Annotated in this window: 59 protein-coding genes and 1 pseudogene (1 of these 60 running past the window's edge); 36 read left to right on the top strand and 24 right to left on the bottom strand. The window is 54.5% G+C overall.

Features of this window, described 5'->3' with window-relative positions; genetic code table 11:
- Positions 1-39: 39 nt before the first annotated feature.
- The 6 genes from ASD8599_RS05115 to ASD8599_RS05090 all read right to left on the bottom strand — a co-directional run bounded on the left by ASD8599_RS05115 (position 40) and on the right by ASD8599_RS05090 (position 4,499).
- Positions 40-1,044, bottom strand: coding sequence for a porin (locus ASD8599_RS05115; protein ID WP_108830016.1), 1,005 nt, complete (start codon positions 1,042-1,044; stop codon positions 40-42).
- Positions 1,045-1,186: 142 nt separating this feature from the next.
- Positions 1,187-1,696 (bottom strand): hypothetical protein, encoded by a 510-nt coding sequence (locus ASD8599_RS05110; RefSeq protein WP_108827536.1) that lies wholly within the window; start codon positions 1,694-1,696, stop codon positions 1,187-1,189.
- Positions 1,693-1,860 carry a hemin uptake protein HemP gene (gene hemP, locus ASD8599_RS05105; RefSeq protein ID WP_108827535.1) on the bottom strand — a complete coding sequence of 56 codons (168 nt, stop codon included), beginning with the start codon at positions 1,858-1,860 and terminating at the stop codon, positions 1,693-1,695. Before hemP ends, ASD8599_RS05110 begins: the two co-directional genes overlap by 4 nt.
- Positions 1,857-2,093, bottom strand: coding sequence for a hypothetical protein (locus tag ASD8599_RS05100; protein ID WP_108827534.1), 237 nt, complete (start codon positions 2,091-2,093; stop codon positions 1,857-1,859). Before ASD8599_RS05100 ends, hemP begins: the two co-directional genes overlap by 4 nt.
- 230 nt (positions 2,094-2,323) lie before the next feature.
- Positions 2,324-3,250 carry an ornithine carbamoyltransferase gene (gene argF / locus ASD8599_RS05095; RefSeq protein ID WP_108827533.1) on the bottom strand — a complete coding sequence of 309 codons (927 nt, stop codon included), beginning with the start codon at positions 3,248-3,250 and terminating at the stop codon, positions 2,324-2,326.
- 76 nt (positions 3,251-3,326) lie between these two features.
- Complete coding sequence (locus ASD8599_RS05090) at positions 3,327-4,499, bottom strand: aspartate aminotransferase family protein (protein ID WP_108827532.1); 1,173 nt, start codon at positions 4,497-4,499, stop codon at positions 3,327-3,329.
- 290 nt (positions 4,500-4,789) lie between these two features.
- Here ASD8599_RS05090 and ASD8599_RS05085 point away from each other — a divergent pair, with 290 nt between their 5' ends.
- Both ASD8599_RS05085 and ASD8599_RS05080 read left to right on the top strand, forming a co-directional pair.
- Positions 4,790-5,680, top strand: coding sequence for a DMT family transporter (locus tag ASD8599_RS05085; protein ID WP_108827531.1), 891 nt, complete (start codon positions 4,790-4,792; stop codon positions 5,678-5,680).
- A 107-nt stretch (positions 5,681-5,787) separates the two neighbouring features.
- Positions 5,788-6,357, top strand: a complete 570-nt coding sequence (locus ASD8599_RS05080; RefSeq protein WP_108827530.1) for a GcrA family cell cycle regulator — start codon at positions 5,788-5,790, stop codon at positions 6,355-6,357.
- A gap of 80 nt (positions 6,358-6,437) precedes the next feature.
- Here ASD8599_RS05080 and ASD8599_RS05075 read toward each other — a convergent pair whose 3' ends face one another.
- Together ASD8599_RS05075 and ASD8599_RS20120 are read right to left on the bottom strand one after the other, a co-directional pair.
- Complete coding sequence (locus ASD8599_RS05075) at positions 6,438-8,183, bottom strand: methyl-accepting chemotaxis protein (RefSeq protein WP_181364409.1); 1,746 nt, start codon at positions 8,181-8,183, stop codon at positions 6,438-6,440.
- Complete coding sequence (locus ASD8599_RS20120; protein ID WP_146188187.1) at positions 8,176-8,505, bottom strand: hypothetical protein; 330 nt, start codon at positions 8,503-8,505, stop codon at positions 8,176-8,178. The genes ASD8599_RS05075 and ASD8599_RS20120 overlap by 8 nt, the downstream gene beginning before the upstream one ends.
- Before the next feature lie 189 nt (positions 8,506-8,694).
- Here ASD8599_RS20120 and ASD8599_RS05070 point away from each other — a divergent pair, with 189 nt between their 5' ends.
- The 6 genes from ASD8599_RS05070 (at position 8,695) to mdoH (ending at position 17,720) form a co-directional block, all read left to right on the top strand.
- A complete protein-coding gene (locus ASD8599_RS05070) occupies positions 8,695-10,311 on the top strand; it encodes a thiamine pyrophosphate-binding protein (RefSeq protein ID WP_108827528.1) in 1,617 nt (538 codons plus the stop codon).
- Positions 10,298-11,503, top strand: coding sequence for a CaiB/BaiF CoA transferase family protein (locus ASD8599_RS05065; RefSeq protein ID WP_422664760.1), 1,206 nt, complete (start codon positions 10,298-10,300; stop codon positions 11,501-11,503). Before ASD8599_RS05070 ends, ASD8599_RS05065 begins: the two co-directional genes overlap by 14 nt.
- 177 nt (positions 11,504-11,680) lie before the next feature.
- Positions 11,681-13,033 (top strand): tetratricopeptide repeat protein, encoded by a 1,353-nt coding sequence (locus ASD8599_RS05060; RefSeq protein ID WP_108827526.1) that lies wholly within the window; start codon positions 11,681-11,683, stop codon positions 13,031-13,033.
- Positions 13,034-13,078: 45 nt separating this feature from the next.
- Positions 13,079-14,320, top strand: coding sequence for an OpgC family protein (locus ASD8599_RS05055; RefSeq protein ID WP_108827525.1), 1,242 nt, complete (start codon positions 13,079-13,081; stop codon positions 14,318-14,320).
- The gene (locus tag ASD8599_RS05050) at positions 14,320-15,843 is read left to right on the top strand and encodes an OpgD/OpgG family glucan biosynthesis protein (RefSeq protein WP_108827524.1); all 1,524 of its coding nucleotides are present in this window, start codon (positions 14,320-14,322) and stop codon (positions 15,841-15,843) included. The genes ASD8599_RS05055 and ASD8599_RS05050 overlap by 1 nt, the downstream gene beginning before the upstream one ends.
- Positions 15,840-17,720, top strand: coding sequence for a glucans biosynthesis glucosyltransferase MdoH (gene mdoH, locus ASD8599_RS05045; protein WP_306418864.1), 1,881 nt, complete (start codon positions 15,840-15,842; stop codon positions 17,718-17,720). The genes ASD8599_RS05050 and mdoH overlap by 4 nt, the downstream gene beginning before the upstream one ends.
- A gap of 116 nt (positions 17,721-17,836) precedes the next feature.
- Here the strand turns inward: mdoH and ASD8599_RS05040 are convergent, their stop codons facing one another.
- The 5 genes from ASD8599_RS05040 to ASD8599_RS05020 all read right to left on the bottom strand — a co-directional run bounded on the left by ASD8599_RS05040 (position 17,837) and on the right by ASD8599_RS05020 (position 21,342).
- Positions 17,837-18,652 (bottom strand): CE1 family esterase, encoded by an 816-nt coding sequence (locus tag ASD8599_RS05040; protein WP_245925929.1) that lies wholly within the window; start codon positions 18,650-18,652, stop codon positions 17,837-17,839.
- Between the two features lie 24 nt (positions 18,653-18,676).
- On the bottom strand, positions 18,677-19,177 hold the full coding sequence (locus tag ASD8599_RS05035; protein WP_108827522.1) for a rhodanese-like domain-containing protein: 501 nt from the start codon (positions 19,175-19,177) through the stop codon (positions 18,677-18,679).
- A 5-nt stretch (positions 19,178-19,182) separates the two neighbouring features.
- On the bottom strand, positions 19,183-19,707 hold the full coding sequence (locus ASD8599_RS05030; protein ID WP_108827521.1) for a YHS domain-containing (seleno)protein: 525 nt from the start codon (positions 19,705-19,707) through the stop codon (positions 19,183-19,185).
- A 265-nt stretch (positions 19,708-19,972) separates the two neighbouring features.
- A complete protein-coding gene (locus ASD8599_RS05025) occupies positions 19,973-20,764 on the bottom strand; it encodes an SseB family protein (protein ID WP_108827520.1) in 792 nt (263 codons plus the stop codon).
- Positions 20,761-21,342, bottom strand: a complete 582-nt coding sequence (locus tag ASD8599_RS05020; RefSeq protein ID WP_108830014.1) for a uracil-DNA glycosylase family protein — start codon at positions 21,340-21,342, stop codon at positions 20,761-20,763. The genes ASD8599_RS05025 and ASD8599_RS05020 overlap by 4 nt, the downstream gene beginning before the upstream one ends.
- Positions 21,343-21,445: 103 nt before the next feature.
- On the opposite strand from ASD8599_RS05020, the gene ASD8599_RS05015 reads away from it, so the two are divergent.
- The 6 genes from ASD8599_RS05015 to ASD8599_RS04990 all read left to right on the top strand — a co-directional run bounded on the left by ASD8599_RS05015 (position 21,446) and on the right by ASD8599_RS04990 (position 27,806).
- Positions 21,446-21,796, top strand: coding sequence for an ArsR/SmtB family transcription factor (locus ASD8599_RS05015; protein ID WP_108827519.1), 351 nt, complete (start codon positions 21,446-21,448; stop codon positions 21,794-21,796).
- Positions 21,789-22,817 carry a permease gene (locus ASD8599_RS05010; protein WP_108827518.1) on the top strand — a complete coding sequence of 343 codons (1,029 nt, stop codon included), beginning with the start codon at positions 21,789-21,791 and terminating at the stop codon, positions 22,815-22,817. Before ASD8599_RS05015 ends, ASD8599_RS05010 begins: the two co-directional genes overlap by 8 nt.
- 234 nt (positions 22,818-23,051) lie before the next feature.
- Positions 23,052-23,711: an ABC transporter ATP-binding protein gene (locus ASD8599_RS05005; RefSeq protein ID WP_108827517.1), complete on the top strand. Its 660-nt coding sequence runs from the start codon at positions 23,052-23,054 to the stop codon at positions 23,709-23,711.
- Positions 23,689-25,446, top strand: a complete 1,758-nt coding sequence (locus tag ASD8599_RS05000) for a KpsE/RkpR family capsule polysaccharide export protein (protein WP_108827516.1) — start codon at positions 23,689-23,691, stop codon at positions 25,444-25,446. The genes ASD8599_RS05005 and ASD8599_RS05000 overlap by 23 nt, the downstream gene beginning before the upstream one ends.
- Position 25,447: 1 nt before the next feature.
- Positions 25,448-26,281, top strand: coding sequence for a 3-deoxy-8-phosphooctulonate synthase (gene kdsA / locus ASD8599_RS04995; protein WP_108827515.1), 834 nt, complete (start codon positions 25,448-25,450; stop codon positions 26,279-26,281).
- Positions 26,282-26,366: 85 nt separating this feature from the next.
- A complete protein-coding gene (locus ASD8599_RS04990; protein WP_422664759.1) occupies positions 26,367-27,806 on the top strand; it encodes a phosphomannomutase/phosphoglucomutase in 1,440 nt (479 codons plus the stop codon).
- A gap of 37 nt (positions 27,807-27,843) precedes the next feature.
- Here the strand turns inward: ASD8599_RS04990 and ASD8599_RS04985 are convergent, their stop codons facing one another.
- Complete coding sequence (locus ASD8599_RS04985; protein ID WP_108827513.1) at positions 27,844-29,781, bottom strand: AsmA family protein; 1,938 nt, start codon at positions 29,779-29,781, stop codon at positions 27,844-27,846.
- A gap of 117 nt (positions 29,782-29,898) precedes the next feature.
- Here ASD8599_RS04985 and rimO point away from each other — a divergent pair, with 117 nt between their 5' ends.
- From rimO to trhA, 4 genes and pseudogenes are all read left to right on the top strand, one after another.
- On the top strand, positions 29,899-31,269 hold the full coding sequence (gene rimO / locus ASD8599_RS04980) for a 30S ribosomal protein S12 methylthiotransferase RimO (protein ID WP_108827512.1): 1,371 nt from the start codon (positions 29,899-29,901) through the stop codon (positions 31,267-31,269).
- Positions 31,270-31,447: 178 nt separating this feature from the next.
- On the top strand, positions 31,448-31,807 hold the full coding sequence (locus tag ASD8599_RS04975) for a hypothetical protein (protein ID WP_245925928.1): 360 nt from the start codon (positions 31,448-31,450) through the stop codon (positions 31,805-31,807).
- A gap of 55 nt (positions 31,808-31,862) precedes the next feature.
- Positions 31,863-32,255: a thiol-disulfide oxidoreductase DCC family protein gene (locus tag ASD8599_RS04970; RefSeq protein WP_108827511.1), complete on the top strand. Its 393-nt coding sequence runs from the start codon at positions 31,863-31,865 to the stop codon at positions 32,253-32,255.
- Positions 32,256-32,297: 42 nt separating this feature from the next.
- Positions 32,298-32,879 (top strand): annotated as a pseudogene (gene trhA, locus ASD8599_RS04965) (PAQR family membrane homeostasis protein TrhA); the annotation flags it as partial.
- Positions 32,880-32,900: 21 nt separating this feature from the next.
- Here trhA and ASD8599_RS04960 read toward each other — a convergent pair.
- Positions 32,901-33,251, bottom strand: coding sequence for a YigZ family protein (locus tag ASD8599_RS04960; RefSeq protein ID WP_108830012.1), 351 nt, complete (start codon positions 33,249-33,251; stop codon positions 32,901-32,903).
- A 167-nt stretch (positions 33,252-33,418) separates the two neighbouring features.
- On the opposite strand from ASD8599_RS04960, the gene ASD8599_RS04955 reads away from it, so the two are divergent.
- Positions 33,419-33,706 carry a CBU_0592 family membrane protein gene (locus ASD8599_RS04955; protein WP_108827510.1) on the top strand — a complete coding sequence of 96 codons (288 nt, stop codon included), beginning with the start codon at positions 33,419-33,421 and terminating at the stop codon, positions 33,704-33,706.
- 19 nt (positions 33,707-33,725) lie between these two features.
- On the opposite strand, the gene ASD8599_RS04950 is transcribed toward ASD8599_RS04955, so the two are convergent.
- Entirely contained in the window at positions 33,726-34,442 is a 717-nt protein-coding gene (locus tag ASD8599_RS04950) for a M48 family metallopeptidase (RefSeq protein WP_108827509.1), read from the bottom strand.
- Between the two features lie 143 nt (positions 34,443-34,585).
- Between ASD8599_RS04950 and ASD8599_RS04945 the strand changes: the two genes are divergently transcribed.
- The 13 genes from ASD8599_RS04945 to ASD8599_RS04885 all read left to right on the top strand — a co-directional run bounded on the left by ASD8599_RS04945 (position 34,586) and on the right by ASD8599_RS04885 (position 45,149).
- A complete protein-coding gene (locus ASD8599_RS04945; protein WP_108830011.1) occupies positions 34,586-34,822 on the top strand; it encodes a hypothetical protein in 237 nt (78 codons plus the stop codon).
- An 87-nt stretch (positions 34,823-34,909) separates the two neighbouring features.
- Positions 34,910-35,773, top strand: coding sequence for a branched-chain amino acid aminotransferase (locus ASD8599_RS04940; protein ID WP_108827508.1), 864 nt, complete (start codon positions 34,910-34,912; stop codon positions 35,771-35,773).
- Positions 35,774-35,896: 123 nt separating this feature from the next.
- A complete protein-coding gene (locus ASD8599_RS04935; RefSeq protein WP_108827507.1) occupies positions 35,897-36,352 on the top strand; it encodes a universal stress protein in 456 nt (151 codons plus the stop codon).
- A 198-nt stretch (positions 36,353-36,550) separates the two neighbouring features.
- The gene (locus ASD8599_RS04930) at positions 36,551-37,114 is read left to right on the top strand and encodes a NifU family protein (RefSeq protein ID WP_108827506.1); all 564 of its coding nucleotides are present in this window, start codon (positions 36,551-36,553) and stop codon (positions 37,112-37,114) included.
- A 14-nt stretch (positions 37,115-37,128) separates the two neighbouring features.
- Entirely contained in the window at positions 37,129-37,575 is a 447-nt protein-coding gene (locus tag ASD8599_RS04925) for a GFA family protein (RefSeq protein WP_479688719.1), read from the top strand.
- Positions 37,575-38,159 carry a tRNA (adenosine(37)-N6)-threonylcarbamoyltransferase complex dimerization subunit type 1 TsaB gene (gene tsaB / locus ASD8599_RS04920; RefSeq protein WP_306418863.1) on the top strand — a complete coding sequence of 195 codons (585 nt, stop codon included), beginning with the start codon at positions 37,575-37,577 and terminating at the stop codon, positions 38,157-38,159. Before ASD8599_RS04925 ends, tsaB begins: the two co-directional genes overlap by 1 nt.
- Complete coding sequence (locus ASD8599_RS04915) at positions 38,156-38,587, top strand: GNAT family N-acetyltransferase (protein ID WP_245925926.1); 432 nt, start codon at positions 38,156-38,158, stop codon at positions 38,585-38,587. Before tsaB ends, ASD8599_RS04915 begins: the two co-directional genes overlap by 4 nt.
- 131 nt (positions 38,588-38,718) lie before the next feature.
- Positions 38,719-39,720 (top strand): BMP family lipoprotein, encoded by a 1,002-nt coding sequence (locus tag ASD8599_RS04910; RefSeq protein WP_108827504.1) that lies wholly within the window; start codon positions 38,719-38,721, stop codon positions 39,718-39,720.
- A gap of 73 nt (positions 39,721-39,793) precedes the next feature.
- On the top strand, positions 39,794-41,314 hold the full coding sequence (locus tag ASD8599_RS04905) for an ABC transporter ATP-binding protein (protein WP_108827503.1): 1,521 nt from the start codon (positions 39,794-39,796) through the stop codon (positions 41,312-41,314).
- Between the two features lie 3 nt (positions 41,315-41,317).
- Positions 41,318-42,412, top strand: a complete 1,095-nt coding sequence (locus ASD8599_RS04900) for an ABC transporter permease (protein WP_108827502.1) — start codon at positions 41,318-41,320, stop codon at positions 42,410-42,412.
- Positions 42,412-43,380: an ABC transporter permease gene (locus ASD8599_RS04895; protein WP_108827501.1), complete on the top strand. Its 969-nt coding sequence runs from the start codon at positions 42,412-42,414 to the stop codon at positions 43,378-43,380. Before ASD8599_RS04900 ends, ASD8599_RS04895 begins: the two co-directional genes overlap by 1 nt.
- A gap of 103 nt (positions 43,381-43,483) precedes the next feature.
- Positions 43,484-44,398, top strand: coding sequence for a sulfite exporter TauE/SafE family protein (locus ASD8599_RS04890; RefSeq protein WP_108827500.1), 915 nt, complete (start codon positions 43,484-43,486; stop codon positions 44,396-44,398).
- Between the two features lies 1 nt (position 44,399).
- Entirely contained in the window at positions 44,400-45,149 is a 750-nt protein-coding gene (locus ASD8599_RS04885; RefSeq protein WP_108827499.1) for a TIGR02186 family protein, read from the top strand.
- A gap of 6 nt (positions 45,150-45,155) precedes the next feature.
- On the opposite strand, the gene ASD8599_RS04880 is transcribed toward ASD8599_RS04885, so the two are convergent.
- The 7 genes from ASD8599_RS04880 to ASD8599_RS04850 form a co-directional block, all read right to left on the bottom strand.
- On the bottom strand, positions 45,156-45,869 hold the full coding sequence (locus ASD8599_RS04880; RefSeq protein WP_108827498.1) for an SDR family oxidoreductase: 714 nt from the start codon (positions 45,867-45,869) through the stop codon (positions 45,156-45,158).
- Positions 45,866-47,407 carry an ATP-dependent DNA helicase gene (locus ASD8599_RS04875; protein ID WP_108827497.1) on the bottom strand — a complete coding sequence of 514 codons (1,542 nt, stop codon included), beginning with the start codon at positions 47,405-47,407 and terminating at the stop codon, positions 45,866-45,868. The genes ASD8599_RS04880 and ASD8599_RS04875 overlap by 4 nt, the downstream gene beginning before the upstream one ends.
- Positions 47,408-47,459: 52 nt before the next feature.
- Entirely contained in the window at positions 47,460-48,098 is a 639-nt protein-coding gene (locus ASD8599_RS04870) for an acyl-homoserine-lactone synthase (RefSeq protein ID WP_108827496.1), read from the bottom strand.
- Between the two features lie 140 nt (positions 48,099-48,238).
- On the bottom strand, positions 48,239-48,961 hold the full coding sequence (locus tag ASD8599_RS04865) for a helix-turn-helix transcriptional regulator (RefSeq protein WP_108827495.1): 723 nt from the start codon (positions 48,959-48,961) through the stop codon (positions 48,239-48,241).
- Positions 48,909-49,115 carry a hypothetical protein gene (locus ASD8599_RS04860; protein WP_108827494.1) on the bottom strand — a complete coding sequence of 69 codons (207 nt, stop codon included), beginning with the start codon at positions 49,113-49,115 and terminating at the stop codon, positions 48,909-48,911. The genes ASD8599_RS04865 and ASD8599_RS04860 overlap by 53 nt, the downstream gene beginning before the upstream one ends.
- 215 nt (positions 49,116-49,330) lie before the next feature.
- On the bottom strand, positions 49,331-50,611 hold the full coding sequence (gene ccrA / locus ASD8599_RS04855; RefSeq protein WP_108827493.1) for a crotonyl-CoA carboxylase/reductase: 1,281 nt from the start codon (positions 50,609-50,611) through the stop codon (positions 49,331-49,333).
- 135 nt (positions 50,612-50,746) lie between these two features.
- Positions 50,747-52,117 carry a 1-acyl-sn-glycerol-3-phosphate acyltransferase gene (locus ASD8599_RS04850; RefSeq protein WP_108830008.1) on the bottom strand — a complete coding sequence of 457 codons (1,371 nt, stop codon included), beginning with the start codon at positions 52,115-52,117 and terminating at the stop codon, positions 50,747-50,749.
- Between the two features lie 83 nt (positions 52,118-52,200).
- Here ASD8599_RS04850 and ASD8599_RS04845 point away from each other — a divergent pair, with 83 nt between their 5' ends.
- From ASD8599_RS04845 to ASD8599_RS04835, 3 genes are all read left to right on the top strand, one after another.
- Positions 52,201-52,587, top strand: a complete 387-nt coding sequence (locus ASD8599_RS04845) for a hypothetical protein (RefSeq protein ID WP_146188186.1) — start codon at positions 52,201-52,203, stop codon at positions 52,585-52,587.
- 71 nt (positions 52,588-52,658) lie between these two features.
- Complete coding sequence (locus ASD8599_RS04840) at positions 52,659-54,626, top strand: protein meaA (protein ID WP_108827491.1); 1,968 nt, start codon at positions 52,659-52,661, stop codon at positions 54,624-54,626.
- A gap of 98 nt (positions 54,627-54,724) precedes the next feature.
- Complete coding sequence (locus ASD8599_RS04835; protein ID WP_108827490.1) at positions 54,725-55,066, top strand: H-NS histone family protein; 342 nt, start codon at positions 54,725-54,727, stop codon at positions 55,064-55,066.
- Between the two features lie 67 nt (positions 55,067-55,133).
- Here ASD8599_RS04835 and ASD8599_RS04830 read toward each other — a convergent pair whose 3' ends face one another.
- Positions 55,134-55,487, bottom strand: coding sequence for a hypothetical protein (locus ASD8599_RS04830; protein WP_108827489.1), 354 nt, complete (start codon positions 55,485-55,487; stop codon positions 55,134-55,136).
- Between the two features lie 141 nt (positions 55,488-55,628).
- On the opposite strand from ASD8599_RS04830, the gene deoD reads away from it, so the two are divergent.
- Positions 55,629-55,837, top strand: partial view of a purine-nucleoside phosphorylase gene (gene deoD / locus ASD8599_RS04825; RefSeq protein WP_108830007.1) — the start only. 499 nt of this gene lie beyond the right edge of the window; 209 of the gene's 708 nt are visible here — the first part of the coding sequence; it begins with the start codon at positions 55,629-55,631; its stop codon lies off the right edge, out of view.

Genomic DNA, 55,837 nt, shown 5'->3' with positions numbered 1-55,837 from the left:
GGCCCGCACCCTCAAAAAGGCACGGGCGGATGGGTGTATTCAAAAAGACATGACTGCGGACAGCCCTACCGAGGTTGATTTTTCGCCCCCTACGTCAAAGCGCGCGACACCAAACCCGACTTCGATTGTCTCTGTCAGCGCACGGTCAACACCCAGTGTGATCAGGCTGTCATTGGATGCGTTGGAATGATTCACAACTGTCGCTGCAGCGGAAAATGTCCAGTCTTCAAGACCGTAAGCCGCCCCCGCAGTTACATACGTCGCACTGTCATCCGTGCCGCCTACCCCGTCAAAATAAGACACTTCGCCGATAACATCCCAGCCGCTTGAAAAGCTGTGTGATGCACCAACCACGACCCCTGTTTCATCAGACACATCCCCCGTGCCCGCAGACAAATGACGCGCACCGACCCAGGCCGAAGTGTCACCAAATTCTTGTGAATATTGCACCGCAAAGTTGTTAAGCTTTCCCGTGTTTCCAACCCCGCCATTCGCCGTGCTGTTACGTCCGCGTTTGGTTCCGATGCTATTCGACAGGCCCGTGTCGTCAGCGTAGAATACGGCCAAAGATAATGTTCCGCCTCCAAGCGCGGTATCAAGAGACATACCAATCATTTCGCTCAGTTCATAATCTTCAGCCAACGTCGTGCCATAAAAGCCGGGCGCCTCATCCCAGGCACGGGCGAAAACAGGCGCAATTTTACCAACAGAGATCTGAGTGTCGTCAAATGTGTACCGCAAACCTAAGGTGCTGAAATACAGCCCCAAATCATCAAATGTCCGGTCATCTGTCGCATCTAGAACGGATTCTAGCGTCAACCCGCCAAACACGCTGAAATGTGCCGCTATGGCCGCCTCGAATTCCAGTTCAGCAGATACATAGGTATCTGTGATTTCCGCCGCAGGATCATCCGCGCTGACTGTACTGTCCACACCGATTTCTATCTCTCCCTCCCATTCGAAACCTGTGTCTTGTGCCAAAACCGAGGTCGCCAATGACAAGGTTGCGGCAGAGGCCGTTAAAAAGATTAGTGTCGTTTTCATCGTATTTTCTTTGCAGGTTTGGAACATCGCCCCGAAAGTCCGTCAGGGCGATGTTAGGTGGGGTGAAGGAAGTTGAAAGACACCGGCAATGTCGCTGCACCTGAAGGGGGGACAACGAATGTTTGCAAAGTCGTCTTTTGTGTCAGTGTAGTGTGACGGGTTGTTGCGCTGGCAGGTCCGAGCGCGGTTGCCCTTTGGAAGCGGAGGTCATCGTTTGCGGAGCGTGAACGTTCATGCGCATCAACGTCAGCCCGAAATCTCGCGCCAAGCCCGTAATCACTGGCGCAAAATCAGGGCGCACAAGCAGTGTGGCTATCATCATGGCGTCTTCGCGCTGCCCGGTTGCGGCGGCTGCAATGAAATTGGCAAAGCAGGCTTCGTCTGCACCAACACATTTGCAATTTACAGCATGACGCATCAACGGACGGCGACCATGCAGGGCACATAACCCATACAAGTCTTCAAACGAAGCCAGCGCCTTTTGACCGCGCATTTTGCCGAGGCTGTTTTCAAAATCTTGCCGAACTGCATGCTTTCCCTTCGGGCCGTCAGACCAAAGGCGCAAATAGATGACTGAAGCGGCTTCGACCCCGTCCAGTTCTGTAATGAATCCGACAGGCGCTCCACCGCGCGGGGCATGCACATGGGTCATTTTGTCAAAATCAACTTACCAGCACGCGTGATGCGCAAGGTATATGTCTGAGTTCCCAAAACAATATAGGCTTGGTCACTGCCTTTGGTCAGATCCTCAGCGGCGTAGGTGGGCCGCGTATCTGGCAAAGGGTTCATCATCTCTTTGGGGTGGTGAAAGCTCATGATGCGGCCCCTCGCATGTGTTCTGCGGTTACATTTGTGCCCGGCACTCCATTGTGGGCGCGCGTGAATCCAGTCTGCGCACACATGTCGAGCATCACTTCAAGGCCAATGCCTGCAGTATCACCCGACGAACATGTCAGTTCACCAAGTTCGCACCTGCCCAAAGTTTGAAACCGGCTTGCCGAGCGATCCCCCAAGTCGAAATCTATCAATTGGTCTTTAAAATCTGACATTCTGGAAGTCCTTGCATCATGAGATGTTCGGGCTTCCCCGCATCAGATTGGGGGTGGCTAGAACTTGGATCTATTCTTGAGTGATTCAATCAGAATTGTCAATCCGACTTTTTTTATCAGGTAATATTTCGCCTAGGTTTTATTGCTTACTCTCTACAAAAGAAAAACACCCCGAAGTCTGAACTTCGAGGTGCCGTTGTCGTGCTTTGATTAGGCTAGCCCCAAACCAACTATCGTCCGAGGCAATGTCTCATGATCGCCTTTTGAGCATGCAAACGGTTCTCTGCCTCATCGAAAATAACCGATTGCGGGCCGTCCATCACAGCAGACGTCACTTCCTCTTCGCGGTGCGCGGGCAAGCAATGCATGAACAAAGCGTCCGGCTTGGCCTGTCTCATTAGCGCCTCATTCACCTGATATGGACGCAACATATTGTGGCGGCGTTCTTTGGTGGATTGACTGTCATGCATCGACACCCAAGTGTCTGCGATCACAAGATCAGCACCTTCGACGGCTTTATCCGGATCACGTTCAATATTGATCCGGCTGCCGGCCTTTCGCGCCAACCCCATGAATTCGTCTTCCGGGTCCAATTGCCGTGGCCCTGTAAATGTCAAATCAAACTGGAACTGTGCAGCTGCATGCAGAAACGATGCACATACGTTGTTGCCATCGCCACACCACACCACCTTCTTGCCCTTTATCGGTCCGCGATGCTCTTCAAACGTCATCACATCTGCCATAATCTGACACGGATGTGTCCGATCCGTCAGGCCGTTGATCACCGGTACATCCGCATATTCCGCCATTTCCAGCAAAACCGTTTCGTCAAATGTTCTGATCATTATCAAATCGACGTAGCGCGACAAAACACGGGCTGTGTCCGCGATAGTCTCGCCGTGCCCCAGCTGCATGTCTGCCCCAGACAGCACCATCGTTTCGCCCCCCATCTGGCGCACACCGACATCAAAGCTGACCCGTGTGCGTGTTGACGGCTTTTCGAAAATCAGCGCAACCATGTGTCCCGCCAATGGCTGTTCTGCATCAAGCGTTGCTTTGGGCAGGCCAATTCGGGCGTTTTTCATCGCACCTGCTTGATCAATGATCCTGCGTAGATCAGCAGGTTCGGTTTTATGGATGTCTAAAAAATGGTTCATAACTTGTCTCTATTGGCTAGGGATTACCCGGGGGCGCAGCCCCCGGACCCCCGGGATATTTTGGGCGAAAAGAAAATCAGGCCGACACTGCCTTTGCGGCTTGATCAAGCCGGGCAATAGCATCCGCAATCTCGTCATCCGTGATCGTCAATGGCGGCAGTAGTCGAATGACATTGTCAGCCGCGGGCACCGTGATCACCTGCGTGTCATACCCCGCATTCACAATGTCCATGTTTAACGCTTTGCACTTAATTCCGATCATAAGGCCTGCGCCACGCACGCTTTCAAAGACATCAGGGTTATCGGCGACCAAACCTTCGAGCTTTTGGCGCAGCAGTCCAGACTTACGGTTCACCTCGGCCAAGAACTCAGGTGTGTTCACTTCGTCAAGAACAGCGCACCCGACAGCGCACCCCAAAGGGTTACCCCCATAGGTCGATCCGTGTGTGCCGGCCGTCATGCCGGACGCTGCATGTTCCGTCGCAAGCACAGCCCCCAATGGAAACCCGCCCCCGATCCCTTTTGCAACCATCATAATGTCGGGTTCGATCCCCGCCCATTCATGTGCAAACAGTTTGCCGGTCCGCCCGATACCGCACTGCACCTCATCCAAGATCAGCAGGATTCCATGTTCATCACACAGATCACGCAGCCCTTTAAGGCACTGATCCGGCACAGGACGAATGCCACCTTCGCCTTGCACGGGTTCAATCATGATCGCCGCCGTCGTTTCTGTAATGGCCGCGCTCAGCGCATCATGGTCGCCAAAAGCCAGATGCGTGAACCCCGGCAAAAGCGGACCAAATCCCTTGGTCATCTTTTCTGACCCCGCAGCGGCAATGCCTGCAGACGAGCGGCCGTGGAAAGATCCGTCAAATGTAATGATATCGACCTTTTGCGGCGCATTTTTGTCATACCAGAACTTCCGTGCCATTTTGACGGCCAGCTCACAGGCTTCGGTCCCTGAATTGGTGAAAAATACTGTGTCCGCGAAAGTGCTATCGACAAGCTTATCGGCAAGCTGCTGCTGCTGGGGAATGTGGTACAGATTCGACGTGTGCCACAACGCGCCGGCCTGGTCTGTCAAAGCCGCAACTAGTTTTGGATGCGCATGCCCCAGTGCGTTCACCGCAATTCCTGCGCCAAGATCCAGAAAACGTCGCCCATCCGCCTCGATCAGCCAAGTGCCTTCACCTTTGACAAAAGTCAAAGGAGCGCGGGAATAAGTGGGCAAAACGGAAGCGATCATAGGATCATCCTTTGGATAGAAGGCATTGGCATAAGTTGCATGTGTGCAGCAGCGCCAACGCAGGGTCAATAATTTAGAAGTGAAGGGATGCGCACAAACGGCGCGATGTCAGAATAGAAAAAGGCTTACGCGAACGTACGACGTCGTCGGAGTGTTATGGCGCGTAAATTTGACATGTGGCCCGTTTAACGGAACTGAATTGATGTGACCAGTCCCTTTCCGCTTCCTTTCCAACTGATAGCGAAGTTATTGCGCTTGCCCTGACCAAGGCGCAAGCGCATAGCAGCGCCATGTTTGAACCACGCACACAAAATCCAGCGCTTGCCGCCGCCTTGATCGTTGTTGCCACTGCATTCATCGCAGCGACCACGTTGATGGCTAAGGCTTTGGGGTCCGATGCATTTGGCACCGCGATGAACCCGTTGCAGATCAGCCATGGTCGTTATGTGTTTGCGTTTGTCGTGATATCTATGGCTGTGGGGATCTTTCGCCCCCAGTTCACGCCAGTGCGCTGGCGCATGCATGCCACGCGCACTTTGATGGGATGGGCCGGTGTCAGCTTGATGTTCGCTTCTGTGGCTTTTATCCCGCTGGCTGACGCAACGGCTATTTCCTTTTTGAACCCTGTTTTCGGCATGGTTCTGGCCATTCCATTGCTCAAGGAATCCGTGGGCCCGATCAGGTGGAGTGCCGCAGCCATTGCGTTGGTCGGGGCGATGATCTTGCTGCGCCCCACCCCCGACAGCTTTCAACCTGCAGCCTTGTTGGCATTGGGGGCCGCATTGGCGTTGGGCTTTGAACTTATTATTATCAAACGCTTGGCAGGCCGCGAAGCACCGTTGCAGATTTTATGGATCAACAATCTTTTGGGCGTGGTAATTTCCACGGTCGCCGTTCTTTTCGTCTGGCAAGCGCCGACACTCACACAGTGGGCGATCCTGGCCGGGATCGGTGTCTTCATGGCCATTGCCCAAGCGTGTTTTGTGAATGCCATGGCACGCGCGGATGCGAGCTTTGTTGCGCCATTCAGCTACGGTACGCTGATTTTCGCAGCACTGTATGACGCGTTGTTCTACAAGGTCATTCCAGATGCTGTTACTGTGCTGGGAGCCTCCATTATCGTGGCTGGCGCGGTGCTTTTGGCTGTCCGCGAAGCGCAGTTACAAAAGCGCAAAGCTTAAGCTTGTGCAGACCTGCTTGTAACCGCGCCCAGAACCATTAGAATAGAGCGCTGAATGATATCACAAAGCGGTCCATGCAAGGGCCGCTTTTTACCTAGGGATGCCGCATGTCTTGGACTGACGACCGCGTTGAATTGCTGAAAAAGATGTGGGGCGAGGGCCAATCGGCCAGCCAGATCGCAAAAGAACTTGGCGGGGTCACCCGCAATGCCGTCATCGGCAAAGTGCACCGTTTGGGGCTGTCCAATCGTGCAGGCAGTGCTGGCGCGGCCAAAGCCGAAGCTAAACCAAAGCCCGCACCGAAAGCAAAGCCTGATCCAAAACCGCAATTGAAAACCGAACCTGCGATCAAGCCTGTACCGGTTGATGCTTCACCGAAACCAAATTTGCCGGCACGCAAGCAAATCATTCCAGCAGGGCAACCCTTGCCTCCGCAGCCGTCAGCAAACGAAATTAGCCCTGAAGCGTTGGCCAAAGTGAACGCTGTTGAGAAAAAAGCTAAAAAACTGACATTGATGGAACTGACGGAACGGACATGTAAATGGCCTGTCGGCGATCCAGCAACCGAGGATTTTTGGTTTTGCGGACTGCCTGTGCAACAAGGTAAACCCTACTGCGAAGCTCACGTGGGTGTCGCATTCCAGCCCATGAGCGCACGACGCGACCGTCGCCGCTAAAAGTTCCAGCGTACTGCGTTCATACTGGTTTACACGGCGCAGTACGTTTTCCACTCAAGTATTGGAAAACGCCTAGGCATCTATGATGCTTTCTTGTGCGCGACCAACTTTTCTTTTTTATGGCCTGAGCCGGAAATTTCAAATTTGGAGGTCAGATCGACCAGGGCCTGTGCTTCGATTGACAAAGCTTGGGTAGAGCTTGTCGTGTCCTCAAAAATACTCAGGTTTTTTTGTGTCATGTCGTTCAGAGTGGCAAATGATGCACTGATCGTGCGTACCCCTTGATCTTGTTCCTGAGTACTTTCTGTGATCGCGCCCATATGCGTTGTGATACTTTCAATGGCTTGTACCACGTCGTTTAGGGATTGAACCGTATCTGTCATGCGACTTGCGCCTTCTGACACGTGTTTGTTTGATCGCTCAATGAGATCACGAATATCACTGGCGCTGGTGGACGACCGTTGCGCAAGAGCGCGCACTTCTGATGCGACAACTGCGAACCCACGCCCAGCCTCACCAGCGCGCGCAGCTTCGACACCTGCGTTCAGCGCCAACAGATTTGTTTGGAAGGCGATTTCATCAATCACAGAAACAATACGCGCCATTTCACGGGAACTCTGTTCGATCTCTTGCATCGATGCACTGGCAAGTGCAGTTACCTTTTCACTTTTACCTGCATTTTCTCGTGCAACGGTCGCATCTATATTGGCCCCCGATACGATGTCGGTCAGCCGCACAATGGTCGAGGCCAAAGAAAGCGCAGAAACTTTTGAATCCGACAAAATATCGACCTGGGCACTGCCACTTTCAGATAGAACGACTGCGGCCTGACCTAAATCCTCTGACTGGGCTTCGAACTGATCCGCCCGCACTACAATTTTTGCCAGCGCCAGATCGATTCCTTCCATCGCATCATTAAAAGCATGACGCAAATCTTCGTAGTCTTTTGCCAAAGGCCGTGTAATTCGTTTCGTGAGGTCGCCCGCCTGTAGCGCTTGCAATGCATCGCGTAAAACATCGACAACTTCGCGCTGACTCTGGGCCGCCTGTTCAAGGGCCAGATGCCGTTTAGCTTCATCGTCGCGCATTTGGGCCTCGGCAGCCTGCTTGGCGCCCTCGGCGCGCTGTGAAGCTTCCCACGCGTCTTGCGCAGCTTTCCCGTCCGCTTCACTTCGTGCAACGGCAGCCTCTGCTTTGCGTTGGGCAAGCAGGGCTTTGTCACGCGAAATGGTCGCTTCAGTCATCGCAGTTTTTAAGGCGCCAGCCGCATCTACTTGTGCATCCATCAATGTTTGCCGGGCCTTAATCGCAGCCATCAGGCCCATAGCTTCGAAAATCACAACAACAGCATGCAGTGCAGAACGTTGCAAATTTTCAAAAACATCAACGGAAGGATAAACAAGGCTTGGCATCAAGATACTGAAGCTTGCGTGATGCAACGCGATCACAACGACAGCCGCGACAATTGCAGGCACGCTGCCAAGGCCACCTGTCGCCGCAAGCAACGCAAAAAACAACATGTGGCTGTCCACCTGCCATGCGTGCCCTGCAAAAGCGGTAGTAAAGGCAACCGCCTGCCCAACCAGCCCCATTGCAGCAACTGAGGCCCGTACATCTTTTCCTTCAAGGCTCCACAACCCAAGTGTCGAAAAGACGGCAAACGCCAAACCAATTCCACCACTTGCAACCACGGGCGCATCTAGCATCTTCGCAGTGATAACCACGATCAGAAGAAAAACCCAAGTCAACGCCAGAACTATCTGTTCTGCACCGTTGCCTATTGGGAACCCTGTAGCGCGTTCGTTGGTGTTGTATGATTTAAACATAACGATCCTCTTTAACTTGACCAAACCCGCATAGCGCGGCCAAGATTTGTGCTGGTACCAGCCAATATCCTGCATCCATCGCCTGTTCGACAGCCCCGTCATCTCCTGTCACAAGCACACCAAATCGCGCAACCGATGGGCCAACTGGATAGACGCCCATCATCTGCAATGGTTGCCTTGTGGCTTCCGGATTTTGCGACAAAAGCAAATAGACGCCCAAGCTGTCATTTTGACCCTGTCTTGCCGCAACAGCCAAAGGTCCAGCCAAGACGGAAACCAGCATCGGACCACATAGAAACAAGAACACGCGACATTTTTTCATCCATGCAGCTTTAAGTGCAAATTCTTGTAACTCCTTTAATGCCCAGCGGAACCCCAACCCAAAAAACAAAAAATTCTACCCATTTTCGCAAAACGCTTAAGCAGGTTGAAACATTCCTGCACACAAGTGTCACTTGCCCACGGACCGGTTCTTGTGCGACCTGTGCCACAGCCAAACCGGAGTTTTCGCATGTCCCAGACCATCCGTGCCGCAGATGCCCTTGCCCTTCGCCTTTTCGCTGCGGGGTGTCGCACCGCTTTTGGTATGCCCGGCGGTGAAGTCTTAACCCTTGTGGACGCACTGGAAGCTGCGGGAATTCGATTTGTGCTGGCAAAGCACGAAAACGCCGCGGCCTTTATGGCCGAAGGCGTCTACCATCGCACAGGTGCCCCCGGCATCTTGATCGCCACCGTGGGTCCGGGCGTCTTGAATGGTGTCAACGCGATCGCCAACGCCCATCAAGACCGCGTTCCAATGATTGTTCTGGCCGGATGCGTCGATGCCGACGACGCACAAAGCTATACACATCAAGTCCTTGACCAAACCGCCGTTTTCGCACCGATTACAAAGGCAACATTTACCCTGAATACAGGTGCCGCGCACATCATTGCAGACAAGGCAGTCGCCATTGCAACCGAAGGCCGCCCCGGTCCGGTTCACATTGATGTGCCGATTTCTGTGGCTGTGGCCCAAGTTCCGTCTATGCCGCCTGCCCCACGCGCTGAGGCGGCGTTGGTTGTGCCTTCCTCTGATGTTCTGGCGGAAACCGCGGACTGGCTGTCCAACGCCAAACGCCCCGTTTTGATTGCCGGCGTAGATGCCATGAACGAAGGGGCCGCGCCCCAGATCACAGCAATGGCAGAGGCATTTCAGATCCCTGTTATCACAACCTACAAGGCCAAAGGGCTGTTGCCCGAAGACCATCCATTGGCTTTGGGCGGCGCGGGCCTGTCGCCGTTGGCCGACACACATTTGCTGCCGTTGATCGAAAGCGCTGATCTGGTGATTTGCGCGGGCTATGATCCGATTGAAATGCGCCCCGGCTGGCAAAACATCTGGGACCCAAGACAAAAACGCGTCGTAGATATTACAGCCGAACCGAACCATCATTACATGCACCAATCCACCGTGAGTATCATCGGTTCTACCCCCGCCACACTGGACGCCCTGCTCAAGGCCGCGACACCAAATAGCACCTGGGCGGGCGGCGAAGTGGCACGCACCAAAGCCGCATTGAACAAAGCCTTTCCAACTGATGACACATGGGGACCGGCCGCTGTGATTGACGTGTGCCGCAAGGTTTTGCCACGCAACACTTTGGCCACTGTCGACAGCGGTGCGCACAGGATTTTGCTTAGTCAAATGTGGCAATGCTATGAGCCGCGTGGCCTGACCCAATCGACAGCTTTATGCACAATGGGATGCGCGGTGCCTTTGGCTATGGGCGCAAAGTTCGCTGATCCGGAACGCCCCGTTGTTAGTTTTTCAGGGGATGCCGGGTTTTTGATGGTCACCGGGGAATTGAGCACGGCGAAAGAACTGGACTTGTCCACGATATTTGTCGTCTTTGTGGATGCCTCCCTGTCGCTGATTGAGTTGAAACAGCGGCAAAGGCAACTTCAGAATAAGGGTGTCGATTTCGCCCATCATGACTACGCCGCGATGGGACGGGCATTCGGCGGACAAGGCCACACGGTCCATTCGCGCGAGGCGTTGCAAACTGCATTGGAGCAGGCGCAGACCGCCGATACGTTCACTGTGATTGCCGCAGTGATTGAAAAAGGGGCGTATGATGGTCGCATCTGAGACGCCCACGGCCCTTGGTGATCTGTTCGTTCTGGACTTAAGCCGTATTCTGGCTGGCCCCACCGCAACCCAGCTTCTAGGGGATTTCGGGGCCACCGTGATCAAAGTTGAAAACCCCAAAACAGGGGGCGACGACACACGCGGCTGGGGGCCGAACTACGTTAGGGACACAGATGGCAAAGCCACTGATCTTTCTGCGTATTTCATGTGTGCCAACCGCAACAAGCAATCCATAGCCGTAGACATCTCTACCCCGGAAGGGCAAAAGACAGTGCGCCAATTGGCGGCGCGGGCCGATGTGGTTATCGAAAATTACAAACCAGACGGGTTGGTCAAATACGGGTTGGATCATGCCACGTTGCGGGCCAAACATCCGGGCTTGGTGTATTGTTCGATCTCCGGCTTTGGACAATTTGGGCCCAACCGTGACCAACCCGGTTATGACCTGATGGCGCAAGGCTATGGCGGGATCATGTCCTTGACGGGGGATCCGCAAGGTGCGCCGACAAAGGTGGGCGTGGGCATCGCGGACGTGATGTGCGGCATGTATGCCACGATTGGTATTCTGGCGGCCTTGCGCCACCGCGATGCTACGGGTGAAGGCCAGCACATCGACCTCAGTCTTGTGGATGCGCAAATGTCCTGGTTGATCAACGAAGGTATGAACTTCTTGACCTCCGGTGAAAACCCAGAGCGGCGTGGCAATGCCCATCCCAACATCGTGCCATATGATGCATTCGCTGGATCTGACGGCCACGTGCTGGTGGCGGTCGGCAACGACGCACAGTTTAAACGGTTTTGCGATGTTATCGGACGACCTGATCTGGGAACAGACACCCGCTTTGCAACCAACACTTTACGGATCGAACACCGTGATGCACTGATCCCGGAAATACGCGCCACTCTTGAAGACTTCACCACCCAGGAAATTCTGGAAAAACTGCAATCTGTCAAAGTTCCCGTTGGCCCTATCAACACAGTCAGCGAAGCACTGCTGTCGGATCAGGCGCAGGCGCGCGGCACCGTTATTTCGGTCCCTGCACAAGACTTTGCGGACGGTACGCTACCATTGCTGGCGAATCCCTTGAAGCTAAGTCGCACACCTGTGCAATATCGGCGTCCTCCACCCCGCTTTGGGCAAGACACCGATGCGGTTCTTGAAACACTCAAGCACCCCAAACCGCCGAAATAGCGGGATTTTTCCCCGTAACTTGGGCGGTATTATGCCTGTTTTTTGCGAATGCTGACATGTTGCTCACGAAAGCAGCATCGCGCTTCACGTGTGCGTGTACATCCCCCCCAAGGCGTGATCTGAGCCCTTAAATCCGCTAGACCTACGTGCAACACGATACCCAAGAAAGGTGGTCCCATGGCCCTGTATGATATTTGTCAAAGTCCTGTTTCACTGTCTTCGGCACAACAGCTGGAGAACTGGAACGGGCTTGTACATGGCTTCTTGTCACATGGCACCCAAACACCTGTTCATTTGGGCGCACTGCTGGCAGCAAACCCCGGTTTTGCAATGGGCCACGCTGCCCGTGGATTGTTTTCGCTTATGATGGGACGCAAGGAATTGTGGTCGGTCGCAGAAGACGCCGCCGTCAGCGCACGCGCTGCTATGGCGCAGAGTGACATTACAACTCGCGAACGGGGCTGGGTCGCGGCATTGGACGCATGGTTGAACGATTGTCCCTCTTCTGCAATCGCCCAGATGGAAGCGATTTTGCGAGAGAACCCCGCCGACACACTGTCAGCCAAAGTGTCCCATGCCATTCGATTCATCCTGGGCGACGGCACCGGCATGCGCCGCTCTGTGGAACGGGTTTTGGGTGCGCACACAAGCGATCATGCGTGCCGCGGGTATATCTTGGGATGCCACGCCTTTACGCTTGAAGAAACGGGTGAATATGCGGCGGCCGAACGCGCAGGTTTGCAAGGTCTGCAATACGCAACAGATGACGCATGGGGATTGCATGCCGTGGCGCACGTCTATGACATGACCGCCGACCCCGATGCAGGTATCCGCCTGATCGAAAACAACACCAGCGCGTGGACGCATTGCAACAATTTTCGCTATCATGTCTGGTGGCACAAAGCGTTGCTTCACCTTGATCGGGGCGAACTGGACACTGTGATGTCCTTGTATGACACGCAAATCCGCGAAGACAAAACCGACGATTACCGCGACATAGCCAACGCCACATCGCTTTTGATGCGACTAGAGCTGGAAGGCGTTGATGTGGGCAATCGCTGGGCAGAGCTGGCTGACTTTGCGCAAAACAGAACCGACGACGGTTGCGTGGTCTTTGCCGATCTGCACTACATGCTGGCATTGTCGGGCGCGGATCGTGCCGATGCCAAAGCCGATATGGCACAGCGCTTCCTGCGCGATGCGAAAGACACAGGTGAAATGGCGAAACGGGTGGCGGACCCCGGGTTGGCCGCACTGGCCGGATTGAACGCCTTTTCCGAAGGGCGCTACGGCGATGCATTTGTCAATTTGGCGACAGCACGCCCCGCCATGCAAACCATCGGCGGCAGCCACGCACAGCGCGATGTGTTCGAACGTATGACAATCGATGCAGGCATCCGTGCGGGCCGCATTGACGAAACAGAAGTCATTTTAGGGGAACGAATGGCGCAACGTGCGGGGCACCGTGACCGGTTTACATCATCGCGCTTTGCATCGCTGGCGGACGCACGCCGTATTCCTGCGCAATAATCCACAGTTGCTTGACGTTTTTGCGTATCGGAGTAAGGCGTAGCCATGACTTTCGCTGACCCATCCCAAGTTGAAAAAACTGTAGCTGCCCCTGCGCCGGCAGCTGCTGCAAACGTGCGCGATCTACGCCTTGATTTCTTTCGCGGCATCGCGATGTTCATCATCCTGATTGCCCACACACCCGGCAACTTCCTGACAAGCTGGATCCCCGCCCGTTGGGGGTTCTCAGATGCCACCGAAATCTTTGTTTTTTGTTCTGGCATGGCCAGCGCCATCGCCTTTGGACGCGGCTTTGATCGCGTGGGGTGGCTTTTGGGATCTGCGCGTGTCGCTTTTCGTGTCTGGCAGGTCTACTGGGCCCATGTCGGCTTGTTTTTCGCGACCCTTGCCCTGACCGTGGCCCTCACCGATTCCGGCTATGGCACCCGCAATTATTGGGGCCAGTTGAACCTTTGGATGATTTTTGTCGAAAGTGAAAAATGGACCAACCCCAACATATTGCTAAGCTTTATGACGCTGCGATGGGTCCCGAACTATTTCGACATTCTGCCGATGTATATGGTTGTTCTGATGTTGATGCCTGTGATCATGGCATTGTCCAACGTGAACAAATGGCTGGTTGCAGCCTTTATCGGCACCGTCTGGATTTTTGCCCAAAAGCAGTTGTGGATTAATCTGGGTTTGCCCCAATTCTACATCGGCTTGCCTGCAGAGCCTTGGGGGGATCGCAATTGGTTCTTTAACCCGTTTGGCTGGCAATTGATCTTCTTCACCGGTTTTGCCTTCATGCGGGGCTGGTTGCCCAAACCGCCTGTGAATACTGTGCTGATCGCAGTGGCCGCGTTTATCGTGCTGGCAAATGTGCCCCTGTCCAACATCGGTGTCCGCGAATTCGGGTTTGAATGGGCCCGTGACTGGCGCAGCGACAACAAAATGCTGATCGACAAATCCAGTTTTGGCATTTTGCGGTTCGTCCAGTTTTTGGCTTTGGCTTACTTGTGCTGGGTCGCAGCCGGCGACAAAGGCAACCGCCTACTGGCTACAGGCACTGGCACCATCGCGCGCATTTGGGCCCGTTGTTTGGCCATTATCCTGAAAGTTGGTCAACAGTCTTTGGCCGTCTTTGTGGTGTCTATGTTCACCGCCCGATTGATGGGCTTCACGATGGATGTTTTTGGCCGCGACACCGGAACCGTTTTGCTGGTGAATGGGTTGGGGGGATGTATCTTGATCGCCACGGCCTACGGCGCGGGATGGTTCAAATCCCAACCTTGGAGGGTAAAGTGATGCTGCGTCGCGATGTGCTGAAGGCAATATTGGCCGCTACCGCTGTGCCTTCAGCGGCTTGGGCGCAAGAACCCGGACTGCAAGTGGGCCAAGCATCACCATTTGATGCAACAACAGTCCGCGACCGCGCCGAAGCTTTGGCGCAAGCTGATTACGCCCCGCGCCCAATGATCCCCGAAGCATGGCGCAACCTAACGTATGATCAATACAGGAAAATCTGGTTTGACAGTCGGAACGCGCTTTGGGAAGGGTCCGATGCCCCACAGCGTGTCGATGTGTTTCCTCCGGGTCTGTATTTCCCGCGCGGCGTCGAGATGTTTGAGGTCGACGGCAGCATGGCCCGCCCGGTTGGGTTTGATATGGGCGTTTTCGACACGACCGACAAATTTCCCGACGTGCCCATAGATGACACTTTGGGGTATTCCGGTCTGCGTTTGCGGGCCGAATTGGATCAACCCGACATTTTTCAGGAATACGCCGTTTTCCAAGGGGCAAGCTATTTCCGTGGCATCGGCACAGGACAGTTCTATGGGTTGTCCGCGCGTGGTCTTGCCTTGAAAACCGGCGATCCCATGGGCGAGGAATTTCCCGACTTTGTAGCCTTCTGGATGGAGCGTCCGGAAGCTGGCCAAAAGACCGTCATTTTGCACGCGCTTCTCGACAGCCCAAGCTGCACAGGCGCATACCGGTTCGCGATCACCCACGGCGAAACGCTGGAAATGGATGTTGATGCACAACTTTTTGCACGCAACGACATGGCGCATGTGGGCATCGCCCCGCTGACATCGATGTTTTTGTTCGATGACATGGACCGTCAGCGCTTTGACGATTTTCGACCCGCTGTCCACGACAGTGACGGATTGCTGATCCACAATGGCGGCGGTGAAGTGATCTGGCGGCCTTTGGCCAACCCGTTGACGCTGCAGATCAGCGCGTTTGGCGACAACAACCCAAAAGGGTTCGGACTGTGCCAGCGGTCACGCGATTTTGGCGACTTCAACGATCTGGAGGCGCATTATCATGAACGACCCTCGCTATGGGTCACACCAGGCGAAGACTGGGGGCGTGGATCGGTTACGTTGGTTGAAATTCCCGCAGACCTAGAGATTTACGACAATATCGTAGCCTACTGGCGACCAGCCGACGGCATCAAGGCAGGCGACGTCCATAAAATGAGCTACCGCTTGGATTGGGGCAACGATCCTGCACCGCATCCCGAACGGGCCTTGGCGGTCATGAACACCGCGGCCGGGGGGCGGCCCGAAGGTGGACGCATCTTCACAATCGATTTTGAGGGCAGCGATCTGCTTCCCGAAGATCTGAACTCCCTGACCAAGATCGTGCGCACGTCGCATGGCGAGGTCTCGGATGGAGTGGTGCAACGCAACCCTGAAACCGGTGGGCCGCGGCTTGCCTTTACCTTCTATCCCGGCGAAGCCCGATATGCCGAGTTCCGTGCCCAATTGCGCCTGCCCGATGGCCCACTGACCGAAGTCTGGCTATATCGGTGGACCGCCACTTGAACATCGACCCTCATATCGTGGCCGATATGCCACCGCGTGCGCCGCTGGACATGCCGATGCAGGACTTTTCCAAAGCGCCCGATGCACGTAAAGCGCGGACCGAGGATGGCGGTTCTGTTTGGCGTTTGAGTGTTTTCGTACCTGCGATCTTGGGTACATTTGCGCTGATGTGGGGGCTGCACGGTGTTTTGATGCAAGCCGGTATGTCAGTTCTGGAATGGATCTTGCTGGGGATGATCGGCACAACATTCGTGTGGGTCACGCTTGCTATCAGCACAGTCGGCGTGGGGCTTGCAGGTCGCATGCGCAACCCGCGTGATGCTGGCCCCTGCGATGTGGCGCCCTTGGACGTGGCCCTTTTGATCCCGATTTACAACGAAGTGCCTTCAGATGTGTTCGGCAACGCCACCGCTATGCTGCAGGATTTGGCACATCGATCCTCCGACCATCGCTACACATTGTTTGTTTTATCCGACAGCACCGATGACAACACTGCCGATCAGGAGTGGCGGGCCTTTGCAGCGCTGCGCGCGTCAGCCCCCGTTGGAATAGATGTGCATTACCGACGCCGTGCCCAGAACACGGACAAAAAAGTGGGGAATCTCGTCGATTGGATCACTGGATGGGGTGCAGCCCATAATGCGATGTTGGTGTTGGACGCAGACAGCCTCATGACAGGCCGTGCAATCGAGCGTCTTGCAGACGAATTGGCTGCCGATGGCGACGCGGGCCTTATTCAAAGCTTTCCCCAATTGATCGGTGCGGAAACTGTGTTTGCCCGCATCCAGCAATTTTCGAATGTGGCTTATGGCTGGCTTCTGGCCGAAGGGTTGGCGCGCTGGTCACAAGCGGAGGGCAACTATTGGGGGCACAATGCGATTATTCGCACAGAGGCCTTTGCGCAAACCGCAGGCTTGCCACATCTAAATGATGTTCTGGGCCGTGACGAGCTGATCCTGAGCCACGATTTTGTGGAAGCGTCGCTTTTGCGTCGCGCAGGCTGGCGGGTGCGCTTTTTGCCACGTGTCACGGGCAGCTTCGAAGAAACCCCAGGCACCTTGATTGACTACGTCATTCGTGACCGTCGCTGGTGTCGTGGCAATTTACAGCATTTGCGCCTTTTGGGTACACGCGGGCTGCATCCGGTATCACGCTTTCACCTTTTTCAGGGGGCAGCGGCCTATCTGATGTCACCGGCTTGGTTTGTTTTGTTGGTGTTCTGGGCGCTTTTGGGCCGCGACGCCGATACAAATGTCATTTTGTATTTCCACGAAAGCAATCCGTTGTTCCCCAACTGGCCCCCAGACATGAGCCACATCGACAGCGCCATATTTCTTGTGATCATGTATGCAATGTTACTGATCCCGAAAATTGCAGGGGCAGGCATCATCGCGGCCAACGGTAAAGCGGCAAAAGTTTTTGGCGGGCGGTGGTCTTTTCTGGGCGCGTTTGTCGTCGAGGTCGCTTTGTCCATTCTGTACGCCCCAATTTTGATGATCCAACAGACCCGTGCCGTGTTTTTGGCTATGCGTGGACAGGGCGGCGGATGGGCGCCACAGCGCCGTGACGCGCAGGCTTATCCTTTGCGTACTTTGTTTGCATTTCACTGGATGGAAACCCTTTTGGGTGCCCTCTTGGTCGTGGGCCTAAGTGCAGGGCTGATTTCGCTTTGGTTGCTGCCAATCGTGTTCAGCCTTGTTATGGCGGTGCCCTTGTCTGCCCTTAGCTCAGTGCATCTGGGTCAACGCACACCTGCGCCCCTACGCATGGAAAGCCCCAATTCACTGCGGGAACCTGCCATCTTGATTCGCGCCAAACGCGAACGCGATGCATTGCAAACGCTGCTGGACCGGCAAGCAGAACTGCCCGCAGAATAGACCAAGATATTTTGATTTGACGTTTGGCAATGGGTTTAGCTTTGCACAATGGGGGCGCTGCCCCCCGGCCTATGGCCTCCCCCCGAAGTATTTTTAGCGAAAAGAAGGGCTGGCCATCAGAGGTTTTCAAACCAATCCAGCGCCATATCAGCCCATCCTTGCGGTACTTTGTGCCCGCCGGGGAATATTGCAAATTCCAGCGCAGACCCTTCTGCGCAGCGTATCCAGCTGCGCCGCAAGAAATCCCCTTTTGTCACAAAGCGATCCGCCCGCAATTGCAGGCATTGATTCACGTCCCGCCACAGTCCAACTGTGTAGAAAATGTCGCCCTGGATCAAAGCGTCGGGGTCGTTACGATCCTCACCACGCACGACCCGTCCCTCAAGTGGAACAGTCGTGTCAGTCCAGCCGTGCGTGTGTAAAAGCCGCACGGGCCCGGCACAGCTAACAGGATGTGGTCGCCAAAATCCTCCGCCCACAGGCAGATACGCTTTGAATGCGTCCGGCGTTGCACAGGCCAGATAGGATGTCATTGACCCCCCGATGGAGAACCCGCCCAGCGCCATTTCTGTAGTGTCCAGATCGAACCTTGTTGCGGCATCATCCCGCACAGCTTTCAAAAAGGCCATGTCGTCGCGTTGTTGAGGCCAATCCGGATGGAACGACCACCGCCGACCATTTCGCCCTTCGCGCTGCGTGCCGTCAGGACCGATAACCGCATATCCGCGATCAAGCGCATCTGGCACCCAGACCTTGTTCGACAGCGTACCTGCACCCGAACCGCCAAATCCGTGCAGAAACATGATGCTGCCTTTGATATCGCCTGCGGGCAGCGTGACGTGATAGCTGCCTTCGTCGATCTCGCATGCCTCTGATGCCGGTCCGCACCCGCCCCAAGCAGTTGTGCCAAAACTGCCTAACACGGCGGCCACTAAAAGTACCTTTTGCATCCAGTCCTATTCCGGTCGCACCACCGGCAACCCAGATTTGAGCCATCCAGGGCCAGCCCCCGATCCAAGCATGCCTTCCGGCACGTCAATGATATTCGTAAAACCGGCTTTTGTCAGCCGCGCTGTCATGGCGCGTGAGCGTACACCGCGTGCACAAATCAAAGCGACAGGGTGGGATGCGTCTTGCTGAACGTGCGCCAGAAGCGCCTGCACAAAGTCCTTGCGCCGCATATCCAAAGGCACGGCATGCGCCCCGACGCCGGTATGCGCCCATTCGTCGGGCCTGCGAATATCAACCAATACAATATCACCGGCTTTGGCGGCCGCGTGGGCCTGTTGCACGCTGAGCTGGCCTTTTTGCCCAGCGCGGGCCGTCACATTGAACCATTTAGCCCCAAAAACACCGAGACCACCCAAAGCAACAACACTTGCCCCAACGAGAACACCCCGCCGCGACAAACGCGGACGGGGGTTCCGTCGATCCAACGAGGGTGAAGGATCACTCATGAAACTTATTTATTTGGGGCTGTGGAGGAAAATTTCGGGATCGTGCTGCCAGAGGCCGCGTCGGCTTCGATATCGACCCAGTTGGACCCGGCCAAAGTGATGTTGCCCGGAATGTCTTCTTCCCAGAAGCCCACAACAACATCCGTAATGTTCAGGTACAGCTTGTCATCTACGATACGCCACAGATACGGGTTCGCCGGAACCTTACCGCCTTTGGCAACCCCATATGCGCAGTGCCCATCAAACTGAGGAGCGAATTGCGCCGGGTTCGCTGCGAATTTATCGCGGTTTTCTTCTGACGAGAACGCAAAGGTGGACCCGTTATATTCTGCCGTGATCCCGGCGTTGCCAGCCACAGGTGCTGCAGGAGGTGTTCCGACTGCGTTCGTTGGCAAATCAAAATAGGCAACAACATCATATCCAGAGACCGCAAAACCGGTTTCGTCAACATACTGATCGCCGGCAAAAGCGGCAGATGCGAAAGAAAGGGCCGTGGCCGCGGCGGCGAGGCCAAGAGTGAAACGGGTCATGGGGCAGTATCCTTTGTTGTGGGCACCGAGATGTGCGTTCGATGAAAACAAGAATAGGCACCGCGTTTCATTTTCGGCACCCCCCCTCGCGTCTATGTGATACCGCATTGATATTGCGTGATGTGAGCCTGACTTTTGTTTCAAAATTCCGTTGCGACCGGACACTCTGGCCCATCTGGCGTTTTATGCATCGGCTTTTCGTAACATCCGGTTGCGCGGTTATCTCTATTTGCGCCACACGTTCGGGCAAAAGTGCAACCTATGCTTAACGCAGCTTTGGGGGGGCGTCGGGATCAGAGCCGGGGGCCGCGCGGCTCACCTGCCCCATTTCCACAGGCTCGGGCAGGTCGAACCGCAATCCCACGCGCCCCAACCGGTCGGCCATCGCGTCACTTGCAGCCACGAACCCCACATCCATCGCCCCTGCTTCAATCCCCGAAAAAGTCAAAGCTTCGCCCGCGGCTTTCGCCAATGCGCCTTCTGCGCCAGGCACCGCATCCACAAAACTTAGCATATGGCCTGTGCCACCGCCCTCATAGGTGACACCGACAAGATAGGCACAGCGGGCCAGCCCCATGGCCGTTGCCAGTTTTGTGTCCAATGCCGTCAAAAGTGTTTCAGGCAATCCTGCAGGCGGGCGCACTTCGGAAATTTGTGCTTCGACTTCATCCGGGGCGTGTCCGAATGTGTCCGCCATCCAGCTTACGCCTTCGGGGGGCAAGACAAATGCCGAAGGCGCCACATCAAGGTTCAATCCAAGGCCAAGCGCTTCCCCCGCAAGCATGTCTGCGATCGCGCGTCCCGACAAGGCAGCGTAAGGCGATGCCGCGCCGGTAAAGGACGTCAGGCGTTCGATACGATCAAAGACCAATACCAGATCGCCGTCAGGAATTTCGAAAATCAGCGGTGTGATCTGGTCCCCTTCTTCTTCGTCTTCCAAAAGAAGGTACAGTTCAGCATCGCCCAACCGTTCGTAAAAGGCCAAGCGCGTGGCGCCGTTTTCGGGGTCGGCTTGCATCGCAGCATGTGCCGCGTCGATTGGTGTCGATTGTGTCATTTCAAAACCTCTGTCACGCGGGCACGCAAGGCGGGTAATACCTCTGCTTCGAACCACGGGTGTTTCTTGAGCCATGCAGTATTGCGCCAGCTTGGGTGAGGCAAGGGAAACACGTTTGGGGCGTGACTGCGCCAGTTCTTTACAGTTTCTGTAACACCGGACTTGACGCCTAAGTGATATTTTTGGGCGTAGCCGCCGATGACCAACATCAAAGGAACTTCCCCAAGATGGGTTACAACCTGTTGGTGCCAGGTTTTTCGGCAGATGGGTGGCGGTGGCAGATCAGACCCTTTTGCATCGTAGCCCGGAAAGCAAAACGCCATCGGTACAATTGACACCTTGTCCTGATCGTAAAAGGCGTCTTCATTCAACCCCAGCCAGTCCCGTAGGCGGTCCCCCGATGGATCTACGAAAGGGCGTTGCCCTTCATGCACACGCGCACCGGGTGCTTGCCCCGCAATCAAAAGCCTTGCCCCTCGCCGGAACCAGACGACGGGGCGGGGTTGATGGTTCGTGTGTGTGTCTGCAAAGCGTTCGGCACACAAAGTGCAAGATTTGATTTGGGCATGTAACGTCATTGGCCCAAAGATAGGCATGTAAAAAGGCACGTCCAGCGCAATCATTTCTAACTTTGTCGAAATATTTCTTGCAGCGTCAAATTATTTCTATATTTCTAGAATTATGAAAATAGAATCACCACACACCGATGATCTTGACCTTGCAATCGCCGCCAGCAGTTTTGCAGCCCTTGGATCAGAGCAACGCCTTGGCGTTTTGCGTGTCCTTGTACGTGCGGGCCCGGACGGGCTGAACATTGGCACGCTTGGCGAACGCTCGGGCGTGACAGGCAGCACTTTGACGCATCACGTGAAGATCCTGGCCCAAGCCGGTTTGGTCAAACAGGCCCGCCAAGGCAGGTCCATCATTTGTGCGGCTGTTGCCTATGACCAGATAAAATCGCTGTCCAACTTTCTTCTGACAGCTTGCTGCGCAGACAGCACAACCGCATGCAAGGACCACGATCATGGCTAACACCACACAACCCGCCCCCTTTTCGCTCAAGGGTCACATTCTAACCCCCTGGACTGTGGCCGCCGGCATTTTTGCCTTGGTCGCGCTGCTCGACTTGCCTGCGCTGTGGCCGACAGTCCTGTTTACAGCCAACGCGCTTTTGCACACAGCACCCTTCATTCTGTTTGCCGTTCTGGCGGTGGCATATATGAAAGCGTCAGGTGCAGAAAACCTGATCGCAAAAGCATTTGAAGGCAATCCGGTGCGCATGGTTGTCTTTGCGGCTTTGCTTGGGGGATTGTCCCCGTTTTGTTCATGTGAAGTCATCCCCTTTATCGCTGCTTTGCTTGCTGTTGGTGCGCCTTTAGGGGCAGTGATGGCATTTTGGCTGGCCTCGCCCCTGATGGATCCGGCCATGTTTTTGATCACGTCAAGCGAATTGGGTTGGGATTTTGCCATTGCCAAAACACTGGCAGCTGTGGGGCTTGGCATGATGGGCGGGTTTGGGACGTTGTTACTGGCACGGTCGCCTGTCTTTGTGGACCCATTGCGCGAACGCCCGGCTGTGGGCGGATGCTGCGGCGTACAAAAGCCGTTTTCGGGCAAGCCGGTATGGAAATTTTGGCCCGATGCTGACCGTGTGCGTACGTTCCGCGACACCGCCCTCGACAATGGCATCTTCCTGCTGAAATGGTTGATGCTGGCCTATGTCTTTGAAGCCCTTATGTTGCGTTATGTGCCCGCGGACATGATCGCGCAATTCCTGGGCGGACAAGGCGCGTGGCCTGTGATCAAAGGCGCCTTGATCGGCGCCCCTGCGTATCTGAATGGGTACATGGCCGTTGGGATGGTCGATGCCCTACTGGACCAAGGCATGACCCAAGGCGCCGCTATGGCATTTGTCGTGGCAGGGGGCGTGTCATGTATACCTGCGGCGATCGCGGTTTGGGCCTTGGTCAAACCAAGGGTCTTTGCCGCTTACCTGACCTTCGCCATTCTGGGCGCGATGGTTGCCGGGGGACTTTGGCAATGGGTGCAATAAGTCAACATTCGGCCGCGCCCTGCTAAGGATCACAACAAAGTGCCGTGTTTTTTGCAGCTTGGATTGCAGCAATCGCCCCCACACGCCGTGCAAGACATGTACATTTGTTTCTTGTTTGGACATAATAAAGCCAAATTCGGTGAATAGACCGTCAATACACCTCTGTTAAGGAGGGATCGGTAGCCCTACATCAAAGTGTTGAGGTGCCAGAGCAGCAATCGCAGGACGCAATCGATGCTTGAGTTTGAAAATGTCAGCAAGTCCTATTGGACGGGCACGCAGCGCAAGGTGATCCTTGACCGCGTGTCCTTCAAGGTTGAGCTTGGCAATTCAATGGGCATTCTGGCCCCGAACGGCACAGGCAAAACCACTCTGATCAATATGATGGCTGGACTGGAAAAACCCGATGAAGGCGAAATTCGCCGCGGCTGCAACATTTCATTCCCGTTGGGGTTTATGGGCGGTGTTGTGGGCAAGGTGTCGGCCATGGAAAATGCGCGCTACATCGCGCGGCTCTATGGGCTTGATCCCGATTACGTCGAAAGTTTTTGCCGGTGGTTGTGTAATTTGGGCGAATATTTCGACCAACCGCTTGGCACCTATTCCGCAGGCATGCGCGCACGTTTTTCATTTGCGCTGATGCTTGCGCTTGATTTCGATATGTATCTCATCGACGAAGGCATGCCTTCGACCACCGATGTGGAGTTTAACCGCAAATCAGGTGAAATCCTGCAAGAGCGGCTCCGCACCACAACGATTATCATTGTGTCGCATCAGGCGCAGACGCTGGAAAAATTCGCGCGGTCTGCGGCGGTCCTTTTGGACGGCCAGTTGCATATGTTTGACACCCTCGAAGAGGCGAAGCGGTTATATGACTACGAAACCAAAAGCTAGAAAGTTCCGTATCAAACGCAACACGCCCACTTCGGGCAGCGCTGGATCTACTGCGCCCGGAAATGCAGCCCCAAGCACGGGCGCGGCCCCGCAGCCCACAGCCGTTCCCAATCGGGCAGACGGCGGGTCAGCCGTTGACCAATTGCGCATGGCACGCCAACCGCAGGCCCCGCAAAACAGTGCCACAACACAACAACCCGCGCCCCGGCAACCCGCAGCCCAAAGCGGCGAAGTCGCCAGTGCGACCCAGGTGGCTGGCGACACAGACATGGACGCCATCCGCCGCGAAGGTCTAACAGGGCGACAGTTGCGCATGGCGCGACGTGTGGCCCAAAAACATAATCTTGCGCCGACGTCCGATTTTGATGCTGTGCGCTTGTTGCGCGAAAAAGGGATCGATCCATTCCAGCGTTCAAACATGCTGGAACTTGTCGTGCCCCAAGCCGGCGGCGAACAACGCGAAGGCGGAGCACCGGACGCGTTTTCGCAGCTGCCCGCCCAAGCGGCAGGTGCCGGTCGCGTGCAATTGCCCCAGACCATTCCGACAGGTCAACAGACCCTGCCATCCACAGAAATCAGTCCCGCAGAACGCCGCACGCGCGAAATATCCGAAATTCAACGCGATATTTCACGTCGCCGCCGCAGAAAAATGGGGCTTTTGCTGGTGCGGCTGGCATTTTTTGTACTGTTGCCAACCTTGTTCGCTGGCTACTATTTCTACAAAGTGGCCACGCCGATGTTCGCCACGGAAAGTGATTTTCTGATCATTCAGAACGAAGGTTCTGGTGGCGCGGGCCCATTGGGTGGCCTGTTACCAACCCAATTCGCCACAAGCGCGGATTCCATTGCGGTGCAAAGCTATCTGCAATCCAAAGATGCGATGCTGCGTCTGGATGCGGACGTTGGCTTTAAAGAGCACTTTACACAAGACTTCATCGATCCCATCCAGCGCTTGAACGAAGACCCAAGCAATGAAGAAGCTTACAAACTATATAAAAAGAACATCAAAATTGGCTATGATCCCACAGAAGGCATGGTCCGCATGGAAGTGGTCGCGGCCGACCCGGAAGTGTCCGCAGACTTCTCACGCAGCCTGATCAAATACGCCCAAGCACGCGTCAACAACCTAAGTCAGGAAAAACGCGACGACCAGATGGGCGCTGCCACAGATGCCTTTGACAAGGCACAGGAAGAACGCCGCCAAGCCGAAGAAAACCTGATCAAGCTTCAGGTCGAAAATGGCGTCGACCCCGAAGCCCAGATTGCCGCCATTCGCACGACGATCACACAATACGAGACATTGTTGATTGAAAAAGAACTGGAATTGGCCGCCCTTTTGGACAACACCCGCCCCAACAGGGCCAAGGTCGAAGGCGCACAAGGCGACATCCGTCGCATCGGCATTCAGTTGGAAAAGCTGAACGACAAGCTGAATTCCTCAATCGGCGGTGAAAATTCACTGGCACAACAAGCAATCGAATTGCAATTGGCGCAAGCTGATCTGGCCAATGCCAACACAAACTTGCAACTTGCCCAAGCCCAGCTGGAACAAGCACGTACCGAAGCCAACCGCCAAGTGCGCTATTTGACCATTGCGGTGGACCCTGTTGCTTCGGAAGAAGCATCGTATCCCCGCTCATTCGAAAACACGATCTTGGCTTTTCTGATCTTTGCAGGCATCTACCTGATGATTTCGCTGACAGCATCCATCCTTCGTGAACAGGTAACGTCCTAACATGACACATATCCAAGTCGCCGATTTGACCATTGGCAATGACCGCCCGCTGACCATCATCGCAGGCCCTTGCCAGCTGGAAAGCCTCGACCATGCGCAGATGATCGCTGGCAAAATGAAAGAAGCCTGTGACGCGGCAGGTGCGCAGTATGTTTTTAAGGCAAGCTACGACAAAGCCAACCGGACGTCGCTATCCGGTAAACGTGGCCTTGGCATCGACGAAGGCTTGAAAACGCTGCAAGAGGTGGGAAAATCCATCCAAGTGCCCGTTTTGACAGATGTTCATTCCGAAGCCCAATGTGCCCCGGCAGCGGACGCCGTTGATATTTTGCAAATCCCTGCGTTTTTGTGCCGCCAAACCGACATGCTGTTGGCCGCAGGCAATACAGGCGCAGTGATCAACGTCAAAAAAGGGCAATTCTTGGCCCCGTGGGAAATGCCAAATATCGTCACCAAGATCGAAAGCACCGGCAACCGCCGCATCCTTTTGACCGAACGCGGCACAACATTTGGCTACAATACTTTGGTCGCAGACATGCGGTCGCTGCCGCAGATGGCACAAACGGGCTATCCGGTGGTTATGGATGCCACCCATTCGGTGCAACAGCCCGGCGGTCAAGGCGGCAGTTCGGGCGGGCAACGTGAATTCGCACCCGTGATGGCACGTGCAGCCGTCGCTGTTGGTGTCGGTGCCGTGTTCATGGAGACACATCAGGACCCCGACAACGCCCCCTGTGATGGCCCGAACATGATCTATCTGGATCAAATGCCCGCGCTTGTAGATACTTTGATGCAATTGGATGCGATCGCCAAAGCACGCCCTCTGACCCTGTAACTCTCCCCTTAAGAAGTGAGTATAACCCGTGACAAAACCGGCCCCTTCCGTTTCCGTAAACACGTGGGAATTCCTGCGCGACGCCATGATTACACCCACAGGGTTTCGTGAATACGACGCACGTTGGCAGTATCCCGAGGCGATTAACTTGCCCGGCATCACAGCCTTGGGTGTGGGGCTTGGAACACAAATGCATGCACGCGGCATCGATCCGGTGATCGCCGTTGGCAACGACTACCGCGACTATTCATTGTCCATCAAAAACGCCCTGATGCTGGGATTGATGCAAGCCGGTATCGCCGTAAAAGATATCGGCCCCGCCTTGTCGCCCATGGCCTATTTCAGCCAGTTCCATCTGGATGTGCCTGCCGTTGCCATGGTCACGGCCAGTCACAACCCAAATGGGTGGACGGGCGTCAAGATGGGCTTTGAACGCCCCTTGACACATGGCCCGGACGAGATGAACGAATTGCGCGACATCGTTCTGGAGGGACGCGGGCAGCAACGGCCCGGCGGGTCCTATGAATTTATTGAGGGCGTACGCGAAGCGTATCTGGATGACCTTGTGGGCGACTTCAAAATGACCCGCAAGCTGAAGGTGGTTTGCGCCACAGGCAACGGCACCGCCTCTGCCTTTGCGCCGGAATTGTTTGAACGCCTGGGTGTCGAAGTGGTGCCAAGCCACAACGCACTCGACTACACTTTCCCCCACTATAATCCCAACCCCGAAGCCATGGAAATGCTGCACGACATGTCGGATAGCGTAAAAGCATCAGGCGCGGATTTTGCACTTGGTTTTGATGGCGATGGCGACCGTTGTGGCGTAGTGGACGACGAAGGTGAAGAAATTTTTGCAGACAAAGTTGGCGTCATAATGGCGCGTGATCTGGCGAAGATTTACCCCGGATCGACCTTTGTGGCGGATGTGAAATCCACAGGTCTGTTTGCCTCGGACCCCGAATTACAAAAACACAATATCAAAGCGGATTACTGGAAAACCGGCCACAGCCACATGAAACGACGCGTGAAGGAAATTGGCGCTTTGGCCGGATTCGAAAAATCCGGGCACTACTTTCTAGCAGGCGATATCGGGCGCGGTTACGATTGCGGTATGCGCGTGGCGGTTGAAATTTGTAAATTGATGGATCGAAACCCCGACATGTCTATGTCGGACCTGCGCAAAGCGTTGCCTCAGACATGGGCCACGCCCACGATGTCGCCTTATTGTGCAGATGAGGAAAAATACGACACGCTGGATCGCTTGGTTGCAAAACTGGTGGCCAAACATGACGCTGGGGACACAATCGGCGGTCGGACAATCAAAGAAGTCGTGACCGTGAACGGGGCCCGCGTGATCCTTGACAACGGCGCGTGGGGCTTGGTGCGCGCATCGTCCAACACGCCAAACTTGGTGGTGGTGTGCGAAAGCCCTGAATCCGAGGACGAGATGCGCGCAATCTTTGCAGACATCGATGCGGTGATCCGTACAGAATCCAACGTCGGCGACTACGATCAAACAATCTGAAAAACGGGGTAAGGTGCACCTTGGTGCACCCACCCTCTCAATCAAAGATCTTCAGTAGCTCTCTTTTTAGCTTGTCTTCGACCTTGTCCTTGGCGGCGTCCTCCAGTGATTGCCCATCTTGTGCAGACACACCTAATTCTTCTTTCAGCTTCTGCTCTACTTTTTCCCGTGCACGTTGTTCGATGCGCTCTTTTTCTTTGGAAAAGTTCAGGTCGATCACCGCCTTTAAATCAGGGCGAATTTTGGGGTCAACCCATGGTCCTGTGACTTTCACAGGGATGGCAAGACCTTGGCCGGAATTTGCCCGAAGCGCTGTCGGCGTAAACACGTAATCAACATCTTGCGCCCCAAGCCCGACACGACCTTTCCCACGCGCCTCATAGTTGGGCAATGAAAACAGCAAATCATCGTTTCGCAGGTTGCCGTCCTTCATGTCAAAGGTGGCGACCAGACTGTCAAAGACAGTTGTACCGCCACTGCCTTTGCCGTTGCCCATCAATGCGTTCAAATCCAGACCCTCGATTGTCCCTTTGCCCAGTTTCAGGGCCCCTTTGCCTGACATCGAATTCATGATGGACTGCACAGAATTACCAGACGCCAAAAAGCTGACCTCCGCATCGCCTGACCCGTTCAAACGCGTGATGCCAGCCGCATCCCCAAGCAAAGGTTTCATCGAGATGGAATTTGCAAAGATTTTGCCGCCCACAGACAGCCCGTTGCGATTGTTCATCACAAACTGCCCCGAGACAGTGCCGTCGTAGGCCTGAACTTCGCGCAACTCAAACACGATCCGGGAATTTTCATTTTTGATCAAGGCCCGCGTCGCACCCAATTTAAATGTGCCCAAATCGATAGATGTCGCCGTCAACCCGATTTCCCCGTTAAACGCGGCCAAACCGGAGGCATCAATGCGCGCTTTCGACCAGCCTGCATTCACCGCATCCGACGATCCGCCGCCTGCGCTGCCACCGCCCGTCGCCGACGTCAAATCCAACGCCCCGACTGACAATTGTGCATTCACCTGCGGCACACCATTAAGCGATACATCCGCGGCGCCGCTGATAGCATTGCCCCCAAGATCGACGCGCATCCCACGCAATGACAACCTGCGATCAGAGGTCAATGTCACATCTGCCCCCAAGTCCATGGACGCGCCCAACGCAGACGGCAAATCGAGTGCGTTCAGACCCACTGCCGTCACGAAATTGTCGGTATTGGGCAAATTCAACGCCAGTTTGCCAGCCACATCCCCAGCCGTGCTGGCCCGTCCATTCAGGGACAAGGTGCCGCCGCCCGCGGCGATGTTCGCGGACACTCCCTGCACCTGACCTGCAATAAAGCCTGCGAACCCGTCGATCCGCGCCTGCACATCCACATCTTGCCCCGCAGGCCGCAATGTCGCGGAAATATCAGCGTGTCCTAGACGCTCCGGCCAATCCAATTCCAAATCAACACCTGAATAAGACACCAAATCACTGCCTTCTGCGTCGTAGATCAAAGTGGCATCCGTGATCTCCAACCGTTTGATGCTGAACGCCTGCACTTCGCGGCTGGGCGCCGTTTCGGTTTCAATCACCGCTTCACCTGACGCGTCGGTAAACTGCCAGCTGGCACGCCCGTCCTTGCGGCTTTCCAAGCGAATGGTCGGCGATGTGGCTTCGATGTTCGTGATGCTGATCTCTCCGCGCAACAATGCCAATGCATCGATCCCGACAGCCGCATTTTTGGCAGTCAGCATAGCCCCTTGCCGCGACCATTCAGCGTTGCCGACTTCCAAACCACCAACGGATGCCCCCAAGACCGGCCACAGCGTCATAGACACATCGCCCGTGATTTTAACGTCGCGTCCCGTCTGCGTCCGTATTTGTTCTGCTGCAATCTGTGCAATCCGGTCAGCCGGCAGAAAGAACAACGAGACCACAATCACAACAATCGCAATCAGAATTCCGCCAAAAATCCGTTTGATCCATTTCATCCGCACCACCTCATACCTTCGAAACTTTGCCGTTTGGTTTTGATGCTATGTTGGGCGCTTGCATGCAACAATGCCAGACCTCTTTTCGCGCCCGTCCTATTTCGCTATAGCCACCCCATGAGCACAAACCCGCCAGACCTGCGCCCCGACCTCGCCCCCAAAGCCAAACTGCGTGATCCGGCCCGCCCCGGTCAGCCCAGCATTGGTATGGTCAGCCTTGGCTGCCCAAAGGCTTTGGTCGACAGCGAACGCATTTTGACCCGTTTGCGGGCCGAAGGCTATGGCGTGTCCCCTGACTATGCCGGGGCCGATGCTGTCATCGTCAACACATGCGGGTTTCTGGACAGCGCCAAGGCGGAAAGTCTGGACGCCATCGGCGAAGCCTTATCTGAAAACGGACGTGTCATTGTCACGGGTTGTCTGGGTGCAGAACCCGATTATATCACCGGCGCACACCCCAAGGTTCTGGCCGTTACCGGCCCGCACCAATACGAACAGGTTTTGGATGCGGTCCATGCTGCGGTGCCCCCAAGCCCCGATCCCTTTGTCGATCTGCTGCCTGCCTCTGGGGTGTCCCTGACCCCGCGCCATTTCAGTTATTTGAAAATTTCCGAAGGCTGCAATCACAAGTGCAAGTTTTGCATCATTCCAGATATGCGCGGCCGCCTGCAATCGCGCCCCGCCCATGCTGTGATGCGCGAGGCCGAAAAGCTGGTTGAAGCAGGCGTCAAAGAGCTTTTGGTAATTTCGCAAGACACATCCGCCTACGGCGTCGACATCAAACATGCCGAAGACCGCGGCCACCGCGCCCACATTACCGATCTGGCCCGTGATCTTGGAACTCTGGGCGCATGGGTGCGCTTGCATTACGTGTACCCCTACCCCCATGTGCGCAAGCTGATCCCTTTGATGGCTGACGGTTTGGTATTGCCCTATTTGGACATCCCATTTCAGCACGCCCACCCTGATGTTCTGAAACGCATGGCCCGGCCGGCAGCGGCCTCTAAAACTCTGGACGAAATCGCCGCATGGCGCGACATCTGCCCCGATATTACTTTACGCTCAACCTTCATTGTCGGGTACCCCGGCGAAACCGAAGCCGAATTCCAGACGCTGCTGGATTGGATGGACGAAGCCCAATTGGACCGCGTTGGATGCTTCCAATACGAAAACGTCGATGGCGCCCGCTCAAATGCTTTGCCAGACCATGTTCCTGCCGACATCAAACAAGAACGCTGGGATCGCTTCATGGGAAAAGCACAAGCCATCTCCGAGGCGAAGCTAGCAGCAAAGGTAGGATCTGTGATCGACGTGATCGTGGATGAAATCGACGAAGACGCCGCCACGTGTCGCACAAAGGCAGATGCCCCTGAAATCGACGGAAACCTGTTTATCGACGAAGGGTTCGAAGGTCTTTCCGTTGGCGACATCCTCCGCGTCGAAGTCGACGAAGCAGGCGAATACGATTTGTGGGGGAAACTCGTTTAGGGTCCTGACCCTAAAGGCACAGCGGTCTAAAGGTTCGCACTTTATTACGTTATGGCACCCTTGGTGTGATGATCCGATTGTCCGGCTGGCAACGGATTCTTAGCCTTGGTTAACAAAACCTTGCAATGTTCCCTTCTTGTTCTATATATGTTCTCATATGGAACACGGAGAGTACAGCATGACCTTTCAAGCGCCTTTGCCCGGCCTGTTTGCGCCGGTGAATGTTGAAACACCCGATCACAGCCCTGCGCAGAATATGGCGGCGACCCCTAAACAGATCGCCTATGCCCAATCCATTGCTGCCAAAGCAGGCTTGCCAGCGCCCGCAGCGCTGTTCCACAATCGTTCAGATCTTTCCGCCTGGATTGACAGATATAAACCAAAGCCTGTCACAGGACGCTTTTCCAATTACCCGTCTTCCAAACAGGTGGCCTTTGCAGAACGCATCGCGCGGCTCAAACGGGCGCAGGTTCCCCCCGAATGCTTCAAAGACAAATCATTGATGGCACGGTGGATCGACGGCAACAAACCAAAGTAACACCTGCGGCGCCGTGTCTCTGGGCAGACCAGTGCCAAGGGCCTATCTGTTCACCATGACAGATGAAACCAAAGTGCTTTATAATGCGAATTGCCCTGTGTGTTCGGCTGAAATCAACCACTATGCGAAGTACACGCAAACCAACGATATTCCCATTCGCTTTGATGACTTGAACAGCAGCGCACTTGCAGCTTGGGGTTTGGATGCCGACAAAGCGGCGCGCCGTTTGTACGTGCAACATGGCAGCAAACGCCTTTCGGGTATTCCTGCTTTTATCGTGCTGTGGCAGCAAATGCCGCGATACAACTGGCTGGCACGCTTGGTCAGCACTCCCGGCATTCACCGTTTGGCGGTGTGGGGCTATGATTTTGTTTTGGCACCGATAATTTACCGCTGGCATCTGCTGCGTCTGCGCCGCGCGTCTGGCAAGCAGGCGTCAACGAAATAGTGACCTTTGTGGAATAGCCTCCTTTCCCAGAAAGGTGGCGTAATGTCCTATCCATATTCTAATACGGAAACATTGGCAGACGGGCTTTTGCATGCCGCAGGTTTGATCGCGGTCTACGCTGGCGTGAAGTATTTAATGGCCCATGACGCATCACCTGCCGTCATTGTTTACGCTGTTCTTGCCGGTTTCGCCTTTGTTGCATCAGCCGTGTATCACATGACCCCTTGGGACCGGATGCGACCTGTTTTAAGGCGCATTGATCACGCCGCCATTTACCTAAAAATTGCTGGCACTTACACGCCACTTGCATTGATGCTGGGCAGCGGATTTAGCTATGCAGTTCTTGTGATCGTCTGGGTGATATCCGTCTTGGGGGCTTTGGCAAAGCTAACCATATGGGGGGCCGGCGGGCGCGGATCTTTGGCAGTGTATCTTGGGCTGGGATGGGTCAGCGTTTTGCTGGCCTGTCCAATTGCGCTGCAGTTCGGGACGTTTGTGTTTGGATGTATTGCCACGGGCGGCGTGTTGTACACGCTGGGGTGTCTGGTCTTTGCGCGCCCCAGTTTTAGATTTCAAAATCCGATCTGGCACGGGTTCGTCTTATCAGCGTCCGCATGTTGTTTCATGGCAGTCGCTGCAACCCAGTCACAACGCATCCAGATAAGCCCTTACACAAGTCTGGACATGCCGGAACCTGTCACCACCCAAATGCTTGCCCCCGTACCAGCGTGTGACAACAACCAGATGATTGTGCAGCCCCTCACGTTCCAACATGCGCAAAATAACCATCCCTGCGCCACTTTCACCATCGTCGCCTTTGATAGCTCCACCCTCTGAAAGCAGGGCAGCCCATGTGTTGTGGGTGGCTTTGGCATAAGATTTGTCGCGCTTTAGCGCTTTCAGCGCTGCATCAATTTGACTGCGATCCGCAGCTGGCACGCCCGACACGGCATATTTCGACCCTTTGTCTGTCAGGACATGCCCCAATTTTACGATCGTTTTTTCCACAGGTGTTTGCCTTTTGCAGCTTGGATGGCGCTGTCCTGGTAAGGATTACCGGACCTTCAAAACACAAAAAACACTGTTAAGTCTTAGACAGCAGCAGATTTTATTGCGCGACTTTAATTATTTAAATTTCATCTCGTTTTCAAAAGGAGTTTTTTATGAGCTTCGCAATTCAAACATCAACCATTTTAGAAGCCATCGGCGTAGGCGGCTTCCTATTGTATGTCTTGAACTATGGCATGCTGACCTTGCGCTACATCAACGGACACAGCATCACATATTTCGCTTTGAACCTTCTCGCAGCCAGTGCCGTTTTGATCGGGTTGACCGTCAGCTTCAATCTGGCTTCAGCTATGATTCAAGTGTTCTGGGTGATTATGTCCACCATCGGCATGGCACTCCATATGCGCCGTACGGGTCACGGCGAAAATGGGCCACTCTTCTAAAGGCAATCGCCCTTCACATTTATAGTTTTGCGGCAGTCCGACGCACAGTTTGAATGCGGGCTGCATTGGGCGGGTGTGTTCCAAGAAACTTGTCGCCCGGGTCAGGGATACGGTTAAAAAACTCGGCGCCGACCAATGGATTGTACCCGGACTTATGCGTGATGATGGTCCCCAACGCGTCGGCCTCAAGTTCAAAATCTTTGGAATAGCTGCGGGCACCAACTTGTGCTCCCAGTTCTGTTGCACTTTCAACAGCCGCAGAATTGGCCCCACCAAGCGTCGCAAGACCTGCAAAGATTACAGCTCCCGCGACCGCATTTTGACGCTGACGTCCAATATGCCCCGCAATGTGGTGGGCCGCCTCATGCCCCATGACAAAGGCAAGCTCATCCGCATTTCGGGCCTCAGCAATAAGACCAATAGTGAAGGCTATGACAGGGCGATTGTTTTTATCCAGCGTCTGATACGCGTTTGCCGGTTGGTTCGGACGATCGTCCACAATAATGCGAAAATCGCAATTTACGCCCGATGTGCGTGCGCGGCATTCACGTTCCGCGATAGGTTCCACGCGCTGCGTCACTTGTACAAAAGCACGGGCCGCCTGATCCGGTGTTCTCAGGGTTTTTGACGCCTGTGCAGGCGCACTGGATGTCGGCCCAGACGCATCAGTGGGGATTTCGTCACAGGCCGCGACCAATGCGATCAATCCAATCGCACAAAAAACCTTACCCAGCATTTTAACCCTTTCACTTGAACCGCACAGAAGCATACCACGCATCCCCCCAAGGGCCAGCCCCCTTCGCAAGGACGTGATCACCTTATGGCAAAGCCTTGCCTGCAGACTTGCATCATATTCCATCCGGCTGCACCATGGCAGTCATGTTTAGCATTGAACACGAATTCGATTCCACGATCATCACGCTGATGGATGAGGGGAAAAGCGCGTTGCGCGAAGATGTCATCGTCAACAGCTTCACTGAATGCGTGACGGTGCAGCAGTATGATCCTGTTGCAGATCGGGCCGTTTTGGTAACGCTGTCCCATGCCCAAGTGCGCGACCTGGCAGCCGCTTTGGACCTGCCTGAAGGCATTTATTCGCTGAACGATCCATCATAAGGTCGGAACCGGAATTGCCCGCCTCACAATTAGGTATGGATATATGACCTAATCATGCTAGAAATCCTCCAATCGGAGGAGACGGCAATGGCAATTGGCACAAAAATCAAAACCTATTTCGACGGAACATGGCATGATGGTGATCTGCCCATTATGCGGGCCGCGGACCACGGATCATGGCTTGGATCAACTGTATTTGACGGTGCGCGTTACTTTAATGGCGTGGCGCCTGATCTGGAAGCACATTGCGAACGCGTCAACCGGTCTGCCATAGCTTTGCAAATGGCCCCGACCCTATCCGCCGAAGATATGGTTGCCATCGTTTGGGACGGCTTGGCCAGTTACGACGCGACAGATGCCGTCTACATCCGCCCAATGTACTGGGCGGTTGGCGGTGATCCAACGGCCATCGTACCCGCCCCCGAAACAACTGCTTTTGCCATTTGTCTGGAACAAATTCCGATGGCCCCGACAGGTGCCTCAACAACACTGACACGCACCCGTTTCCGTCGCCCGGTGCTGGAAAGCAGCGTCGTAAACGCCAAAGCTGGCTGCCTGTACCCCAACAATGCACGCATGTTAACCGAAGCGCGGTCCAAAGGGTTCGGCAATGCACTGGCGCTTGATGCGATGGGCAACGTTGCCGAAACCGCAACGGCCAATATCTTTATGGTCAAGGATGGCGAAGTTTTCACCCCCATTCCAAACGGCACATTCCTGTCTGGCATCACCCGTGCACGCCACATGATCAACCTGTCTCAGGATGGCGTCAAAGTGCACGAAACCGTCCTGAACTATGAAGATTTTGATAGTGCCGACGAAGTCTTTATGAGCGGCAACATGTCGAAAGTTACACCCGTCACAGCCTTCGATGACGTGGCATATCAAGCCGGACCCGTGACACGACGCGTCCGCGAAATGTATTGGGATTGGGCCACCAGCAAAGCATGAAACCACTGCGCCGCCACGATGGGGCATTGGGTCCAATTCGGCGCAATTTATCCTGCCAGTTTCGCAACACCGTTGCCACCGCGACCGCAGTGCGTCACAGTCGCGTCAAGACAGGAGAACATCATGCGTAAATTTCTGGTCGTGCTGGATGACAGCCAAGAATGCTTGAACGCAATGCGCTTTGCCGCTTTGCGTGCCGCGCACACAGGCGGTGGTGTCGAGGTTCTGGCCGTGATCCCGCCGGAAGAGTTCAATCACTGGATTGGCGTTGGCGCAGTTATGCGCGAGGAAGCCCGTGACCGCATACACGCCCATTTTGAGGTTTTCGCCAAATGGATGCGCGACAAGCAGCATGTTGATCCTGAGCTGGTCATTCGCGAGGGCAAAGCTGTTGATGAAATCATTGCACAAATCGCCGAAGATCCGGAAGTCGGCGTTTTGGTGTTGGGCGCAGGCACCGACAAAAAAGGTCCTGGTCCCTTGGTGACCCAATTGTCCCGCAGCTCCGGATCGCTTCCGATCCCGATCACTATTGTTCCGGGTGATTTAAGCAAAGAAAAGCTTGAGGCGATCACCTGAGTTTTTGCGTCTTTATCGGGTTATCTATCGTTTGAAGGGGGACCTGCCTCTGGTGTGCGGCACCTCTTCCGGGATTTTTTTGCGAAAAAGACATACTATTTTCGTGCGATTTGGAGCGCCTTACGGTTTTAGAACAATTCTAAACCTTGACGAGAGCCCGTGCGGACCGCATATCTGTCCCAACCCTAGGAGAGTGTCATGTTCATCCAAACCGAATCGACCCCGAACCCCGCCACGTTGAAGTTTCTGCCCGGCCAGACCGTTCTGGAAATGGGCACTGCCGATTTTCCAACGGCAGATGCGGCTGACAAGTCCCCCTTGGCCACACGGATCTTTGCCGTCGAAGGTGTCACTGGCGTGTTCTTTGGCACCGACTTTGTGACGGTCACGAAAGCCGATGCTGTTGATTGGGACCATATCAAACCGGCATTGCTTGGCGCGATCATGGAACATTTCCAATCCGGACAATCCGTCATGGCTGGCGACCATCAGCCGGCGTCAGGTCATGCCGAACATGATGGCGAAGACGGCGTTGTTGTTGGCCAAATCAAAGAACTTCTAGACAGCCGCGTACGCCCGGCAGTTGCCCAGGATGGCGGCGACATTACGTTTCACGGGTTTGACCGCGGCGTCGTCTATTTGCATATGCAAGGCGCGTGCGCCGGTTGCCCTTCGTCTACATTGACACTGAAAATGGGCATCGAAAACCTGCTGCGCCATTACATTCCCGAAGTCACAGAAGTCCGCCCTGTCGCGGTCTGATTTGATCCTACGGCATGTTTTCAACATCCCAACATTCCGATGCACCGCCCCTGACCGGGCGGTGTTATTGTTCGCATACCCGTTTGTCGGCGTCCCGAAAGCCCGATGTGGTCAGCTATTGCCATTGCAATAGCTGTCGCAGGTTAAGTGGTGCCCCCGTGGCGGCATTCGCGGCTTTTGCCGAAACAACCCTTACAATCACCCCTGCACCAACACGCGCCAACACGGTCACTGAAGGCGTCACCAGATGGTTTTGTCCAAGCTGTGGCGCAGCCGTTGCCGCGGCCTATGACTATTTACCAGATCAGATATACGTGCCTGTTGGCCTGTGGGATCAAGTCGAAAGCCTTGAGCCGACCACGCACAGCCATGCAAACTATGCGCTGTCGTGGCTTCATCAGAAAGATGACATGCCACGTCACACCGGCTCTGCACGCACCACTTTGTTAGGCGACGATTGATGACCGGTCCTGTTATCCTTGGCTTTGACACATCCAGCGCACATTGCGCCGCAGCTTTAATCTGCGGCGATGAAATGCTTGAAATGGTGCAAGAACCGATGACCAAAGGGCAGGCAGAACGCTTGATCCCTTTCCTGCAGGACGTGTTGTCGCGCCACAGCCTGGGGTTTCCAGACCTTGCGGCGCTTGGCGTGGGCGTCGGGCCCGGCAACTTCACCGGCATCCGCATCGGCGTGTCTGCCGCGCGTGGTTTGGCACTGGGGCTAGGTCTTCCCGCTTACGGGGTGAACGGGTTTGAACAGCGTCAGATGCTTTTTCCGGACGGGACACTGGTAGCAGTCCCCGCCCCCCGCGATGCCGTTTACGTGCAGGCAGAAGATGGCCCTGCCCTTGCACTTCGCAAAGACATCGAGGCTGTAGGGAAATCCTTGCCTGATGATCCTTCACCTGACGCATTGGCTGGCGCCATCGCGCGGTTGGCAGCCTTGCGATATCCCAATCCTACTGCCGCACCCGCTCCGTTTTACGTGCGTGCCCCCGATGCAGCACCGCCCAAAGACGCACCACCGGTGATTTTGCCGTGACACCGCAGGCAATGGCCGACATTCACGCCGCAGCGTTTCCGACATCACGGTCATGGGGCGCAGAAGAGATCGCAAGCCTGATAGAAAGCCCCTTGGTTACGGTCCTGACCCACATGCACGGATTTGCGATTGTGCGTACGGTCGCCCAAGAAGCAGAGCTGTTGACGATTGCGGTTCTGCCTCGGGCCCAACGCATGGGCGTTGGGCACATTTTGATGCAAAATTGGCTTGGTAGCACGCAGGCCCATGAGGCCTTTTTAGAAGTCGCCGCAGACAATGCCCCTGCAATGTCGTTGTACATGCGCCACGGATTCGCCGAGGTTGCGCGTCGGAATGCCTATTATAAACGCAGCGATGGTACATCAGTGGACGCTATCGTCATGCGGGCCACGTTGCCCTTGCGGCATGGGACGCCGATTCCCTTGTAAAGCTTAAAAAGCGGTTGACCCCAACGCCCGCCTGCGGCCTAATTCCGGTCTGATCTGGACACGCTGCGTGTCCGAGAGGGGCGGATGGACAATGATCCACGGTCCAAAACATAAAACTGGGAGACGACCTTATGACCCTTATGCAGAAATTCCTTGGCGCAGCTGCCGGGATCGCCTTGTCGGCTGGAGCCGCTTTGGCTGAACCCGCGCTGATCTTTGATCTTGGCGGCAAATTCGACAAATCCTTCAACGAAGCTGCCTTCAACGGCGCACAACGCTGGGCTGAAGAAACAGGTGGGACATTCCGCGAAATCGAACTGCAATCCGAAGCACAGCGCGAACAGGCCTTGCGCCGCTTTGCCGAAGCCGGAGCGAACCCAATCGTCACTATGGGCTTTGGCATGGCCGATCCGCTGTCCACAGTGGCGCCCGACTATCCTGACACAAAGTTTGCAGTCGTCGACGTCAGCTGGATCAAAGGCGACAACATTCGCCAAGTCAGCTTTGCCGAGCACGAAGGGTCTTACCTTGTTGGCATGATGGCCGCGATGGCGTCCAAAAGCGGTACTGTCGGCTTCATCGGTGGCATGGACGTGCCATTGATCCGTCACTTTGGCTGCGGCTATGCCCAAGGCGTAAAAGCTGTGAACCCAGATGCGACAGTGATTGCCAACATGACAGGCACAACCCCTGCGGCTTGGAATGACCCCGTCAAAGGGTCCGAATTGACCAAGGCCCAGATCAGCCAGGGCGCGGATGTTGTATTTGCAGCAGCCGGCGGCACGGGTGTAGGCGTCTTGCAGACTGCAGCGGACGAAAACATTTTGTCCATTGGTGTCGACAGCAACCAAAACCACCTGCACCCGGGCAAAGTGCTGACTTCAATGATGAAACGCGTTGACGTTGCCGTCTACAACGCCATGAAAGCCGGTGAAGATCTGGAAACCGGGTCTGTGATCCAGTTGGGTCTGGCAGAAGATGGCGTTGGCGCCGCGTTTGACGAAAACAACGCAGCCCTTGTCAGCGACGAGATGAAAGCAGCCGTAGAAGAGGCCCGCAAGAAAATCATCGCAGGCGACATCACAGTGGCGTCCTACTATGAAAATGACAGCTGCCCTGCACTGACGTTCTAATTCCAAACCAAAATGGGCCGCGCCGGAATTCTGGCGCGGCCCTTATTTCAAGACATCATTAGGACTGCACCCCATGACAGCCCCCGCGATTGAGCTGAAAGGCATTTCAAAGGCCTTTGGTCCTGTTCAAGCCAACAAAGACATCTCAATTTCTGTGATGCCCGGCACGATACACGGCATCATCGGCGAAAATGGCGCGGGCAAATCCACGTTGATGTCTATCCTTTACGGGTTCTACAAAGCCGACAAGGGCGATATTTTCATCTCTGGCCGTAAGACGGACATTCCAGACAGCCAAGCGGCCATTGCCGCAGGCATTGGCATGGTGTTTCAGCACTTCAAGCTGGTCGAAAACTTCACCGTGCTGGAAAACATTATTCTGGGTGCAGAAGATGGTTGGTCGCTGTCCACATCACTGACCAAGGCCCGAAAATCCCTTGTTGATCTGGCCGCCGAATACGAATTGAACGTCGATCCCGACGCCTTGATCGAAGAGATCGGCGTGGGCATGCAACAACGTGTCGAGATTTTGAAAGCCCTGTATCGACAGGCCGAAATTCTAATTTTGGATGAACCCACCGGCGTGCTTACTCCGGCTGAAGCGGACCAGTTGTTCCGTATTCTGGGCCGGTTGCGCGAGGAAGGCAAAACAATCATCCTGATCACACATAAGCTGCGCGAGATCATGGAAATCACCGACACCGTCAGCGTGATGCGACGCGGTGAAATGACCGCCACAGTCAAAACCGCGCAAACCAACCCCGAGCAATTGGCAGAGCTGATGGTCGGACGTAAAGTATTGTTACGCGTCGATAAAGACCCAGCCACCCCCGGTGACGTGGTGTTGGATATACAAAACCTGCGCGTCGTGGACGAACAGGGCGTTGAGCGCTTGAAAGGCATCAACCTGCAAGTTCGCGCTGGCGAAGTTGTAGGCATTGCCGGTGTCGCAGGCAATGGGCAGTCGGAGCTTCTGGAAGTGCTTGGGGGCTACGCGGATGGCTCTGGCACAGTGTCTGTGAATGGTGCCCCCATCGATCTGACCGGCAAGCTTTCCGATGGCAAATCGCGCCGCAAACGTGGTATCGCCCATGTGCCCGAAGATCGCCAGCGCGAAGGCTTGATCATGGATTACATGGCTTGGGAAAATACTGCCTTCGGCTATCATGATGAACCCGCCTATGCATCCGGCATTTTGATGAACAACGCCGCCATCAAACAAGACACCATTGAAAAAATGGAGCGGTTTGATGTCCGCCCGCCCGACCCGAAGCTGGCGGCCAAGAACTTTTCAGGCGGCAACCAGCAAAAGATTGTGCTGGCCCGCGAAATCGAACGCAATCCTGACCTGCTGCTGATCGGCCAGCCAACACGCGGTGTTGATATCGGCGCGATCGAATTTATCCACCAGCAAATTGTGGCCCTGCGCGACCAAGGCAAGGCGATATTGCTGGTCAGTGTCGAGCTGGAAGAAATTCTTGCTTTGTCCGACCGTGTCGCGGTCATGTTCGACGGACACATTATGGGTGAACGTCTTCCCGATGAAACCGACGAAAAAGAGCTGGGCCTGCTAATGGCTGGCGTGGGGGCCTGAGATATGGATGTGATGCCAAAATGGGCCGAGGTCGTTCTTGTGCCTTTGATCTCGCTGCTGCTGGCCGCGATCATTTCTTGTCTGGTGATACTGGCCATAGGCGAAGATCCGGTGGCTGCTGTGAAACTTATGGTCAGCGGCGCCTTGGGCAGCACATACGGTTGGGGCTACACGCTGTATTACGCAACCAACTTCATGTTCACCGGCCTGGCTGTGGCCGTCGCCTTTCATGCACGCCTGTTCAACATCGGCGGTGAAGGTCAGGCTATGCTGGGTGGGCTGGGCGTCGCGTTGGCGTGCCTCTACATCCCTTGGCCGCATTGGTCTTTTGCGTTGCTTGGTGCAGCTGTTATGGCTGGTGCATTCGGCGCTGTTTGGGCCGCTGTCCCCGCCTATTTGCAAGCCAAACGCGGCAGTCACATTGTCATTACAACGATCATGTTCAACTTCATCGCAGCCGCTTTGCTCAATTACATGTTGGTCAACCAGTTGCGCCCGAAAGGCAGCATGGACCCTGCCAGCGCACGGTTTTCTGAAACCGTTCATTTGCCGTCCTTGCACGAAATTCTAGCGCCCATTGGGATCAACTTTTCCAAGGCGGCCCCGGCCAACATATCCCTAATCGTTGCAATTCTGGCCTGTCTCGCTTTGTGGGTGCTGATCTGGCGCACCAAGCTCGGCTATGAAATTCGCGCCTACGGCCATTCCGAAAGTGCCGCCAAATATGCAGGCATCAGCCCTGTCAAAATCACCATGATCGCGATGATCATTTCGGGTGCCTTGGCTGGCATGATGGCCATAAACAACGTCATGGGCGAAGCCGAGCGCCTTGTCCTGAATTCGACCGAAGGGGCCGGATTTATCGGAATTGCAGTGGCTTTGATGGGCCGGTCACACCCTGTTGGCGTGTTCATTGCAGCCATTTTGTTCGGGTTTCTTTACCAAGGCGGCGCAGAACTTGCGCTTTGGACATCTATCCCGCGCGAATTGATCGTGGTGATCCAAGCCCTTGTGATTTTGTTCACCGGTGCGTTGGATAACATGGTGCGAATGCCCTTGGAACGTATCTTCCTTGCCCTGCGACGGAGGGACGTGTGATGGATTTTCTAACCCTTCTTCAAGTGTTTGATTCTTCGGTTCGCCTTGCTGTTCCTTTGCTGTTGGCCTGTCTTGCAGGCTTGTTTTCGGAACGCGCAGGCATCTTCGACATCGGTCTGGAAGGCAAAATGCTTGCTGCTGCTTTCATGTCTGCCGCCATCGCCGCAATTACAGGAAACGTGTGGATCGGGTTGTTGGCAGGCATTGGTGCGTCCATGGTTCTGAGCGTTGTGCACGGCCTTGCGTCGATCACGTTCCGCGGCAATCAACTGATTTCAGGTGTTGCGATAAATTTTTTGGCCGCTGGTTTGACCGTTTTGATCGCCCAAGCCTGGTTCAAACAAGGCGGGCGCACGCCGTCTTTGATTGGGGGGGGGCGGTTTGAACCCATCACCCTGCCTTTTGCGGAAACACTAAGCGGTGTGCCGGTGTTTGGCCCGATCTACGCCGAACTTATTTCCGGCCATTCGATTTTGGTCTACGTCGCCTTCGCAGCCGTGCCTTTCACATGGTGGTTGCTGTTTCGCACACGTTTCGGCCTGCGTTTGCGGGCCGTGGGTGAAAACCCTGCGGCGGTGGATACGGCCGGTGTTTCCGTGGTGGGCCTACGGTATGCGGCCGTTGCGATTTGCGGTATTTTATGTGGTATTGCAGGGGCTTACCTGTCCACCGCATTGCAAGCCGGTTTCGTGAAAGACATGTCGGCAGGCCGCGGGTTTATTGCCCTTGCCGCGTTGATCTTTGCGAAATGGCGCCCTTGGTATGCGCTTTATGCAACTTTGCTGTTTGGACTGTTCCAAGCGTTGGAACTACGACCTGATCTGATCGAAACCGTGATCGGGATCAAGGTGCAAGGTCAGCTTTTAGGCGCCCTGCCCTACATCATGACGGTGGTGATTTTGGCCGGGTTTGTAGGCAAGGCCATTCCGCCACGCGCGGGCGGTGAGCCTTATGTCAAAGAGCGGTAACAGCCGATTTCGATAAGTCCAGTTTGGAGGTTTCCATCCATCCTGTTTGTTGCAACGCAGCACGCCTATTGATTTGTTAAGGGGGACAGGTTTAGGAGGGTTCATGCAAATCTACCTTCCCATCGCCGAAGTCTCGGTCAATGCCTTCCTCCTTTTGGGGCTTGGGGGCATCGTTGGTATCCTGTCTGGCATGTTCGGTGTCGGGGGCGGGTTCCTTATGACGCCTTTGTTGTTCTTTATTGGCATCCCCCCTGCAGTCGCTGTTGCAACGGAAGCAAACCAGATTGTGGCATCGTCGTTTTCCGGGGTTCTGGCACACTTCAGACGAAAGACAGTCGATCTAAGGATGGGCACTGTCTTGTTGATTGGTGGTCTTATAGGGGCCGCGTTGGGTGTCGTTGTGTTCAACTACCTCAAAGCGCAGGGCCAAGTCGATTTGCTGGTCAAACTATGCTATGTTGTTTTCCTTGGTGTCATTGGCGGGTTGATGTTCATCGAAAGCTTGAACGCCATCCGTAAGACATCCAAAGGTGTTGTTCCAAAACGCAAAAAGCACAATTGGATTCACGGCTTACCCTTCAAAATGCGGTTCCGTGTGTCCGGTTTGTATATCTCCGTCATCCCGCCCCTGATTGTGGGGGTCGCCGTCGGTGTTCTGGCAGCCATCATGGGCGTAGGCGGCGGTTTTATCATGGTACCGGCCATGATTTATCTACTGGGCATGCCCACAAAAGTTGTTGTTGGTACATCGCTGTTCCAGATCATTTTTGTGACCGCATTCACCACCATGCTGCACGCCACCACCAACTACACAGTTGATGTGGTTCTGGCCGTTCTTTTGCTGGTTGGCGGTGTCGTTGGCGCCCAGATAGGGACACGCATTGGCGTCAAAATGAAAGCTGAACAGTTGCGTATTTTGCTGGCCCTTATGGTGCTGGCAGTATGTGGCAAGCTGGCATTGGATTTATTGTTGCAACCATCCGAGCTCTATTCACTTGGCGCGGCGGGGGGGCACTAAGATGCTTAGATTGCTTCTTGCATTTGTCTTTTTGGCTATGCCTGTCATGGCCGAAGAAGTCGTTCTTGGTAAAAGCCGCGATGAAATCGACATCACAGCCACCTTTAACGGTGCTGAAATTTTGCTGTTTGGCGCGATCAAACGCGAAGTTGGGCCGTTGATTGAAGGCGACCTAGGCGTCATCGTCACAGTTGCCGGCCCCGACCAGCCGGTCACCGTGCGCCGCAAAGACAAAAAACTTGGGATTTGGGTGAATGCGGCATCCGTCGACATTGATATTGCCCCGACTTTTTACGCCGTTGCCACGAATGCACCCTTGGCCGATATTCTGGCGGAAAGCGAAGACATAAACACGCGGATCACCATCAATCGGGCCATCCGGTCGGTTGGACCGGCAGAAGGTGGCAGCACCGCGTTCATCCAATCTTTGATCCGCATCCGCGAAGCCAACAACCTGTACCAAACGCTTGAAGGCTCTGTGAACTTGACGCAGGACACCCTGTTTCAAACCCGGATCACCCTGCCTGCGAACTTGACCGAAGGCGATTACAAAACCGAGATTTACCTGACACGCAACGGTCAGATTGTGGATTTGTACACAACAAGCATTCCAGTCAAAAAGGTTGGTTTGGAACGCTGGTTGTACAATCTGGCACATGAAAACGCGTTTTTGTACGGCCTGATGTCACTTGCGATTGCGATCGCCGCCGGTTGGGGCGCCTCTGCGGTCTTTAGTTTGATCCGTCAGTAGGTTCGCTTATCCCCGCCCGATGTAAGGCATTTGCGACGCCATAACGGTCATGGATTGCACATTCGCATTCAACGGCAACTCTGCCATATGCAAAACGGCTTCTGCGGCATGACGCACATCCATTGTCGGCATCTCAGTCTGTGTGGACTTTAATGCCGCAACCATGTCCGTTTCAGCATTTCCAATATCAATTTGCCCACAGGCCACGTTACAGGCCCGCCCGTCCAGCGAAATCGTTTTGGTAAGTCCTGACACCGCGTGTTTTGTGGTCGTATAGCAGACTGAATTGGGCCGCGGCACATGGGCGGACAATGATCCGTTGTTGATGATGCGGCCCCCTTGCGGGGTTTGGGCACGCATCTGCGCAAAAGCAAGCTGTGCGGCGATGAACATGCCCCCCACATTGACGTTCAACACTTGCATCCATTGGTCCAAAGGCACCTCATCAATGGGAGCGGACGGACCGAACATACCGGCATTGTTGAACAAGGCATCCAATCTGCCTGCCTGCGATGTGAAGGCTGCAAACGCCGCCGACATCGCATCAGCGTCTGTAACATCCGCTGGCAAAGCAATGGCCGTATCGTATGTGTTGGCGATGTCTTCCAACACCTCCCCACGCCGCGCGATCAAGCCCACCTGCCAACCGCCTTCCAAAAACAGCTCTGCTGTGGCACGGCCAATCCCTGAACTCGCACCTGTGATGATGATGGACTTCATAAAAATTCCTCCGGTTCTTCTTGAGCCAATGTCAAAGGTGCAGGCGCCACACTGCGCAAATCATCCACACGCAAAGGTTCCGTGGGCTTCGACAAACGGTTACGCACGACCCAGATCAACCGGTTTTGTGCTCGTGTTATTGCCACGTAAGCAAGACGTTTCCACAGGGGTTGCCCCGCTTCCATGCGCCCCATACGCGCCGCCACAAACAAGTCGGGGGCGAACACTTGAACAGTGTCCCATTGGGACCCCTGCGCTTTGTGAATGGTCACCGCCGCACCGTGCAAAAACGTGGCGCCCATACGGGCAGCAAAGGGAATAAAGGGTTCTTCTTCATCCGGCTTTTCAATTTTAACAATAGATGCGGCACTGACTTGTGGGTCTTCGGCACCCATCACATGCAAACGCGAAAACCCCGGTTTACGGCCTTCGCCCAGGTAAACAACCTGTGCCCCTTTGATCAGCCCCCGCGCCTCTAGATCGAGACGTTTTTTGCGGTGCTTCATCGGCAGCTCAATCCCGTCACAAATCAAAGGTTCGCCTTCCGCCAAAGCGTCTTCCGGCGCACCATAAACATTGCGAAACGCATTGATCAAACGGATGCGGGTGGCATTGCGCCATACCAACACAGGACTGCGGGCCATCAAATCGACTTCCACACGTTGCCCCCATACAACGCGTTCATCTTTTTGGGCCGCATCTTCGACCATCTTTTCAAACTGGTGAAACTCAAGACTGGGGTCAGCCAAAGCATGAGCCAAATCCAAGATCGGATTGTCTGCGGTCTGCCTGTGTACCCTGTTCAAATTCAGGATGCGCGTGTCAGGCAGTTTGTCAAAGACCATCGTACCTGACTGCTTCACAGGCGCCAGCTGCGCGGGATCACCAAAAAGCAAAAGTGTCGGAAAAATCTCTTTCAGGTCTTCGAATTGCTTGTCGTCCAGCATCGAACTTTCATCGATGAAACCGATGTCCAGCGGTTCTTCGCGTCGCTTCCAGCCGGTAATAAAATCGGATCCGCGCAATCCAGCGGCCGCAAGCGCACCGGGAATAGATTTGTTACCCGCATAGAAAGCCGCTGCGCGGTCCAATGCAAGGTCCGTCAGACCCTCAATTTCGGGGCGTTCACCGTTACCCGCCAGCCATTCTGCGATCCGTTCATATTCGGGATCATACACAGGCGTGTACAAAATACGGTGAATCGTCGTTGCAGGCACTCCGCGCAAACGCAAAACAGACGCAGCTTTGTTCGTCGGCGCCAAAATGGCCAGCGTGCGCTTGTCCTTGCGCTTTTTGCTTTCGTAATCCCCCGAAACGACGTCAACACCGGCGCCTTCAAGCGCCTTATAGAGTTCCGCCAGCAAAAGGGTTTTCCCTGACCCAGCCTTGCCCGTGACACCCATCACAGAGGACGCCGTCCCCTTTGGAGGCAAAAGCAAGCTATCGTCTAAATCGATCCCCGCCAAACGCAGCATTTCTGCGATGCTGTCATAGGCATTCGCCTGATCGTCCGAGAATGTAATGGCTGTAGAGGTCATGGCGCGACCCTACAGAGGGCATGCGCACACCACCACAGGGTTTTGCGGAATATTAGGCGCTTTGTGCTAAATCTTGCGCATCATCCGCGCCAAACGACCGGTCGAACCATAGCTGGGACAAAGCAAGAGACACGCCAGCGCGGCGCAGGACTTTGTTGCGATCTGCCGCATCATAGTGCCACAGACCCACACTGACCTGATCACGGCCTGCACCATCCCGCCCAAGTACGTCAGGGGACGCACCAAGCATGCGATAAATGCGAACCATACGGGCGTCAAAAACACCAACAAAGTGCTCGACGTTGAAATGATGCATGACTTCACCACACGCGACCACCAAAAGGGCGGCCATGCGGCTGCTTGCAGTGCGAGACAGACAAAACCGTGTGCATTCCCAGATCAGTGGGCTGCGAACTTCGCCGCCGCCTATAACATGGCTGAAATGTTCGTTAACCATCGTCCGCCCTGTTGTCGGTAAAAACCGCATCGATCCCCCATGGGACCCATCTGCGTTTTCCCAGATCACGTAAAGCGGGTTCAGCTCGTCGTATTGGTCCTTTTCGAACCCGTGCTCGTCCACAGAAACCTCCCAGCCCAAACGGGTCTTGAATTGGTCTGCACGGTCGCGAAACATGGACGCTGCAAGTTGGGGATATTGGTAAAGATCGTTGGCATAAACATATCGCAGCATTGGGGCTCTCCTTGTCCAATTCGGTCACTGACCTGAAGCAAGTATTACCTATGCGTGTGTTAATGTGTAATATTCAACCCGTACGATAGATTAATTGATTGCGCAACGGGGGGGTCCGGGCGATTCTTAGGGGTGTCGGGTCACACCACGATCAACCCCCTGCTCAAAGCGCGTGCAACAGCATGTGTCGTGTTCATCGCCCCAAGTTTGAAGCGCGCACTTTCGATGTAAACGCGCACCGTATGCTCCGAAATCGACAATTCATCCGCGACCTGAGCCCGGCTGTGTCCCAAAGCCAGCAACGTCATGGCATCGACTTCACGCGGTGACAATGACGCCGACTGAATAAACGGTTTGCGCCCTTTTTCCAGCTCCAGAGCCTGTTGATTAAAGAAATGCGCGATCAGGATCAGGTCCCGGCGATTTTCGCTTGTAAATGCTTCCCATGAGGCATCGTCGCAGGTGTGGCTGATCGTGAATAGCGCGAATTGCCCGGCAGGGCCACGGATCGGAATACTGAACCCCTGGTTTCCGATGCCGTGTTTCATCGAATCTTCGCGGAAACTGCGTGACGCTTTGGATGACCAATCCAGCCGCTTCCAGTCAACCGCGTGAAAAATTTGAAAACACCCGACAATGACCGGATCGATACGGATGTAGTTCATTTCCAGATAACGTTCGCGCCAGGCGTCAGCGTAAGTGCCACAGCCATAGTGGTCACCTGAACTGTCCACCCAATGATAGACCATGTGATCCACAGCCATCTGGTCTCTTAGATGTTCTATTGCCGTTTGAAGCGCCTCAACGCCTTCAGCTTGCTCCAGTTCCTCCAATATGGTTTCCAACTGCGTAATCGTTTTCATGGCGTCGGCCGTGTAGCCTTTCATTTTTGGCAGCGATCTCGGCCATGGCAACGATTGCTGTGTCATCAAGCTGTTCGGCAAGTGCCATAAGCTCATTTGCACGTGCAAAGGTTTTCAAGTCCGTCAGAACGTCTAAAATCCAGTCACTTCTCATAACAGCTACACCTTTAGTTGGTTAACGATTGGTTAACACAACTATAACATGCGAGCTTTCTGATAAGAAATTCCCCTATTCCCACTCCCCAGAAATAGGGAGGCCGCGTTTTGTAAGTCTCTGAATGCAAATGAGTGGCCATGAAACGCGAAACGCCCGCGTCAGATTTGACTGATTCGCGGGCGCTTCAATTTCAACCTGAACGGTTGAAGAGGTTACTTTTTGGCGTCCAACACATCTTCCAACGTACGCAAACCGGTTTTGGGCGATTGCACAAGAACAGACATGTTGCCGGGCTTGTGTTCGTTGCGCAGCATTTTCATGTGTGCCGCGGGCAAGTCATTCCAAGCAAAAACTTCGGACATACACGGGTCCAATCGGCGCTCAACCATCAGGTTGTTGGCCGCAGACGCTTGTTTCAGATGCGCAAAGTGCGATCCTTGCAAGCGCTTCTGGTGCATCCACATGTAGCGCACATCAAACGTCAGGTTGAAGCCCGTTGTGCCCGCACAGATCACAACCATGCCGCCCTTTTTGCACACAAGCGTGGACACCGGGAACGTGCTTTCGCCGGGGTGTTCAAAGACCATATCGACGTTGTTGCCTTTGCCTGTGATTTCCCAGATTGCCGCGCCAAACTTGCGGGCTTCTTTGAACCAAGCGGCGTATTCGGGGGTATTCACCGTGGGCAGTTGGCCCCAGCAGTTATAATCTTTGCGGTTCAGAACCCCTTTAGCGCCCAGCCCCATAACAAAGTCGCGTTTGCTTTCGTCAGAAATCACACCAATGGCATTGGCACCCGCAGTGTTAATCAATTGGATCGCATAGGATCCCAAACCGCCAGATGCCCCCCAGACCAAAACGTTTTGGCCAGGTTTTAAATCGTGGGGTTCATGACCGAACAACATGCGGTACGCCGTGGCCAGCGTCAGCGTGTAGCAAGCAGCCTCTTCCCACGTTAGGTGCTTTGGGCGTGGCATGAGCTGCTGCGCTTGCACGTTTGTGAACTGGGAAAACGATCCATCAGGCGTCTCATATCCCCAGATGCGCTGGCTGGTCGAAAACATCGGGTCGCCACCGTTGCAATGCTCATCATCGCCGTCATCCTGGTTGCAGTGAATGACCACTTCATCGCCGACTTTCCAGCGCTTCACCTTGTCACCAACAGCCCAAACGATACCCGCCGCGTCGGAACCCGCAATATGGTAAGGCTGTTTGTGGCCGTCAAACGGGCTGATCGGTTGACCAAGAGCCGCCCAAACACCGTTGTAGTTCACGCCTGCTGCCATCACCAGAACCAGCACTTCGTGGCTGTCGAGCGTTGGCACGTCGACGACTTCTTCCATCATGGCTGTGTCAGGTTCACCGTGGCGTTCACGGCGGATGGTCCACGCATACATCTTCTGAGGGACGTAACCCATGGGCGGCATTTCCCCCATTTCGTACAAGTCTTTCTCGGGTGCTTCATATTGCGCGATGCCATTGTCCAAAGCCATGGGAACCTCCACTTTACCTGTTTGCCGCAATGCAGAATCGCATTGCCGTTCAAATGTGGAATATGGCCCACCGAGTAACATTGCAACCCTACGGAGGTCATTATTGTAATTTTATGACCCCGCAGTCGCAGAAAATTATTCTGCAACTGCATCCTCTTCGTCGAAATAGTGCGCGATCGAATTGGAATAAAATGCTGCAACGTCTTTCGCATCGGAATTCAAAGACCATCTGCCCTGATCTTGGGCAATGATGTTGCGTTGACCCAGGTTGGCGCAGGCACGTGTGACAAGATCTTCAATCTTGTCATTGTGCAAAATCGGCGCAGGGCCATTACACTGCGCCATCACGTTTTTCACCGCAACTTCCAGTGCCTTTTGGTTCAAAGGGCCATCTGCCATCAAAAACACGCGGCACATCAACGAAATTTCCATCACAGGCATAATCCTTGAAATTTCGACCATCAAATCCTGTGCCAGTTTTTCAGGGTTCGGCTTGCTGCCGTAGGTTTTGACCGACACCGGTTCTCCGAAAGCCACTGCAGCTTGCCCAAATCGCAAGAAACGGCCTGTTAACCGCAGCCAGACCTTGCGCAAAACAAATTTGAAAACCACCGACACTTTCCCACCGAACCGCCGGTCCCCCCGTTGGTCCGCTGCAATCAACACCCGGTCTTCCAGAACACGATCATAGTTGATCGCCACAGGGACAAATAGAATGTCGCGACCTTCAGGGTCGTAGGCATCCAGCACATAGGTCAACAGACCCAACTTGGGCGGGCGCAGTTTGCCATTCAGGGTTAACCCACCTTCGGGGAAAATTGCCTGCGTCACCCCGCCTTCTGTGGCCATCTGCACATAGCGCGCCAAGACCTTGCGATAAAGTGCGCCTCGCGATTTGCGCCGGATAAAGTAGGCGCCCAATGATTTGATCAAGCGGGTCAGCGGCCAAACCCGCGCCCATTCGCCAACTGCATAGGACAAAGCCGAAGCTTGCGCGGCAAGGTAAGTCACAAGCAAATAATCCATATTGCTGCGATGGTTCATGATAAAAATGACGGTGGCATCCTTGGGCAAACCAGCCAACCGTTCATCATGCCCATCCGCTGTGCGCACGTCGTAAAGGCCATTGCTGATCCAACGCGCGATACGAATTCCAAGACCAAAATAGGTGAAGGCACTAAAACTGGGCACAATTTCACGCGCATATTTGCGGGCTTTTTCAAAGCCTACATTTTCAGGGACATCATGTTCCTTGGCGTATTCCACAATCGCTTGCGTCACCTGGGGATCATAAATAATGCGCTGGATCATGTCATACCGCCGCGCCAGCTTGAATGGCTCAATAGGACGGGTCAGCCGCTTGTTCAGGCGTTTGACGGCCTTTTCCAAACGTCGGCGAAAAAACCACCGCACAGAAGGAAACAGAAAATGCGACGCAAACGTCACCGTCGCGAAAAACACGATCAGCACAAATAGCCAGATAGGTATTTCTACGGTCTGAAACATCACCAATGACATTTACAGGCATACGGCCTTTGGTAAACATAAATACGCATCGACCATCCACCGGTTCGCAAAAATGCAGGAACATGATGTATACGCAAGATTCATTTTTCACCCTGACCACCATCGGCCAAATCGGGCTGGCTGTTGTGTCACTGGCTTTGTCGGCGTTTTTGATTTTTGCGGTGTTTCGCCTGCGCCTGAAGCCCTTTTGGCATTTCGTCAGCGCCTGCGTCGCCCTGTGGGCGTTTGTTTGGCTATCACCACAGGTTTATTATGCGTATTACAGGATCTTGATCGACGGGTTGCCGGCAAAGATCGTAGTAAAGGCACCGCCTGGCGTCGTCGACGTGGTCAGGCTTTACGGTTTTGCCAGTGCTGGAACGCTGTCCGGCCTTGGCCAAAGCCTTTTGGGATGGGCGTTGCTTATCTCCGTGGCGTCAAAGTGGTTACGCCGCAACGCAGCGAATTGACACTTGCCTAAAGTTTCTTATATCTCAACCCAAGCGCAAGAATATTGCTTTCTCCGATTCATGAGGCCCCTATGACAGATGTTAAAAAAGACCGCCCCTGGTTGATCCGAACCTACGCAGGCCATTCAACTGCCAAAGCCTCGAACCTGTTGTACCGCTCGAATTTGGCCAAAGGCCAAACCGGCCTGTCGGTGGCTTTCGATCTGCCCACGCAGACCGGATATGACAGCGACCACGTTCTTTCACGGGGCGAAGTTGGTAAAGTGGGCGTTCCCGTGTCGCACCTTGGCGACATGCGGGCATTGTTTCAGGACATTCCTCTGGAACAAATGAACACGTCCATGACGATAAACGCAACGGCTCCATGGTTGTTGGCTTTGTATATTGCGGTCGCTGAGGAACAAGGCGCCGATGTTTCGGGTCTTCAAGGTACTGTTCAAAACGATTTGATCAAAGAATACCTAAGCCGCGGCACATACATCTGCCCGCCAAAACCATCTTTGAAAATGATCGCGGATGTGGCTGAGTATTGCTACACGAATGTCCCGAAATGGAACCCTATGAACGTGTGTTCGTATCACCTGCAAGAAGCAGGCGCGACACCAGAACAGGAATTGGCATTTGCGCTGGCCACCGCCACTGCCGTTCTCGATGAATTGCGCCCACGCGTACCCGCAGAAGATTTCCCAACACTGGTAGGCCGTATTTCGTTTTTCGTAAATGCCGGCATTCGGTTTGTGACCGAGATGTGCAAAATGCGCGCCTTTGTCGATCTGTGGGACGAGATTTGCGAAAAACGCTACGGCGTCATCGATGCCAAATACCGCCGTTTTCGCTACGGCGTGCAAGTGAATTCGCTTGGGTTGACCGAACAGCAGCCCGAAAACAACGTATACCGCATATTGATCGAAATGCTGGCAGTCACCCTGTCCAAAAAGGCACGTGCCCGCGCCGTCCAATTGCCTGCATGGAATGAAGCCCTTGGGTTGCCACGCCCATGGGATCAACAGTGGTCCATGCGTATGCAGCAGATTATGGCATTTGAAACCGACCTTTTAGAATTTGACGATCTATTTGATGGCAACCCTGCCGTGGACGCCAAAGTTGAAGAACTCAAAGACGGTGCACGGTCTGAACTGGCCAATTTGGATTCGATGGGCGGCGCCATCGACGCGATTGACTATATGAAAGCGCAATTGGTTGGTTCAAATGCTGCGCGCCTCAATCGAATTGAGGCCGGTGAAACGATTGTGGTGGGTGTCAATAAATACACCAGCGGCGAACCTTCCCCACTGATGAGCGAAGACGGCGGCATTATGGTGGTTGATCCAGCCGTCGAACAAGAACAGATTGACCGTCTGAATGAATGGCGCGGCGGACGCGATCAAGCCGCGGTCGACGCTGCACTTGCCGATCTACGTGCGGCAGCCAGCGAAGGGCGCAACGTTATGGAACCTTCCATCGCTGCGGCAAAAGCGGGCGTTACAACGGGCGAATGGGCCGCGCAAATGCGCGCTGTTCATGGCGAATACCGTGGCCCGACAGGCGTAGCAGCGGGCCAATCCAACATGACCGAAGGCTTGGATCATCTACGTGAAGCCGTTGATCTGGTCAGCGACAAACTGGGACGTCGCCTAAAATTCTTGGTGGGCAAACCCGGTTTGGACGGCCATTCAAATGGTGCGGAACAAATCGCAGTTCGCGCCCGAGATTGCGGAATGGACATCACCTATGAAGGCATTCGTTTAACGCCAGACGAAATTGTCGCTGCGGCAAAATCGGACGACGCACATGTTGTGGGCCTTTCAATTTTATCAGGTAGCCATATTCCTCTTGTCGAAGATTTGATGGTGAAAATGCGTGACGCAGGTTTGGGCGATATTCCGGTAATTGTCGGTGGAATTATTCCCGATGACGACGCACAGCGACTGCGCACTATGGGGGTTGCCCGTGTGTACACGCCAAAAGACTTTGAGCTGAATACAATCATGATGGATATTGTCACTTTGGCTGATCCAAAGGCCGTCGCAGCCCAATAGCGCCTACCTGCAATTGAATTACTCTGGAAACTGTTGCACCAAGCCGCCTTAATGAATTAAGGCGGAACTGCAATAGTATTATAAAACGGGGCAAAACGATGAAAATCGATCTCAAATCAATGTCACGTAAAGAGTTAGAAAAGCTAAGAACCGACGTTGAAAAGGCTTTGACTTCGCTGAAAAATAAAGACCGCCGTGCGGCGCAAAAGGCTGCTGAAAAGGCCGCGTCTCAATTCGGTTTTACCTTGGATGAATTGACCGGCACCGCGAAAGCGGCCCCTGCAAAGAAAGACGGGCGCAAGACCCCAAAACCATCCAAACCACGTTACGCCAATCCAACCGATCCAAAACAGACATGGACGGGTAAAGGACGGCAGCCGAATTGGTTTAAAGAGGAAACTGAAAAGGGCACGACGCCTGAAGCAATGGAAATCAAATAAGATCACCGCCAGTGACATTACTTTTTTGAATTGAGACTGCATTCACGATGCAGTCTCAATCGGTCCATTAAACCGCCAAGGCGCCACGCCCAAAGATAAATCGCCACTTCGTGCCATCTTGCATGATGATTTCTCCTCCGCCCGCGCGTGGTGTCTCGTAGGTGGCTGTGCCTACCCCTTTTAGCCCGTTTGAACAGGTCACCGGGAATGTCACCATGCGTGTTTCTGAGGCCGGAGTGTAGCGACCCTGACATGAATTTCCGCCGTTGTTGACCTGAAACCAGCCTCCCTCCAGAAAGGTCGCTGTCGCCGTGCCGCGGTACACTGTGTTTGCAGGTCCTACAACGGCGACCGGATGGGTGACATCACAGGCGCTTAAGCCCAACACCGCCACCGCACATAAGCTCATCATCTTGTTCATTTTTCGCACTTTCCTTGTTACTGACGAACAATATTTGAACATCGTTCACGAAATTGGCCAGTATGGGATTCCAGACTTGTCTCTTGCCCCTGCCACCCCATGCAGGCAGGTTGGGACCACCGCAAAACAGAAAGAAAACCCATGACCGTTCACATTGGCGCAGCCCCCGAAGACATTGCAGAAACCGTTCTTATGCCGGGCGATCCTTACCGCGCGAAATGGGCGGCTGAAACGTTCTTGGACGATGCAAAACTTGTCAATGAAGTGCGCGGAATGCTTGGCTTTACAGGCACTTGGAAGGGAAATCGGGTCACGATCCAAGGGTCGGGTATGGGCATGCCGTCGCTGTC

Source organism: Ascidiaceihabitans donghaensis, from assembly GCF_900302465.1.
Taxonomy (GTDB): Bacteria; Pseudomonadota; Alphaproteobacteria; order Rhodobacterales; family Rhodobacteraceae; genus Ascidiaceihabitans; species Ascidiaceihabitans donghaensis.
The sequence above is the reverse complement of the archived record's forward strand: the minus strand, read 5'-3'. Positions and strand labels throughout refer to the sequence as shown.

Excerpts from the sequence above, each read along its gene's own strand:
- ASD8599_RS04835 (WP_108827490.1), top strand. The coding sequence starts at position 54,725 with ATGAAAATCGATCTCAAATCAATGTCACGTAAAGAGTTAGAAAAGCTA.
- ASD8599_RS05090 (WP_108827532.1), bottom strand. The coding sequence starts at position 4,499 with ATGATCGCTTCCGTTTTGCCCACTTATTCCCGCGCTCCTTTGACTTTT.
- ASD8599_RS04860 (WP_108827494.1), bottom strand. The coding sequence starts at position 49,115 with ATGAGAAGTGACTGGATTTTAGACGTTCTGACGGACTTGAAAACCTTT.
- ASD8599_RS04910 (WP_108827504.1), top strand. The coding sequence starts at position 38,719 with ATGACCCTTATGCAGAAATTCCTTGGCGCAGCTGCCGGGATCGCCTTG.
- ASD8599_RS05000 (WP_108827516.1), top strand. The coding sequence starts at position 23,689 with ATGACTACGAAACCAAAAGCTAGAAAGTTCCGTATCAAACGCAACACG.
- ASD8599_RS04990 (WP_422664759.1), top strand. The coding sequence starts at position 26,367 with ATGATTACACCCACAGGGTTTCGTGAATACGACGCACGTTGGCAGTAT.
- ASD8599_RS20120 (WP_146188187.1), bottom strand. The coding sequence starts at position 8,505 with ATGAAAAAATGTCGCGTGTTCTTGTTTCTATGTGGTCCGATGCTGGTT.
- ASD8599_RS05020 (WP_108830014.1), bottom strand. The coding sequence starts at position 21,342 with ATGACGTTACATGCCCAAATCAAATCTTGCACTTTGTGTGCCGAACGC.
- ASD8599_RS05100 (WP_108827534.1), bottom strand. The coding sequence starts at position 2,093 with ATGTCAGATTTTAAAGACCAATTGATAGATTTCGACTTGGGGGATCGC.
- ASD8599_RS05055 (WP_108827525.1), top strand. The coding sequence starts at position 13,079 with ATGACTTTCGCTGACCCATCCCAAGTTGAAAAAACTGTAGCTGCCCCT.
- ASD8599_RS05050 (WP_108827524.1), top strand. The coding sequence starts at position 14,320 with ATGCTGCGTCGCGATGTGCTGAAGGCAATATTGGCCGCTACCGCTGTG.
- ASD8599_RS05065 (WP_422664760.1), top strand. The coding sequence starts at position 10,298 with ATGGTCGCATCTGAGACGCCCACGGCCCTTGGTGATCTGTTCGTTCTG.
- ASD8599_RS04875 (WP_108827497.1), bottom strand. The coding sequence starts at position 47,407 with ATGACCTCTACAGCCATTACATTCTCGGACGATCAGGCGAATGCCTAT.
- hemP (WP_108827535.1), bottom strand. The coding sequence starts at position 1,860 with ATGAGCTTTCACCACCCCAAAGAGATGATGAACCCTTTGCCAGATACG.
- kdsA (WP_108827515.1), top strand. The coding sequence starts at position 25,448 with ATGACACATATCCAAGTCGCCGATTTGACCATTGGCAATGACCGCCCG.
- ASD8599_RS05075 (WP_181364409.1), bottom strand. The coding sequence starts at position 8,183 with ATGTTTAAATCATACAACACCAACGAACGCGCTACAGGGTTCCCAATA.
- ASD8599_RS05030 (WP_108827521.1), bottom strand. The coding sequence starts at position 19,707 with ATGACCCGTTTCACTCTTGGCCTCGCCGCCGCGGCCACGGCCCTTTCT.
- rimO (WP_108827512.1), top strand. The coding sequence starts at position 29,899 with ATGAGCACAAACCCGCCAGACCTGCGCCCCGACCTCGCCCCCAAAGCC.
- ASD8599_RS04845 (WP_146188186.1), top strand. The coding sequence starts at position 52,201 with ATGATGTATACGCAAGATTCATTTTTCACCCTGACCACCATCGGCCAA.
- ASD8599_RS04955 (WP_108827510.1), top strand. The coding sequence starts at position 33,419 with ATGAGCTTCGCAATTCAAACATCAACCATTTTAGAAGCCATCGGCGTA.
- ASD8599_RS05110 (WP_108827536.1), bottom strand. The coding sequence starts at position 1,696 with ATGACCCATGTGCATGCCCCGCGCGGTGGAGCGCCTGTCGGATTCATT.
- ASD8599_RS04865 (WP_108827495.1), bottom strand. The coding sequence starts at position 48,961 with ATGAAAACGATTACGCAGTTGGAAACCATATTGGAGGAACTGGAGCAA.
- ASD8599_RS05085 (WP_108827531.1), top strand. The coding sequence starts at position 4,790 with ATGTTTGAACCACGCACACAAAATCCAGCGCTTGCCGCCGCCTTGATC.
- ASD8599_RS05010 (WP_108827518.1), top strand. The coding sequence starts at position 21,789 with ATGGCTAACACCACACAACCCGCCCCCTTTTCGCTCAAGGGTCACATT.
- tsaB (WP_306418863.1), top strand. The coding sequence starts at position 37,575 with ATGACCGGTCCTGTTATCCTTGGCTTTGACACATCCAGCGCACATTGC.
- ccrA (WP_108827493.1), bottom strand. The coding sequence starts at position 50,611 with ATGGCTTTGGACAATGGCATCGCGCAATATGAAGCACCCGAGAAAGAC.
- ASD8599_RS04890 (WP_108827500.1), top strand. The coding sequence starts at position 43,484 with ATGCAAATCTACCTTCCCATCGCCGAAGTCTCGGTCAATGCCTTCCTC.
- ASD8599_RS05080 (WP_108827530.1), top strand. The coding sequence starts at position 5,788 with ATGTCTTGGACTGACGACCGCGTTGAATTGCTGAAAAAGATGTGGGGC.
- ASD8599_RS05070 (WP_108827528.1), top strand. The coding sequence starts at position 8,695 with ATGTCCCAGACCATCCGTGCCGCAGATGCCCTTGCCCTTCGCCTTTTC.
- ASD8599_RS04930 (WP_108827506.1), top strand. The coding sequence starts at position 36,551 with ATGTTCATCCAAACCGAATCGACCCCGAACCCCGCCACGTTGAAGTTT.
- ASD8599_RS04975 (WP_245925928.1), top strand. The coding sequence starts at position 31,448 with ATGACCTTTCAAGCGCCTTTGCCCGGCCTGTTTGCGCCGGTGAATGTT.
- ASD8599_RS05005 (WP_108827517.1), top strand. The coding sequence starts at position 23,052 with ATGCTTGAGTTTGAAAATGTCAGCAAGTCCTATTGGACGGGCACGCAG.
- ASD8599_RS04895 (WP_108827501.1), top strand. The coding sequence starts at position 42,412 with ATGGATTTTCTAACCCTTCTTCAAGTGTTTGATTCTTCGGTTCGCCTT.
- ASD8599_RS04830 (WP_108827489.1), bottom strand. The coding sequence starts at position 55,487 with ATGAACAAGATGATGAGCTTATGTGCGGTGGCGGTGTTGGGCTTAAGC.
- ASD8599_RS04950 (WP_108827509.1), bottom strand. The coding sequence starts at position 34,442 with ATGCTGGGTAAGGTTTTTTGTGCGATTGGATTGATCGCATTGGTCGCG.
- ASD8599_RS05025 (WP_108827520.1), bottom strand. The coding sequence starts at position 20,764 with ATGACACAATCGACACCAATCGACGCGGCACATGCTGCGATGCAAGCC.
- ASD8599_RS04940 (WP_108827508.1), top strand. The coding sequence starts at position 34,910 with ATGGCAATTGGCACAAAAATCAAAACCTATTTCGACGGAACATGGCAT.
- argF (WP_108827533.1), bottom strand. The coding sequence starts at position 3,250 with ATGAACCATTTTTTAGACATCCATAAAACCGAACCTGCTGATCTACGC.
- ASD8599_RS05060 (WP_108827526.1), top strand. The coding sequence starts at position 11,681 with ATGGCCCTGTATGATATTTGTCAAAGTCCTGTTTCACTGTCTTCGGCA.
- ASD8599_RS05035 (WP_108827522.1), bottom strand. The coding sequence starts at position 19,177 with ATGAGTGATCCTTCACCCTCGTTGGATCGACGGAACCCCCGTCCGCGT.
- ASD8599_RS04905 (WP_108827503.1), top strand. The coding sequence starts at position 39,794 with ATGACAGCCCCCGCGATTGAGCTGAAAGGCATTTCAAAGGCCTTTGGT.
- ASD8599_RS04970 (WP_108827511.1), top strand. The coding sequence starts at position 31,863 with ATGACAGATGAAACCAAAGTGCTTTATAATGCGAATTGCCCTGTGTGT.
- ASD8599_RS04985 (WP_108827513.1), bottom strand. The coding sequence starts at position 29,781 with ATGAAATGGATCAAACGGATTTTTGGCGGAATTCTGATTGCGATTGTT.
- ASD8599_RS04935 (WP_108827507.1), top strand. The coding sequence starts at position 35,897 with ATGCGTAAATTTCTGGTCGTGCTGGATGACAGCCAAGAATGCTTGAAC.
- ASD8599_RS04880 (WP_108827498.1), bottom strand. The coding sequence starts at position 45,869 with ATGAAGTCCATCATCATCACAGGTGCGAGTTCAGGGATTGGCCGTGCC.
- ASD8599_RS04850 (WP_108830008.1), bottom strand. The coding sequence starts at position 52,117 with ATGTTTCAGACCGTAGAAATACCTATCTGGCTATTTGTGCTGATCGTG.
- ASD8599_RS04945 (WP_108830011.1), top strand. The coding sequence starts at position 34,586 with ATGTTTAGCATTGAACACGAATTCGATTCCACGATCATCACGCTGATG.
- ASD8599_RS04870 (WP_108827496.1), bottom strand. The coding sequence starts at position 48,098 with ATGCTGCGATATGTTTATGCCAACGATCTTTACCAATATCCCCAACTT.
- ASD8599_RS04840 (WP_108827491.1), top strand. The coding sequence starts at position 52,659 with ATGACAGATGTTAAAAAAGACCGCCCCTGGTTGATCCGAACCTACGCA.
- ASD8599_RS04885 (WP_108827499.1), top strand. The coding sequence starts at position 44,400 with ATGCTTAGATTGCTTCTTGCATTTGTCTTTTTGGCTATGCCTGTCATG.
- ASD8599_RS05115 (WP_108830016.1), bottom strand. The coding sequence starts at position 1,044 with ATGAAAACGACACTAATCTTTTTAACGGCCTCTGCCGCAACCTTGTCA.
- ASD8599_RS05015 (WP_108827519.1), top strand. The coding sequence starts at position 21,446 with ATGAAAATAGAATCACCACACACCGATGATCTTGACCTTGCAATCGCC.
- ASD8599_RS04925 (WP_479688719.1), top strand. The coding sequence starts at position 37,129 with ATGTTTTCAACATCCCAACATTCCGATGCACCGCCCCTGACCGGGCGG.
- ASD8599_RS04900 (WP_108827502.1), top strand. The coding sequence starts at position 41,318 with ATGGATGTGATGCCAAAATGGGCCGAGGTCGTTCTTGTGCCTTTGATC.